General features: G+C 67.9%; 53 protein-coding genes, 2 tRNA genes, 1 other RNA gene and 1 riboswitch (2 of these 57 only partly in view). Of the genes, 19 read left to right on the top strand and 37 right to left on the bottom strand.

The genetic code is table 11. The features are described 5' to 3' along the window. Both N7I30_RS10605 and N7I30_RS10600 read left to right on the top strand, forming a co-directional pair. A protein-coding gene (locus N7I30_RS10605) for a BCCT family transporter (protein ID WP_188077535.1) crosses the window boundary here: on the top strand, positions 1-1,253 show its 3' portion. Its footprint begins 418 nt before the window's first position; the window shows 1,253 of its 1,671 coding nt (coding positions 419-1,671); its start codon lies off the left edge, out of view; its stop codon occupies positions 1,251-1,253. Between the two features lie 336 nt (positions 1,254-1,589). Continuing rightward, a complete protein-coding gene (locus N7I30_RS10600; RefSeq protein WP_498638678.1) occupies positions 1,590-1,838 on the top strand; it encodes a hypothetical protein in 249 nt (82 codons plus the stop codon). Positions 1,839-1,850: 12 nt separating this feature from the next. Here N7I30_RS10600 and N7I30_RS10595 read toward each other — a convergent pair. Then, positions 1,851-1,927, bottom strand: a tRNA-Met gene (locus tag N7I30_RS10595). A 227-nt stretch (positions 1,928-2,154) separates the two neighbouring features. Here N7I30_RS10595 and N7I30_RS10590 point away from each other — a divergent pair. After that, on the top strand, positions 2,155-3,114 hold the full coding sequence (locus N7I30_RS10590) for a Gfo/Idh/MocA family protein (RefSeq protein ID WP_370197094.1): 960 nt from the start codon (positions 2,155-2,157) through the stop codon (positions 3,112-3,114). Positions 3,115-3,195: 81 nt separating this feature from the next. Here the strand turns inward: N7I30_RS10590 and mnmA are convergent, their stop codons facing one another. Then, a complete protein-coding gene (mnmA, locus tag N7I30_RS10585; RefSeq protein ID WP_498638677.1) occupies positions 3,196-4,368 on the bottom strand; it encodes a tRNA 2-thiouridine(34) synthase MnmA in 1,173 nt (390 codons plus the stop codon). Between the two features lie 373 nt (positions 4,369-4,741). Between mnmA and sciP the strand changes: the two genes are divergently transcribed. Further along, complete coding sequence (sciP, locus tag N7I30_RS10580; RefSeq protein ID WP_024348827.1) at positions 4,742-5,032, top strand: CtrA inhibitor SciP; 291 nt, start codon at positions 4,742-4,744, stop codon at positions 5,030-5,032. 408 nt (positions 5,033-5,440) lie between these two features. Here the strand turns inward: sciP and N7I30_RS10575 are convergent, their stop codons facing one another. After that, positions 5,441-5,809, bottom strand: coding sequence for a flagellar export protein FliJ (locus N7I30_RS10575; protein ID WP_210310337.1), 369 nt, complete (start codon positions 5,807-5,809; stop codon positions 5,441-5,443). Between the two features lie 368 nt (positions 5,810-6,177). Between N7I30_RS10575 and ctrA the strand changes: the two genes are divergently transcribed. Continuing rightward, positions 6,178-6,873 (top strand): response regulator transcription factor CtrA, encoded by a 696-nt coding sequence (gene ctrA, locus N7I30_RS10570; protein WP_009208810.1) that lies wholly within the window; start codon positions 6,178-6,180, stop codon positions 6,871-6,873. Positions 6,874-7,037: 164 nt separating this feature from the next. Here the strand turns inward: ctrA and N7I30_RS10565 are convergent, their stop codons facing one another. Then, positions 7,038-7,451, bottom strand: coding sequence for a response regulator (locus tag N7I30_RS10565; RefSeq protein ID WP_228240202.1), 414 nt, complete (start codon positions 7,449-7,451; stop codon positions 7,038-7,040). A 129-nt stretch (positions 7,452-7,580) separates the two neighbouring features. Beyond that, a complete protein-coding gene (gene chpT, locus N7I30_RS10560) occupies positions 7,581-8,207 on the bottom strand; it encodes a histidine phosphotransferase ChpT (RefSeq protein WP_009208808.1) in 627 nt (208 codons plus the stop codon). A 249-nt stretch (positions 8,208-8,456) separates the two neighbouring features. Between chpT and N7I30_RS10555 the strand changes: the two genes are divergently transcribed. Together N7I30_RS10555 and N7I30_RS10550 are read left to right on the top strand one after the other, a co-directional pair. Next, entirely contained in the window at positions 8,457-9,047 is a 591-nt protein-coding gene (locus N7I30_RS10555; protein ID WP_230785682.1) for a DUF1134 domain-containing protein, read from the top strand. Between the two features lie 158 nt (positions 9,048-9,205). After that, positions 9,206-10,345: a hypothetical protein gene (locus N7I30_RS10550; protein WP_498638674.1), complete on the top strand. Its 1,140-nt coding sequence runs from the start codon at positions 9,206-9,208 to the stop codon at positions 10,343-10,345. A 108-nt stretch (positions 10,346-10,453) separates the two neighbouring features. Here the strand turns inward: N7I30_RS10550 and N7I30_RS10545 are convergent, their stop codons facing one another. The 4 genes from N7I30_RS10545 to N7I30_RS10530 all read right to left on the bottom strand — a co-directional run bounded on the left by N7I30_RS10545 (position 10,454) and on the right by N7I30_RS10530 (position 12,487). Further along, positions 10,454-11,275, bottom strand: coding sequence for a TrmH family RNA methyltransferase (locus N7I30_RS10545; protein ID WP_498638672.1), 822 nt, complete (start codon positions 11,273-11,275; stop codon positions 10,454-10,456). A gap of 101 nt (positions 11,276-11,376) precedes the next feature. Next, positions 11,377-11,766, bottom strand: a complete 390-nt coding sequence (tolA, locus tag N7I30_RS10540) for a cell envelope integrity protein TolA (protein WP_475365199.1) — start codon at positions 11,764-11,766, stop codon at positions 11,377-11,379. Positions 11,767-12,003: 237 nt separating this feature from the next. Continuing rightward, positions 12,004-12,078 (bottom strand) — tRNA-Glu (locus N7I30_RS10535). 70 nt (positions 12,079-12,148) lie between these two features. After that, on the bottom strand, positions 12,149-12,487 hold the full coding sequence (locus N7I30_RS10530) for a hypothetical protein (RefSeq protein WP_228240222.1): 339 nt from the start codon (positions 12,485-12,487) through the stop codon (positions 12,149-12,151). Positions 12,488-12,604: 117 nt separating this feature from the next. On the opposite strand from N7I30_RS10530, the gene N7I30_RS10525 reads away from it, so the two are divergent. Further along, positions 12,605-13,639: an RluA family pseudouridine synthase gene (locus N7I30_RS10525; protein ID WP_188077680.1), complete on the top strand. Its 1,035-nt coding sequence runs from the start codon at positions 12,605-12,607 to the stop codon at positions 13,637-13,639. Positions 13,640-13,824: 185 nt separating this feature from the next. Continuing rightward, entirely contained in the window at positions 13,825-14,736 is a 912-nt protein-coding gene (gene rpoH / locus N7I30_RS10520; RefSeq protein WP_009208764.1) for an RNA polymerase sigma factor RpoH, read from the top strand. A 147-nt stretch (positions 14,737-14,883) separates the two neighbouring features. Here the strand turns inward: rpoH and N7I30_RS10515 are convergent, their stop codons facing one another. Then, a complete protein-coding gene (locus N7I30_RS10515) occupies positions 14,884-16,851 on the bottom strand; it encodes a hypothetical protein (RefSeq protein ID WP_498638669.1) in 1,968 nt (655 codons plus the stop codon). 51 nt (positions 16,852-16,902) lie between these two features. Beyond that, entirely contained in the window at positions 16,903-18,198 is a 1,296-nt protein-coding gene (locus tag N7I30_RS10510) for an adenylosuccinate synthase (RefSeq protein WP_498638667.1), read from the bottom strand. A 227-nt stretch (positions 18,199-18,425) separates the two neighbouring features. Between N7I30_RS10510 and N7I30_RS10505 the strand changes: the two genes are divergently transcribed. Then, a complete protein-coding gene (locus tag N7I30_RS10505; RefSeq protein ID WP_024348837.1) occupies positions 18,426-19,337 on the top strand; it encodes a DMT family transporter in 912 nt (303 codons plus the stop codon). Positions 19,338-19,385: 48 nt separating this feature from the next. Here N7I30_RS10505 and serA read toward each other — a convergent pair whose 3' ends face one another. From serA to N7I30_RS10435, 14 genes are all read right to left on the bottom strand, one after another. Next, complete coding sequence (gene serA / locus N7I30_RS10500) at positions 19,386-20,993, bottom strand: phosphoglycerate dehydrogenase (protein ID WP_187390181.1); 1,608 nt, start codon at positions 20,991-20,993, stop codon at positions 19,386-19,388. Positions 20,994-21,242: 249 nt separating this feature from the next. Next, entirely contained in the window at positions 21,243-22,418 is a 1,176-nt protein-coding gene (locus N7I30_RS10495; RefSeq protein WP_498638664.1) for a phosphoserine transaminase, read from the bottom strand. A 199-nt stretch (positions 22,419-22,617) separates the two neighbouring features. Further along, positions 22,618-23,526, bottom strand: a complete 909-nt coding sequence (locus N7I30_RS10490; RefSeq protein WP_498638662.1) for an outer membrane protein — start codon at positions 23,524-23,526, stop codon at positions 22,618-22,620. 229 nt (positions 23,527-23,755) lie between these two features. Continuing rightward, entirely contained in the window at positions 23,756-24,736 is a 981-nt protein-coding gene (locus N7I30_RS10485; RefSeq protein ID WP_277023285.1) for an outer membrane protein, read from the bottom strand. A 129-nt stretch (positions 24,737-24,865) separates the two neighbouring features. Further along, positions 24,866-26,212 (bottom strand): phosphoglucosamine mutase, encoded by a 1,347-nt coding sequence (glmM, locus tag N7I30_RS10480; protein ID WP_475362190.1) that lies wholly within the window; start codon positions 26,210-26,212, stop codon positions 24,866-24,868. 288 nt (positions 26,213-26,500) lie between these two features. Then, complete coding sequence (ftsH, locus tag N7I30_RS10475; protein ID WP_024348843.1) at positions 26,501-28,438, bottom strand: ATP-dependent zinc metalloprotease FtsH; 1,938 nt, start codon at positions 28,436-28,438, stop codon at positions 26,501-26,503. Between the two features lie 127 nt (positions 28,439-28,565). Further along, complete coding sequence (gene tilS / locus N7I30_RS10470; RefSeq protein WP_498638659.1) at positions 28,566-30,050, bottom strand: tRNA lysidine(34) synthetase TilS; 1,485 nt, start codon at positions 30,048-30,050, stop codon at positions 28,566-28,568. Continuing rightward, complete coding sequence (gene ybgF / locus N7I30_RS10465; RefSeq protein ID WP_498638657.1) at positions 29,954-30,901, bottom strand: tol-pal system protein YbgF; 948 nt, start codon at positions 30,899-30,901, stop codon at positions 29,954-29,956. Before ybgF ends, tilS begins: the two co-directional genes overlap by 97 nt. Before the next feature lie 183 nt (positions 30,902-31,084). Continuing rightward, positions 31,085-31,618 carry a peptidoglycan-associated lipoprotein Pal gene (gene pal / locus N7I30_RS10460; RefSeq protein ID WP_009208752.1) on the bottom strand — a complete coding sequence of 178 codons (534 nt, stop codon included), beginning with the start codon at positions 31,616-31,618 and terminating at the stop codon, positions 31,085-31,087. 237 nt (positions 31,619-31,855) lie between these two features. Next, positions 31,856-33,160: a Tol-Pal system beta propeller repeat protein TolB gene (gene tolB, locus N7I30_RS10455; RefSeq protein ID WP_498639082.1), complete on the bottom strand. Its 1,305-nt coding sequence runs from the start codon at positions 33,158-33,160 to the stop codon at positions 31,856-31,858. A 250-nt stretch (positions 33,161-33,410) separates the two neighbouring features. Beyond that, complete coding sequence (gene tolA / locus N7I30_RS10450; protein WP_228240232.1) at positions 33,411-34,484, bottom strand: cell envelope integrity protein TolA; 1,074 nt, start codon at positions 34,482-34,484, stop codon at positions 33,411-33,413. A 16-nt stretch (positions 34,485-34,500) separates the two neighbouring features. Then, entirely contained in the window at positions 34,501-34,950 is a 450-nt protein-coding gene (tolR, locus tag N7I30_RS10445) for a protein TolR (RefSeq protein ID WP_187390187.1), read from the bottom strand. 43 nt (positions 34,951-34,993) lie between these two features. After that, positions 34,994-35,710: a protein TolQ gene (tolQ, locus tag N7I30_RS10440; RefSeq protein ID WP_009208748.1), complete on the bottom strand. Its 717-nt coding sequence runs from the start codon at positions 35,708-35,710 to the stop codon at positions 34,994-34,996. Positions 35,711-35,957: 247 nt separating this feature from the next. After that, on the bottom strand, positions 35,958-36,404 hold the full coding sequence (locus tag N7I30_RS10435; RefSeq protein WP_187390188.1) for a YbgC/FadM family acyl-CoA thioesterase: 447 nt from the start codon (positions 36,402-36,404) through the stop codon (positions 35,958-35,960). A gap of 200 nt (positions 36,405-36,604) precedes the next feature. Between N7I30_RS10435 and N7I30_RS10430 the strand changes: the two genes are divergently transcribed. Continuing rightward, positions 36,605-38,716, top strand: a complete 2,112-nt coding sequence (locus tag N7I30_RS10430; protein ID WP_498639081.1) for an esterase-like activity of phytase family protein — start codon at positions 36,605-36,607, stop codon at positions 38,714-38,716. A 96-nt stretch (positions 38,717-38,812) separates the two neighbouring features. Here N7I30_RS10430 and N7I30_RS10425 read toward each other — a convergent pair whose 3' ends face one another. Further along, positions 38,813-40,471, bottom strand: a complete 1,659-nt coding sequence (locus N7I30_RS10425) for a hypothetical protein (RefSeq protein ID WP_498638653.1) — start codon at positions 40,469-40,471, stop codon at positions 38,813-38,815. 55 nt (positions 40,472-40,526) lie between these two features. Continuing rightward, positions 40,527-40,922 (bottom strand): hypothetical protein, encoded by a 396-nt coding sequence (locus tag N7I30_RS10420; RefSeq protein WP_498638651.1) that lies wholly within the window; start codon positions 40,920-40,922, stop codon positions 40,527-40,529. Between the two features lie 214 nt (positions 40,923-41,136). Here N7I30_RS10420 and N7I30_RS10415 point away from each other — a divergent pair, with 214 nt between their 5' ends. Then, positions 41,137-41,367 carry a DUF2188 domain-containing protein gene (locus N7I30_RS10415; protein WP_498638649.1) on the top strand — a complete coding sequence of 77 codons (231 nt, stop codon included), beginning with the start codon at positions 41,137-41,139 and terminating at the stop codon, positions 41,365-41,367. 174 nt (positions 41,368-41,541) lie between these two features. Next, entirely contained in the window at positions 41,542-43,002 is a 1,461-nt protein-coding gene (locus N7I30_RS10410) for a DUF2254 domain-containing protein (protein ID WP_498638647.1), read from the top strand. A 10-nt stretch (positions 43,003-43,012) separates the two neighbouring features. On the opposite strand, the gene ruvB is transcribed toward N7I30_RS10410, so the two are convergent. The 6 genes from ruvB to N7I30_RS10380 form a co-directional block, all read right to left on the bottom strand. Further along, complete coding sequence (gene ruvB, locus N7I30_RS10405) at positions 43,013-44,059, bottom strand: Holliday junction branch migration DNA helicase RuvB (RefSeq protein ID WP_187390193.1); 1,047 nt, start codon at positions 44,057-44,059, stop codon at positions 43,013-43,015. A 151-nt stretch (positions 44,060-44,210) separates the two neighbouring features. After that, the gene (gene ruvA, locus N7I30_RS10400; protein WP_009208741.1) at positions 44,211-44,831 is read right to left on the bottom strand and encodes a Holliday junction branch migration protein RuvA; all 621 of its coding nucleotides are present in this window, start codon (positions 44,829-44,831) and stop codon (positions 44,211-44,213) included. Positions 44,832-44,982: 151 nt separating this feature from the next. After that, the gene (ruvC, locus tag N7I30_RS10395; protein WP_228240238.1) at positions 44,983-45,501 is read right to left on the bottom strand and encodes a crossover junction endodeoxyribonuclease RuvC; all 519 of its coding nucleotides are present in this window, start codon (positions 45,499-45,501) and stop codon (positions 44,983-44,985) included. Positions 45,502-45,736: 235 nt separating this feature from the next. Next, the gene (locus tag N7I30_RS10390; RefSeq protein WP_498638644.1) at positions 45,737-46,228 is read right to left on the bottom strand and encodes a PRC-barrel domain-containing protein; all 492 of its coding nucleotides are present in this window, start codon (positions 46,226-46,228) and stop codon (positions 45,737-45,739) included. 175 nt (positions 46,229-46,403) lie between these two features. Then, positions 46,404-47,123: an SAM-dependent methyltransferase gene (locus N7I30_RS10385; protein ID WP_498638642.1), complete on the bottom strand. Its 720-nt coding sequence runs from the start codon at positions 47,121-47,123 to the stop codon at positions 46,404-46,406. A gap of 270 nt (positions 47,124-47,393) precedes the next feature. After that, positions 47,394-48,143 carry a YebC/PmpR family DNA-binding transcriptional regulator gene (locus N7I30_RS10380; RefSeq protein ID WP_009208737.1) on the bottom strand — a complete coding sequence of 250 codons (750 nt, stop codon included), beginning with the start codon at positions 48,141-48,143 and terminating at the stop codon, positions 47,394-47,396. A gap of 79 nt (positions 48,144-48,222) precedes the next feature. On the opposite strand from N7I30_RS10380, the gene N7I30_RS10375 reads away from it, so the two are divergent. From N7I30_RS10375 to N7I30_RS10365, 3 genes are all read left to right on the top strand, one after another. Further along, entirely contained in the window at positions 48,223-48,738 is a 516-nt protein-coding gene (locus N7I30_RS10375) for a GFA family protein (protein ID WP_498638641.1), read from the top strand. Positions 48,739-48,906: 168 nt separating this feature from the next. After that, positions 48,907-49,536, top strand: a complete 630-nt coding sequence (locus N7I30_RS10370) for a tetratricopeptide repeat protein (RefSeq protein WP_498638639.1) — start codon at positions 48,907-48,909, stop codon at positions 49,534-49,536. 40 nt (positions 49,537-49,576) lie between these two features. After that, a complete protein-coding gene (locus tag N7I30_RS10365) occupies positions 49,577-50,386 on the top strand; it encodes an MBL fold metallo-hydrolase (protein WP_498638637.1) in 810 nt (269 codons plus the stop codon). 30 nt (positions 50,387-50,416) lie between these two features. Here N7I30_RS10365 and N7I30_RS10360 read toward each other — a convergent pair whose 3' ends face one another. Then, a complete protein-coding gene (locus N7I30_RS10360; RefSeq protein ID WP_498638635.1) occupies positions 50,417-51,238 on the bottom strand; it encodes a TIGR00282 family metallophosphoesterase in 822 nt (273 codons plus the stop codon). 439 nt (positions 51,239-51,677) lie between these two features. Between N7I30_RS10360 and N7I30_RS10355 the strand changes: the two genes are divergently transcribed. Next, positions 51,678-52,193, top strand: coding sequence for a CAP domain-containing protein (locus N7I30_RS10355; protein ID WP_498638633.1), 516 nt, complete (start codon positions 51,678-51,680; stop codon positions 52,191-52,193). Here the strand turns inward: N7I30_RS10355 and N7I30_RS10350 are convergent, their stop codons facing one another. Next, a complete protein-coding gene (locus N7I30_RS10350) occupies positions 52,194-52,775 on the bottom strand; it encodes a 5-formyltetrahydrofolate cyclo-ligase (RefSeq protein ID WP_498638631.1) in 582 nt (193 codons plus the stop codon). Positions 52,776-52,866: 91 nt separating this feature from the next. After that, a non-coding RNA gene (gene ssrS / locus N7I30_RS10345) (6S RNA) lies at positions 52,867-53,023 on the bottom strand. A 105-nt stretch (positions 53,024-53,128) separates the two neighbouring features. On the opposite strand from ssrS, the gene N7I30_RS10340 reads away from it, so the two are divergent. Then, positions 53,129-53,668 (top strand): YgjV family protein, encoded by a 540-nt coding sequence (locus N7I30_RS10340; RefSeq protein ID WP_498638629.1) that lies wholly within the window; start codon positions 53,129-53,131, stop codon positions 53,666-53,668. Positions 53,669-53,702: 34 nt separating this feature from the next. On the opposite strand, the gene N7I30_RS10335 is transcribed toward N7I30_RS10340, so the two are convergent. Beyond that, complete coding sequence (locus tag N7I30_RS10335; RefSeq protein ID WP_370194793.1) at positions 53,703-54,800, bottom strand: 2'-deoxycytidine 5'-triphosphate deaminase; 1,098 nt, start codon at positions 54,798-54,800, stop codon at positions 53,703-53,705. An 89-nt stretch (positions 54,801-54,889) separates the two neighbouring features. Further along, positions 54,890-54,967: riboswitch (SAM riboswitch) on the top strand. 71 nt (positions 54,968-55,038) lie between these two features. Between N7I30_RS10335 and N7I30_RS10330 the strand changes: the two genes are divergently transcribed. Next, a protein-coding gene (locus tag N7I30_RS10330) for an O-succinylhomoserine sulfhydrylase (protein WP_498638627.1) crosses the window boundary here: on the top strand, positions 55,039-55,382 show its 5' end (the start). Its footprint extends 853 nt past the window's final position; the window shows 344 of its 1,197 coding nt (coding positions 1-344); its start codon is at positions 55,039-55,041; its stop codon lies beyond the right edge, outside the window.

Here is a 55,382-nt window from a genome sequence, read left to right as displayed (position 1 = left end):
AGGCGATGGCCATCAGCTTCATGCACTGGGGTTTCCACGCCTGGGCGATCTACGCGGTCGTCGCGCTGGCGCTGGCCTATTTCCACTTCCGCAAGGGCCTGCCGCTGGCGATCCGCTCGGCTCTGTTCCCGCTGATCGGCGACCGGATCTACGGCCGCTGGGGCGACCTCGTCGACATCATCGCCGTCTTCGGCACGATGTTCGGCATCGTCACCTCGCTCGGCCTCGGCGCCATCCAGGTCAATACCGGCCTCACCCAGCTCTTCGGCGTGCCCGAGCATGTCAGCGTCCAGATCGCGATCATCGCGGCGATCACCGCCATGGCCACCATCTCCGTGGTCGCGGGCCTCGACGGCGGCATCAAGCGCCTGTCCAACATCAACATCGTCCTGACGCTGCTCTTCCTCGCCTTCATGGTGATCGTCGGGCCGACCCTGTTCATCTTCGACAGCTTCGTCGGCAATTACGGCTACTACATCAGCCGCCTGATCCCGCTCGGCACCTGGAGCGAGAGCTGGCGCGCCGGCAACGAGGCCGGCGACTGGCAGAACAGCTGGACCATCTTCTACTGGGCCTGGTGGATCAGCTGGGCGCCCTTCGTCGGCGTCTTCGTCGCGCGCATCAGCCGGGGCCGCACGGTCCGCGAGTTCATCGTCGGCGTCATGCTCCTGCCCTGCACGATCATGTTCTTCTGGTTCACCGCCTTCGGCGGCACCGCCATCTCGATCTCGCTCACCGGCGATCCGGCGCTGATCGAGGCGACCCGGGAGAATTACGCGAACACCATGTTCGTGCTCCTCGGCTACTTCCCCTATTCCGGCGTCGCGTCCCTCTTCGCCACCGTCTTGATCGTCATGTGGTTCGTGACCTCCTCCGATTCGGGCAGCTTCGTCATCGACATGCTGACCGCCGGCGGCGATCCCAACCCGCCGAAGATCCAGCGCATCTTCTGGGCGGTCTCGGAGGGCGCGGTCGCCTCGGTGCTGCTCCTCGCCGGCGGCCTCGGCGCCCTGCAGGCGGCGGCCGTCATCGCCGGCTTCCCCTTCGCCGTGGTGCTGTGCCTGATCGCCTGGGGCCTGATGCGCGCCCTGCGCTGGGACGACCTGATGGTCCACCGCCACCGCCAGCGCTTCCGCAGCGATGCCGAGGCCGAGCACAACATGGGCACCGAAGCCCACGACGCCTATGCCGAGCTCCCCTCCGCCGGCGAACCCGACGCCCCGCCGCCATCCTCCGCCGTCCCGGCAGAGTGACCGGCGGAGGTCGAGGGTCCGGATAAACGAAAGAAAAGCGAAACGGAGGGCGTGCCACTACGCGCGCCCTCCGAGCTGTGGGCCGGACGTGCCGACGGCGCCGCTACTGTCTTGGCAGGCCCGGGCACCCGGTCGTCACGAGAGCCCCATGCCGGTTCGGCGCGTATCCGCCCGGATCGAACGCCCTCGGACGAGAGGTCGCGACACCGCCGCCTCCGGGCCACGTTGGCTCATGCTGACATCTCGCCCCATCCCCTGATTGGGGGATGCTCAGGCACCCGAATTATTCGACACATGTCCCGTTAGGGCATCCGCCCTACGCAAAGGGGCACCGTCATGAATTTCATTGCAGCAATCGCGATTTTCCTGAGTTCCACACCGGTGGGCGAATGCCAGCGAACCTCCGCATTGCACTGGTTCACCCTCTCGCAACCCAGCACCGGCCTCGCCGACTGCATGCGCGAGGGCATGCTCTCGGCAGCACGCTCACGGCTGCTCAAGGGCGGCGACTACCCGAAGGTGTTCTGCCGCCCGACCGGATCGGCGCAGATCGCCGCTGCCCGGAACCGGATGTCGAAACCGTAGATGCAGGATGAATGGTAGCGGGAGAGGGACTTGAACCCCCGACACGCGGATTATGATTCCGCTGCTCTAACCAGCTGAGCTACCCCGCCACGGAGCGGATCGTCGCAACGACCGCTCGGAACGAGGGCGGATATAGGAGAGGGCGCGGACGCCTGTCAATGCCTTCGCTGAGCTTTCGCCCAGGAAGCCGCGATGCGCTGGCGCTCGGCCCCTAGGGCCGCGGGTCTGCGCGCCCTGCGCCGCGCTTTGCCATGCCCGACTTGCGAGGCGTCCGCCGCTTCGCTAGGTCGAAGCCATGTCAGCTGAGGTCCATGCCATGTCGCCAAGAATCGCCGTCGTCGGATGCGGGCAATGGGGCCAGAATCATATCCGCACCCTGGCCGAGATCGGGGCCCTGGCCGCCGTCGCCGACCGCAATCCGGACCGCGCCGCAGCCTTCAGCGAGCAATACGGCGTTCCCGCGCTCGCGCCCGAGGCCGCCATCGCCTCCCCGGACATCGACGCCCTCGTCCTGGCGCTGCCGGCCTCTGTGCATGGCGTCACCGCCCGCGCCGCCTTTGCCGCCGGCAAGGACGTTTTGATCGAAAAGCCGATCGCCCTCGACCCGGCCGATGCCGAACGCACCGCCGCGGCCGCCCGCGAGGCCGGACGGCTGTTGATGGTCGGCCATGTCCTGCGCTTCAATCCGGTGTTCCGGGCGCTCTGCGACGAGGTCGCGGCGGGGCGCATCGGCACCCTGCGCCACATGATCTCCACCCGCATGGGCCTCGGCCGCTTCCTCGGCATGGATGTGGTCTGGGACCTCGCCCCGCACGATCTGTCGATGGTGCTGCATCTGGCCGGCGCCCATCCGGTCGATGTCGCCTGCCGCCGCCGCACCGTCCTCAGCGACGAGACCGACATTGCCGACATCGTCATGGACTTTCCCGGCGGCGTCGGCGCCGAAATCCACGTCTCGCGGGTCTCGCCCTATCGCGACCGGCGCTTCTCGGTGATCGGCACCAAGGGCATGCTGACCTTCGACGATCTGGCGCCGGAAGGCGAAAAGCTCGCCTTCTACGCCCACACCGTGTGGCGCACGGACAATGCCTTCGCCTTCGAGAACGCCCCGGCGCAATATCTGGAGACCGAGCCGGGCATGCCGCTGGATCGGGAATTGCGGCATTTCATCGAGTGCATCGGCACGCGGGCCGAGCCCGAGACCGGCGCCGACGAAGCCGTCGAGACGGTGCGGATCCTGTCCCTCGCCTCGCCACTGGCGCGCACGCCCGGCTGATGATGAAGAAGGCGGATGGGAAACCCTGCCGGTCCCCCGTCCGCCTGAGCGCCCGCCTGCCTGCTTCCCGCCTGATCGCGCCTATTCGGCGGCCAGCACCGGCGCGGCGCGCTGCGCCCTCTGCGGCCGGTCGGTCTCGCTGATCACGCCGCCGCCCAGCACTTCGGCGCCGACGCCCTCGCCGCGATAGAAGACGCAGGCCTGCCCCGGCGCGACGCCGTCCTCGCCCGAGGCCAGCTCCACCGTCCAGACGCCGTTCTCGACATGGATGCGCGCCGGTGCCGGCGGCCGGGTCGAGCGCACCCGCACGTAGATCTCCTCGTCAGCCGCTGCCATCTCCGCCGGATCGGTGCGGCCCAGCCAGTTGACGTCGCGCAGGGTCAGGCGGCGCGTTGCCAGCGCCTCGCGCGGGCCGACGACGACCTGCGCCGTCGCCGGGTCCAGCGCCACCACATAGAGCGGGTCGGCCGCGGCGATGCCGAGCCCCCGGCGCTGGCCGATCGTGTAGTGCACGATGCCCGCGTGACGGCCCAGATGCCGCCCGTCCAGATGGACGATGTCGCCGGGCTCGCTGGCTTCCGGCCGCAGCTTGCGGATGACGTCGCTGTAGCGGCCCTTGGCCACGAAGCAGATGTCCTGGCTGTCGGGCTTGGCGGCGACGACGAGGCCGTGGCGCTCGGCCAGCTCACGCGTCTGCGGCTTGGTCAGCCCGCCCAGCGGAAAACGCAGGAAGTCGAGCTGCTCCTGGGTGGTGCCATAGAGAAAATAGCTCTGGTCGCGGTCGAGATCGGCCGGCCGGTACAGGCTGCGATGGGCGCCGTTCTGGCGGCTCTCGATATAATGGCCGGTCGCCAGCGCGTCGGCGCCCAGATCCTGCGCCGTCGCCAGCAGGTCGCGGAACTTGACCGTCTGGTTGCAGGCGACGCACGGGATCGGCGTCTCGCCGGCGAGATAGCTGGCGGCGAACGGATCGATCACCGCCTTGCGGAACCGGTCCTCGTAGTCGAGCACGTAATGGTGGATGCCCAGCGTCTCGGCGACGCGGCGGGCATCGTGGATGTCCTGGCCGGCGCAGCACGAGCCGGCGCGCCGTGCCCCCTCGCCCGCATCGTAGAGCTGCAGCGTGATGCCGACGACGTCGTAGCCCTCCTCCTTGAGGATCGCGGCCACTACGGAGGAATCGACCCCGCCCGACATGGCGACGACGACGCGCGTGTCGGCGGGTGGCTTCGGCAGATCGAGACTGTTCGACATCGGCCACTCCGGCAGCGTGTTCGAATGGACGGGATGTGGGTACGGGAATGCCCGCTTCTACCCGCAGGCGGGGTCCGAATGCAAAATCCCTGTGGCGGCAGCATGACGGCGAACCCGACTCGCGAGGCGCAAAAAATTTCGTCGCGACCGTCATTTTCCGCCTCCGCGGGGCGCCGATCGGGGCTTGCGGCGGCGAAATGCGGATTTTCGGAGGCCACTTTCCACGCCGTCAGGGCGAAAAAGCCGGGATTCGCAGGCAGTTGGCCAATTGCTTCAAACTGTTATCGAAACCTTACGCGACGCTTGACGGATTTTTTAGGAGCGGCGTTCTAGGTTGGGGCTCGATTAGGTCTTGAGTGTTGTAGAGAGTACAATGACCGATCAGGTTAGACCACGCGTTAAGTACGTCATTGGCCCCGACGGCAGCCCGTTGACGATTGCCGACCTGCCGCCATCCAACACCAGACGTTGGGTCATCCGCCGCAAGGCCGAGGTCGTTGCCGCCGTGCGCGGTGGCCTCCTCAGTCTCGATGAAGCCTGCTCGCGGTACACGTTGACCGTCGAGGAGTTCGTCTCCTGGCAGATGTCCATCGACCAGCACGGGCTTGCCGGACTGCGCACCACGCAGATCCAGGAATACCGCAAGAAATCCGACCTTCACTGAAGGTCGGATCGGGCCCCGCCTCGTGCGGGGCTCTCAGCGCCCGGCTCCGGCCGGCCGCAAACCGGTTGATCCGCCTGCCGCGGCCGCCTCACGGCGCCGTGCCGTCGCCGATCGAATCGCCTGGACCGCGCTGCGCACGAATCCGCCGGTCCGATTCCCGCTCCCCTCCCCTTGCGCTTTCCGCCCGCCCGATTGCCGGCCGTTCGCCTGCGTGCGTCCGCCTGTCGCGGCATCGCCGCGTGGCCGATCCCCGATACGGAAAATGCCAGGCCCGCCCATCCGGCGTCCTGGCACTGAGATCACGCGGCCTTGGGAGAACCGGGCCGGCCGGTCACCGCCCCCGTCGCCGCGCGGCGCCAGGGGCTCAGTGACAGATTGCCGGCGCGGTTCGCGCCGGGCGGTCGCTGGTCAGCCGACGGCTTCGCGGCGGTCGTCGTCGCCGTCGCGCTGGCCGTCGCGCAGCTCCAGCTTCTCGGCATGCAGCAATTCGGCCTCGGCCTCTTCCAGCGCCAGCTTCGCGGCGTTGATCTGGGTCCGCAGGTCCTGGACCGAATTGGTCAGGTTGTCGCGACGCGAGCGCGCCGCCTTGGCGAAGGTCGGATAGGCGAAATGGGTGATATCGGTAATCCCCGCCTTCTTTTCCTCGTTCGAAATCTGATGATCGAGCTCGGCCGCCATCCGGGCGAACTCCCCCATCATCAGTTCGAGCTGCTCGAGCTGACGACGCTTTTCGCTGACCTTGAAACGCGTCAGTCGCACCAGGTTGTCACGCTTCATCACTCAAACTCCAGATGACGGGCTCCGTCTGACGGCCCGGAAAAGATGCGGCGGACGGTTTTGGGCAAGCCTCGTGAGCTATGCGTTTAACCGTCTGTTTACGCGCACCATTAATCATAGGGGTGAGGATTTAAGGCTGGGTAAACCGAACGCACCGACTTTGGCGGATCGCTCAATCAGGCGGAACACCGGGGTCAGACCAAGGGAAACCAGGTCTTTCATCGTAGGACAGATGCCCGCAGCCCGGCCGACCGTTCGGATTGTGAGCATTTGTTAACCACTTCGTGCCACTTTTGGGCCGAACTTTAGACAAACCGGGGCCATGCCGTTTACCCGAATCGGCAGGGCTGGGCTAAGAGGAATTTCTGATGCGCGTTCTTTTGATCGAAGATGACAGCGCGGTCGCGCAGAGCATCGAGCTCATGCTCAAGTCAGAGAGCTTCAACGTCTATACGACCGATCTGGGCGAAGAAGGCGTCGACCTCGGCAAGCTCTACGACTACGATCTCATCCTTCTCGATCTGAACCTGCCGGACATGTCGGGCTACGAAGTCCTGCGCACCCTGCGCCTGTCCAAGGTGAAGACGCCGATCCTGATCCTCTCCGGCATGGCGGGTATCGAGGACAAGGTGCGCGGCCTCGGCTTCGGCGCCGACGACTACATGACCAAGCCGTTCCACAAGGACGAGCTGGTCGCCCGCATCCACGCCATCGTCCGCCGCTCCAAGGGCCATGCCCAGTCGGTCATCAACACCGGCGACCTGACGGTCAATCTGGATGCCAAGACGGTCGAAGTGAACGGCCAGCGCGTGCATCTGACCGGCAAGGAATACGCCATGCTGGAGCTGCTCTCGCTGCGCAAGGGCACCACCCTCACCAAGGAAATGTTTCTCAACCACCTCTATGGCGGCATGGACGAGCCCGAGCTGAAGATCATCGACGTCTTCATCTGCAAGCTGCGCAAGAAGCTGGCGACGGCCACCGAGGGCAAGAACTACATCGAGACGGTCTGGGGCCGCGGCTATGTGTTGCGCGAGCCGGAAGTCGCCCGCGGCGCCGCCTGATCGCGCGCCCGGCTTTCTGATCGCGTCCCGGATCTTTCGGGACCTGTCTTCCAAACGGCCTGCCCGGTTCCCCGCGGCGGGCCGTTTGGCATTCGGGCCTGGCTGTTTTCGTGCTGGCTGTTGCGGATGATCGGCGCGATGCGCCCTGCCCCGCAGAGCCCGACTTACGCGGCCGAGGCCGAAGCCGAGGCGCCTTCCGCGCTGGTGCCGGCAGCCTGGACGAACGGCGTCAGCCAGCCTTCCAGCGCGCTGCGATCGAATGGCTTGTAAATATAGTCGGTGACGCCGGCCCGGCGCAGGCGCGTCATCAGGCCGAGATTGGACTCCACGATCGAGGCGAGGATCACGGTCGGCCGCCCCTCCGCCTCGGCGCGCAGATGGCGGACCAGCTCGACGCCGGCCGGATCTTCCGCCGACGCCGCGACGATCACGATCTCCGGCAGGCCGTTGGCGGCGACCCACGCCTTGGCCTCGTCGCCCGAAGCAACCCCTTCCACCGTCAGTCCCATCTGGAACAGGATGCGCGACGCCACCTTCCGGATCACCGGAGCCGGATCGACGATCAGACAGCTCTGCATGGGCGCTCACCTCTCCTGACGGGGCCCGGACAATCCGTCCGGAACTCCTTCGTGGTGGATCAGTCCTAGCGCAGCATCTTTGCTGTTTCGTTCAGGAACAGGGGTAACATTACCTAAACGGCGTGTCCGTCAGGCCACTGTGAACAGAACCGAGCCCTCGGTCTTCTCGTGCGCGACCGTCAGGCCGGATTCCTGTGCCAGGAACAGCGTGTAATAGGGCTGGATCGTCTGGGCATCCATCGCCTCCTGCGCCACGTCGCCGTTGAGCAGGGCCATCAGCCGCGGCTGGATGCGGATGCGGTCGCCGGTGGCGCGCACCGTCGCGCGCGGCGGATCGATCGATTCGATCACCACCTTGATCTCCCCGCCCCGGCTGATCGAGGCGTTGGCCAGGACGATCAGATTGAGGATGATCTTGACGAAATTCTTGGCCACGTAGCCCGGTTCGCCCTCCCAGACGATCGCCGCCTTCTCGTGGTTCATGTAGCCGTTGGCGACGGTCTTGGCGTCGTTCAGGTCGATCGTCGCGGTCTGCGAGCCGGCGGCGCCGAAGGCGATGCGGGCGAATTGCAGCTTGGCGACGGCCGATTTCAGCGAATGGCGGACCAGCTCCATCGATTCGGGATCGTTCGGCATGTCGTCCAAGAGCTCGAGGCCACTCTGGATTCCGAACACCGGCGAGATGATGTCGTGGCATAGCTTGCTGGACAACAGCGCGGCGAGATCCGCAGCCGACAGTTCGGGAAGGGTTGTCATGCAGGAGGTTCCGTTCGATCGAGCCATGGGGAGCCGACGGCGAATCAGCCGTCTCGCTTTGGCACAAAGCATGGGTTCCTGCCCGGAATCCGTCAACCGAGCCGCATCATCCGTACCGCCGCGACACGCACATTGCGGGCGTTAGGCGATTGGAAAGCATGTTTTGGTCAAATGCCGGATATCGCGTCGCAAGCGGGTACGGGGTCGGTCGTTGATCGCCCGCGCCCGCCCTGTCGAAAGGAACCGAACATGAATGCCATCACAGGGGCGGTCCGCAGTCTCCTCTTCGCTGCCGCCACCGCATTCCTCGTCGCAGGCTTCGGCGCTGCATCTCCCGCTTACGCCCAGGCCGGCACCAGCGGCTACAACACCGACGAGGTCATCGCCACCGGCCATAAATTCTTCGGCACCACTTCCGGCAGCCTCGCCCAGGTCGTCGAGCAGGCCTTTAAGAAGTTCGGCCTGCCGAACGGCTACATCCTCGGCGAGGAAGCCGCCGGCGCCTTCTTCGGCGGCCTGCGCTTCGGCGAGGGCACACTCTTCACCAAGAATGCCGGCGAGCACCGCATCTTCTGGCAGGGCCCGTCGCTCGGCTTCGATGTCGGCGGCGACGGCGCCCGCACCATGATGCTGGTCTACGACCTGCCCTCGGTGGAAGCCGTCTATGGCCGCTTCGGCGGCGTGTCGGGCAGTGCCTATCTGGTCGGCGGCCTCGGCATGACGGTGCTGACCCGCGACAACATCGTGCTGGTGCCGATCAAGACCGGCGTCGGCGCCCGTCTCGGCGTCAATCTCGGCTATCTCAAGCTGACCCCGATGCCGACCTGGAATCCCTTCTGAGCCCATCACCCGCGCGGCGGCCGGTCAGCCCGGCCGCCGCAAGCGTTGCCCGATGACCATACCGGACCGTGAATCGCGCACCGAAAAGCCCGGGCCTCGGCCCCTATTGTCGCTTCGTGCGTTATAAGGGTATCCGAAAGCCCCCAGCGTAGGTCCCCATGATCGCCTCCGGCCTGATATTCCTGTTCGGCTTCTTGGCCGCTGCCCTGATCGCCCTGCTCGTGTCCCCGATCGTCTGGCGCCGCGCCAAGCGACTGGCCCGCCGCGAGTTCGAGGCGACGATTCCCGTCAGCGCCAACGAGATCCGCGCCAGCTACGACCATGTCCGGGCCCAGGCTGCCATGGAATCCCGGCGCCGCGAGATGGAAGCCCACGCCGTCCGCGAGAAGGCCGCGCTGGAGCGCGCCGAGGCCGGCCGCGTCGCCGTCGAGAATGCGGATCTGCGCGGCCGCAACCGCGTCCTCACCGAGACCGTCGCCCAGAACGTCGCCGATCTGAAGGAGCTCTCCGCCGCCCTGGAGGCCCGCGAGCAGGACTATCGCAAGCTCGAGGAAGAGCTGCGCGAGACAGTCCACGACCTCGACCTGCGCACCGAGGAGATGAACGCCCTTTCCGATCGCTTCCGCGACCTGACCGGCATCGCCGAGGACCGCAAGCTCAGCATCGTGTCGCTCGAGACCCGGCTGGAGGAAGCCCAGGACGAGGTCCGCTCGCAGGAGCGCATCGGCCGCGAGCGCGACAATGCGATCGACCGCCTGCGCAGCCAGGTCGGTGCCCTCGACGCCAGCCTGCAGAAGGAAAAGGCGACCGCCCGCAAGCTCGAGGAAAAGGTCATCCGCCTCACCGCGCGCCTCGCCGACCAGGACGAGCGCCTGTCGCTGCACGCCGGCGGCCGGGACACTCTGGAAGACGAGGCGGACGCCGATCTGCCGCAGGCGACCCGGTCGGACGACACATCCCCGGACGACATCGACAAGACTCCGGTCGTGGCGGCCGCTGCCCCGGTCAGCGCCGAGGCCGTGCGCCGCCAGCTGGAAGAACATCTCGACCTGCCGGCCCATCCCCTGGGCGGGGACGACGACGAGGAAGCCCTGCGCGAGCGCATCAGCGACATCGCCGCCCGGGTGATCCACCTGACCGGCAAGGCCGAAGGTCCCGATTCCGTCATCGAGCGCATTCTGGCCGCCGACGAGTCCGGCAAGACCGGCACCGCCGAAAGCGGACGCCCGACACTGGCCGGCCGGGTCCGGCGCCTGCGCGCCGAGGAATCGAAAACCACCGGACAGGCCGCCGAGTAACTCGCGCCCGCCGGCGCCTCGCCGCCTGACAGCCGAGCCGACCCCGCGCCCCACCGCCGCCGCCAATCGACAATGCGGTATCTCGGCCTTTGGAGCCCCGCCCCCCCGCTACGCCGCCGTGCCGTCTCCGGCAAACAGCCGGTGCAGGACGATCGCCGCCGAGGTCGCGACATTCAGGCTGTCGAGCCCCGGCGCCATCTCGATCCGCACCGTCTCGACCGCCCGCATCAGCTCCGGCGACAGCCCCTGCCCTTCGGCGCCGAGGCACAGCGCCGTGCGTCCTGCCGTCGCCAGCCCGGCCAGCGGCGTCTCGCCGGCCGGCGACAGCGCGAGAACCCGGTAGCCCGCCGCCCGGCACGCCGCGACGAGGCTCTCGCCCGTCCCTTCCCGGCACCAGGGCACCGTCAGGGCCGTGCCCACCGACACCCGCAGCGCCTTGCGATAGAGCGGATGGCAGCTCGTCGCGTCGCACAGCACCGCACCGGCACCGAACGCCGCCGCATTGCGGAAGATCGCACCGAGATTGTCGTGGTTGGAGAGGCCGGCGGCGATGACGATGGGCCGCCCGCCAGCCGCGGCGATGGTCTCGGCCACTGACGGCCGCGCTCCGCGCTCCGCCCCATGGGCCAGCACGCCGCGATGCACGGCAAAGCCGGCGATCCCGTCGAACACCGCCTGGTCCGCCACATGGATCGGCACATCGTCCGGAAACCGCGCCAGCCGCTCGGCCAGTCCGGCCAGCCGGTTGCGCAGGATCAGCAGCGATGTCGGCCGGAAGCGCCGCGACACCAGGAGCTGGTCGAGCACCACCGTGCCCTCGGCGATGAAGCCGTCACGGCCGACGAGATCGCGGTCGCGCACATTGCGAAACGGCTCGCCCCGCGGATCGGCCGGGTCGTCGATGGCGATGGTGGAAAGCGAAACCGGCATGGGAGACGTCGGACCAATCGAATGCGGCGCCGCAGCGCCCGGGGCGGCCTGCGTATCGCCGATCGCCGCAGCGGGCAAACAGGCAGGCCGCATCGCCGGCATCAGTCCGGCAGTTCGAACTGCGACGCCCCCGAGGCCTTCTCCATCTCGAAGGTCACCCGCGTTTCCTTCCACTCCTCATAGGGCGCGTCCGGGGCGCGCAACGGCAGGCAGCGCTTCATCGCCCTCACCGCTGCGTCGCGCAAAGTCCGTTCGACAGCATTCGCCGGAACGTAGTCGGTGCTCGCCTTCACGAGATCGGCGTCGGGCCCAAGTTGCAGGACGAAGGTGATGGGCCGGACCGAGGTGGCCCTCTGCGCCGACGGCGAGGTCCAGCACCGCTTCACCTGCGCCTCGATGCTGGCGACCGGCTTCTGTGCCGAGGCGACGGTCGTGGTGAGGCACAGGGCGAGTGCCAGTGTGAGAATCTTCCGGCCCATGGCTGCGGACAATCGGTTTTCCCCGTTGCGATGACAATACAGACAGCGTCCTACCACGCCGCCGCCCACGTCAGCGAGCGACGAACTGGCGCGCCTCGACACGAGAGCGGGAAGCGCGAGACGGATCGGCCAGGCCCCGCCACGGCAAGGCGCTCTGCGCCGCCCAAGAACGCGAAGCGACACTCGGCTGCGAACAATGTCATCGATGATTGGAAGCCAGCAAACACTGCAACCACCCGAGAGGGGGAGTGGTACGCCCAAGGGGAATCGAACCCCTGTTTGCGCCGTGAGAGGGCGCCGTCCTAACCGCTAGACGATGGGCGCTTGCTGCTGAGCGAGGATATAACCGGGCGATTTGCCCGATGCAAGGGGGGCATCGGGCAAATTCTGCGAACTATTGCGGCAGCGCGTAGCGGGCCGTGACGCTGCCGTCGGTGAGCGACACGAGATACAGCGACACCTCGGACCCGTTGCGCACCCGCAGGAGCGCCTGCTTGCCGTCGAGCGAGCTTTCCAGCACCTCGCTGCCGGCCGGCAGCGCGATGGCCGTCTCGATGCCCTCCAGCGGCCCCGGCCCGCCCATGGTGCGGTAGACAATGGCCGCCAGCACGGCCATAAGCCCGATCGTCATGATCCCGATCGAGACCACCAAAAGGCGCACCATCTTGCGCCGGAGCCGTTCGGTCGCCGGGTCGAGCGGCTTTTCGGTGTCGTCATTGTCCTCGATGCTCATGGCGCGTCCGGTCGGTCTGGCGGCGGCATCGTCCCGAAGGATGCATCTGGTTTCGGGACGGGACACCGCATTGAGAGGGATCAAAATGCCTGTCACTCCAGCGGATCGGGCACTGTGATGGTCGACATCGCTCCTACAGGGCCGCAAGCCGCCGACACAAGCCGCTTTCTGGTCGAGGACGACCGGGCCGGCATCCGGCTCGACGCCTTCGTCGCCGCCGCCAGCGACGGCGCGCTGTCGCGCAGCCGCGCCCAGGCCCTGATCGCCGACGGCCAGGTCACCGTCGACGACGTGACCGTCACCGTCGGCAAGCGCAAGCTGGTCGCCGGCGAGATCGTCGCCGTCGACATTCCGCCGCCGTCCGATCCGGAGCCCCTGCCCGAGCCGATTCCGCTGAGCATCGTCTTCGAGGACGAACACCTCGTCGTGATCGACAAGCCGGCCGGCCTCGTCGTCCATCCCGGTCCGGGCAACTGGACCGGCACGCTGGTCAACGCGCTGATCCACCATTGTGGCGACAGCCTCTCCGGCGTCGGCGGCGTCAAGCGGCCCGGCATCGTCCACCGTCTCGACAAGGACACCAGCGGCCTGCTGGTCGTCGCCAAGTCCGATGCCGCCCATCAGGGTCTCGCCGACCAGTTCGCCGCCCATGGCCGCGACGGTCGCCTGTCGCGCGCCTATCTGGCGCTGGTCTGGGGCGTCCCGTTGCGGCCCAGCGGCACGATCGACGCGGCGCTCGGCCGCTCCACCACCGACCGCGTCAAGCGCGCCGTCGTCGCCGCCGACCGCGCCGACGCCCGCCATGCCGTCACCCGCTTCAACCTCGTCAAGGCCTCGACGCTGGACGACGGCATCGCGTCGCTGGTCGAATGCGTGCTGGAGACTGGCCGCACCCACCAGATCCGCGTCCACATGGCGCATATCGGCCATCCGCTCGTCGGCGACGACGTCTATGGCGCCGGCTTCCGCAGCAAGTCGCGGCGGCTGGAGGACGATGCCCGCCATGTCGTCGAGCGCTTCGACCGCCAGGCCCTGCACGCCGTCCGCCTCGGCTTCGTCCACCCGGTCACCGGCGAGGATCTGGCGTTCCAGGCGGATTTGCCGGCCGATATGGTGGAACTGTGCGCCGCCTTCGGGATTTCTACTGGGTAAGACCCGTTGCCGAGGCCATTGGTGAGCGTTCGCGAACAGATCGTTCAGCGCGCTGATCCCATGATCTTGCCGTGCAATCGGCCGGGGTAATCCCCATATCTGAAAGGTGCGGGCAGGCGCAGGCGGCCCGCACACCGACCGGCTTTCGCGAAAAGCGGTCGTCTGCAACGATGGAGGGCGCACATATGGCCCAAGCCAATCTCCCGAGCATCTCCTCGGGCGAAGCCGGCCTCAGCCGGTACCTTGAAGAGATTCGGCGGTTCCCGATGCTGGAGCCGCAGGAAGAATACATGCTGGCGAAGCGTTACGCGGAACATGACGACCGCGACGCGGCGCACAGGCTCGTCACCAGCCATCTGCGGCTCGTCGCCAAGATCGCGATGGGCTATCGCGGCTACGGCCTGCCGATCGGCGAAGTCGTGTCGGAAGGCAATGTCGGCCTGATGCAGGCCGTCAAGCGCTTCGATCCGGAGCGCGGCTTCCGTCTGGCCACCTATGCCATGTGGTGGATCAAGGCCTCGATCCAGGAGTACATCCTGCGGTCCTGGAGCCTCGTGAAGATGGGCACCACGGCGAACCAGAAGCGGCTGTTCTTCAACCTTCGCAAGATGAAGAGCCGCATCCAGGCGCTGGACGAGGGCGATCTGCGCCCCGACCAGGTCTCGCAGATCGCCACCAATCTCGGCGTGTCCGACGAGGAAGTCGTGTCGATGAACCGCCGCCTGTCCGGCGACGCCTCGCTCAACGCGCCGCTGCGCGCCACCGAGGGCGAATCCGGCGAGTGGCAGGACTGGCTGGTCGACGACAGCGAGACGCAGGAAGACCTGCTCGCGCGCAACGACGAGCTCGACCAGCGCCGCGGCATGCTGCAGCAGGCCATGGGCGTGCTCAACGACCGCGAGCGCCGGATCTTCGAGGCCCGCCGCCTCGCCGAGGATCCGCTGACGCTGGAGACGCTCTCCGGCGAGTTCGAGATCAGCCGCGAGCGCGTGCGCCAGATCGAGGTGCGCGCCTTCGAGAAGGTCCAGAAGGCGGTACGCGACACCGCCGACGCGACCAACCGGGCACTGCGGACGGTCGAGCAGCCGGCCGCCTGATCCGGGGCCACAGCCAGAATGAAGAAAGGGCCGGTCCGCAATCCGCGGGCCGGCCCTTTTCGTATGATGCAAGCTCGAACGACGGCGCCGCCCGCGATCGCCTCGCAGTCAGGTCCAGCGGCGGTCAGGCGCGGCAGGCAATGCCCGTCAGGTCTTGGCCTTCCAGGCCTCGATCGCTTCCTTGAACACCCGGTCGCCCGGCACGCCCTTCTCGATCGACATCAGCGCCCGGCGGCCCGAGGCATAGGCGATCGGAATGTCGATCCACTGCTCGTTCTGCAGGAGCGCCATGTTGTTCTGCATCGCCTGTTCGAGATTGTTCAGGGCGATGATGAAGAAGCCGTCGGAGATCTTGCCGGCGACCCCGATCAGCGGCTCGCCGCGCGCCTGCTCGGAGGGCTTCAGCGCCAGCCGCTGGACGTTGGCGACACTGCCGCCGGCAAAGTTCTCCGGCGTCGTGAACAGCAGCTCGATGACGTGGCTGGCCGGCAGCGTCGGGTCCGCATTGCGCCGGATCGTCATGGTCATCTTCAGGTTTTCGTCCGGGATCTCGGCTTCGGCCCGGATCGCCGGCTCGGGCGGCTGCCCTTCCGTCGGCGACTCGTTGACCACCGACCAGACGACGTCGCCGCTCTCCTGCGTGCCCGGCACCGTCTCGGTGCGCTCCTGGTAGAACACCGCGTCCTGCGCGACGCCCACCCCGTCCTCGGACGGATCGGCGGCCGCGACCTCGGTCTCGCCGGCAGCAGCGTCCTCGGTCGGCGCGGCATCGGGCGTCTCAGCCGCGGTCTCGGCCGGCGTCTCCGGCGCACCGACGACTTCCGGATTCTCGCCGATCTCGCTGGCAATGGTCGGATTGCCCGACAGGTCCGGCGTCTCGACCGGCGAGGCGGCGGCGATGTTCGTGCCCTCGTCGAAGGCGTTCGGCGCGACCTCGGCCGGGCCCTCGTCGACTTCGGTGCCGTCCGGCAGCAGCCGCTGGGTGAACTGGCGCGTCGATTCCCGCGCCGGCGTCGTGGTCTCCGGCGCGGTCTCGCCCTCGACGTCCGGCGTCTCGGCTGCCGGATCGACCGCGGCGACGTCGGTCCCGGCCTCGTCGGCCGGGGTCGGCGCCGCCGTGCCGTCGGCGTTGTTCGTGGCGATGGTCTCGAGGCCGGCCGGATCGACCAGCATCGCCTGGATTTCCTCGCGATACATCCAGCCGGCCGTTCCCAGCCCGCAGAGGATCAGCACGGCGGCAACGGCGGTGATCGCACCGCGATTGCCGGCACCGCCGGACTTGCGACGCTGGCGCGCGCTGTAGCGCGGCGCGGTCAGGTCGGCGGCGGGGATCAGGTCGTCGTCGGAGCGGATGCCGGCCGGCAGCCGGTCCTCGTCGTCATGGGCATCGTCCGTCCCGGCAACGGCGGGACCGCTCTCCTGCGATGGCACGATGAACGGCGCCCCCACGGCGGCGGGACGGACCCCGCCCTCGGGCTCTTCCGCCGAGACCGGGAAGAAGGGCGGCGGATCGTTGCGCCCGGCATCCTTGGCCGGTCCGGGCCTGGCCGGCGAAGCCGCGCCTGTGCCGGCGCCGGCGCCCTGCGGCTTGGTCGCGGACGGCGTCGGGGTGGCGGGCGTCTCCCGCTCCCAGGCCGAATGCGTGTTGGCCCCGCCGGCGGCAGCGCTACCGGCGTCCGGGCGCCCGCCGTCGAAGGACGGTTCGATGCGGCTGTCCGACTGCGGCGCGCGCGGGCGCTCGGCCGACGGCGTCTGCGGCCGCGGCGGCTCGGACGGCCGCAAATCCGACCGCGGGGACACGTCCTCGGAAGGCGCTGCCGGCGCATCGGCAGGCGCAGACGCCGGCGGCGCTGCGACCGGTGCGGCGGGTGCCGCTGCCGCGGGCTCGCCGCCATCGCCATCCTGGTCGAGATAATGCTGCTCGGTGCGCGCGATGGCGTCCTCGAGCGCCGACTGGCGTGCGGCGACGACCTCCTCGGCAAGAGGAGGATTGGCCGCCTGGATCTGCCGCTGGATCGCCGCGCGGGCTTTCTCGTAGACCTTCGCTCGCATCTGCGGCGTTGCGCGTGGCAGGCCATCGATGGTCTTGCGAAGTACGCCGCTCAAATCCGCCATGGATCGCAGTCACTCACTCGTCTTGATTTCTGGTGCGCCGGCGCCGGGACTCTAGTCCTGAAACGGATCGCGAACAAGTATTGTGTCGTCGCGCTCCGGCGAGGTCGACAGAAGCGTGACAGGCGCTTCCACCAGTTCCTCGATGTGCCGGACATACTTGATCGCCTGGGCAGGAAGATCGGTCCAGCGGCGGGCGCCGGCCGTGGTGTCGCGCCAGCCTTCCAAGGTCTCGAAGATCGGCTCGATGCGCTGTTGCTCGGCAAGACTTGCCGGCAGATAGTCTATCGTCTTGCCGTCGAGCTTGTAGGCGACCACGACCTTGATCTCGTCGAGGCCGTCGAGAACGTCGAGCTTGGTCAAGGCGAGGCCGTGGATGCCGTTCAGCGCCACCGCCTGGCGCACCAGCACCGCGTCGAACCAGCCGCAGCGGCGCTTGCGCCCGGTCACGGTGCCGAATTCGCGGCCCTTCTCGCCCAGGAACTGGCCGATCTCATTGTCCTGCTCGCTCGGGAACGGCCCCTCGCCGACCCGCGTCGTGTAGGCCTTGGTGATGCCCAGGACGAAGCCGAGGCTCGACGGGCCGAGGCCGGAGCCGGCCGCGGCCTGCCCGGCCACCGTGTTGGACGAGGTCACGAAGGGATAGGTGCCGTGGTCGATGTCGAGCAGCGTGCCCTGCGCGCCCTCGAACAGGATCCGGTCGCCGGCCTTGCGCCGCTGGTCGAGCAGCCGCCAGACCCGGTCGATATAGGGGGTGATCTCGTCGGCGACCGAGGTCAGCTCGTCGAGGATCGCCGCCGGGTCGATCTCGCTCTGGCCGAGGCCGCGCCGCAGCGCGTTGTGATGCGCCAGCAGCCGCTCGATGCGGCCCGGCAGGCTTTCGGGATTGGCGAGATCCATCACCCGGATGGCGCGGCGGCCGACCTTGTCCTCGTAGGCCGGGCCGATGCCGCGGCCCGTCGTGCCGATCTTGGTGCCGGCGGCGCTGGCGTTTTCGCGGGTGGCGTCGAGTTCGCGGTGCAGCGACAGGATCAGCGCCGCATTGTCGGCGATCCGCAGCGTCTGCGGGCTGACCGAGACGCCCTGCTCCTGCAGGCGGTTCTTTTCCGCCACGAAGGCATGCGGGTCGAAGACCACGCCATTGCCGATCACCGACAGCTTGCCCTGGCGCACGACGCCCGAGGGCAGCAGCGACAGCTTGTAGGAGACGCCGTCGACGACCAGCGTGTGGCCGGCATTATGCCCGCCCTGGAAGCGCACGACCACGTCGGCCCGCTCCGACAGCCAGTCGACGATCTTGCCTTTACCCTCGTCTCCCCACTGGGAACCGACGACGACGACATTGGCCATGATATGTCCTTCTCGCGAATGTTCGCCCCGCACCCTGCTGCCGAAGGCGCGCGGACTATAGTCAAGCGCCCGGCGCGAAGCGAGGCGGTCCTGCGGCGGACTTCCGACAATTTGGCCCGACATGCAAGCTGCGCGGCGGCGCGAAATGCCGGCCACACCACTCGTCAGCGAACCTTATTTTATCCGCCCCTCTAGGCGCATCGTCCCGGCGCGCGTAAACGCGAAGCATGACGTCCTATTTCCGCAACGCCTATCTCGTCCTTGGCACCGTCGCCCTGTTCTGGGCCGGCAACGCCATCGCCGGCAAGCTGGCCGTCGGCCACGTCTCGCCGATGCTTCTGACCCTGATCCGCTGGACGCTGGCCTGCCTGTTCGTGGCGCCCTTCGCCTGGGGCGACGTGCGCCGCGAATGGCCGGAGATCCGGCGCAACCTGCCCTTCCTCTTCGCCCTCGGCGCGATCGGCTTCACCTGCTTCAACGCCATTTTCTATCTGGCGGTGAACTATACCAGCGCCATCAACGTCACCATCGAGCAGTCGGCCATGCCGCTGATCGTCTTCGTGGCGAACTTCCTTCTGTTCCGCACCGGCGTGACGCTGTTCCAGATCATCGGTTTCAGTCTGACCATCGTCGGCGTCGCCCTGACCGCCTCTCACGGCGAATTGTCCGCGCTGCTCGCCCTCGACCTCAACCGCGGCGACGCGCTGATGATGCTCGCGGTGCTGATCTATGGCGGCTACACGGTGGCGCTGCGCTTCAAGCCGAAGCTGCACTGGCGCTCGACGATCTTCGTCCTCGCCCTGTCCGCCCTCGTCGTCTCGGTGCCGCTGGCCGGCATCGAATGGGCCATGGGCCATACCCAGCTTCCCGACACCTCCGGCATGACCGCGGCGCTCTATACCGCCATCTTCCCGTCGCTGCTGGCGCAGGTTCTCTATATCCGCGGCATCGAGCTGATCGGCCCCAACCGGGCCAATCTCTTCGTCAATCTCGTCCCGATCTTCGGCGCCATCCTGGCGGTCCTGATCATCGGCGAGGAGCTGCACGCCTATCACGTGGCCGCCCTTACCTTCGTCCTCGGCGGCATCATGCTCGCCGAGCGGGGCGCCGCCCGCGCCCGCAAGGCGAGCGAAGCTTAAAGCGACGCCCCGCAAGAAACGGGGCGCCGCGATCCTGGTCTCAGGCTTTTAGACGGTCGCTTCGGCCACGTCGAAGCGCAGCGGCTTGGCGCTGATGATCTCTTTGTGGGAGAGCACCGTCTTCAACAGGTCCTCCGGCATCGGCGAATCCAGATACAGCAGGGCGATCGCATCGCCGCCCGGACGGTTCCGGCCGAGCTGGAAGTTGGCGATGTTCACCCCGGCGGCGCCGAAGGTCGTGCCCAGAAGGCCGATGATGCCCGGCGCGTCGTTGTTGGTCGTGTAGACCATGTGCTGGCCGACCTCGGCGTCGAGATTGATGCCCTTGATCTGGATGAAGCGCGGCTTGCCGTCCGAGAACACCGTGCCGGCCACCGAACGGGTCATCTTCTCCGTCGTCACCGTCAGCTTGATGTAGGTCTCGAACACGCCCGACTGGTCGCGGCGCGATTCCGTCACGTGGATGCCGCGCTCCTTCACCATGATCGGCGCCGAGACCATGTTGACGTCCGACACCTGGCTCTTGATCAGGCCCGACAGCGCCGCGCTGGTCAGCGCATTGGTGTTCATGCCGGCCACGGTGCCGTCATAGAGGATCTCGACCGAGGTGATCGGCTCCTCGGTGACCTGCCCGGCGAAGCCGCCGAGGATCTCGGCGAGCTTGACGAAGGGCGTGAGGATCGGCGCTTCCTCGGCGGTGATCGACGGCATGTTGATGGCGTTGGAGACCGCGCCGCGGACGAGATAGTCCGACATCTGCTCGGCGACCTGCACCGCGACGTTCTCCTGGGCTTCCGAGGTCGAGGCGCCCAGATGCGGGGTGCAGACGACGTTCTCCAGGCCGAAGAGCACCGAATCCGTCGCCGGCTCGGTCTCGAACACGTCGACGCCGGCACCGGCGACCTTGCCCGACTTGATGCCCTCGGCGAGATCGGCCTCGACGACGAGACCGCCGCGGGCGCAATTGATGATGCGCACGCCGTCCTTCATCTTGGCGATCGCCGCCGCGTTGATGATGCCCTTGGTCTTGTCGGTCATCGGCGTGTGCAGGCTGATGAAGTCGGCGCGCTTGAACAGCTCGTCGAGCTCGACCTTCTCGATGCCGAGCTGCGCGGCGCGCTCATGCGACAGGAACGGGTCGAAGGCGACGACGCGCATCTTCAGGCCGACGCCGCGGGTCGCCACGATCGAGCCGATATTGCCGCAGCCGATCACGCCCAGCGTCTTGCCGGTGATCTCGACGCCCATGAAGCGGTTCTTCTCCCACTTGCCGGCCTGGGTCGAGGCGTCGGCGGCGGGAAGCTGGCGGGCGACCGCGAACATCATCGCGATGGCGTGCTCGGCGGTGGTGATGGAATTGCCGAAGGGCGTGTTCATCACGATGATGCCCTTCCGGCTGGCCGCCGGGATGTCGACATTGTCGACGCCGATGCCGGCGCGGCCGATGACCTTCAGATTGGTCGCCGCCTGGATCAGCTTCTCGGTCGCCTTGGTGGCCGAGCGGATGGCGAGGCCATCATACTGGCCGATGATCTCGAGCAGCTTGTCCTTGTCCTTGCCGAGATCCGGCATGTAGTCGACCTCGACGCCGCGGTCGGTGAAGACCTGGACGGCGGTCTTGGAGAGCTTGTCGGAAACGAGAACGCGAGGTGCCATGGGAATGGTCCTTTGAATGATGAGCGACGCGGTGGTCCGGCGTCGCGGAAACGATGAATGCTGTGAACTGGAACGAGGCGGCCGCCCCTCACCCACAGATGGATGAGGATGGTCCGGAAAATCGGGCAGAACGTCGCGAGAGCGCCTGAACGAGGCTCGCCGCGCAACGCTCCTTCCCGGATCGTTCGCCCTTCGAGCCCGGAGCGGAGATCCCTCCCCTTTCAGGGAAGGGAATGATCCGCGACCGGATCAGGCTGCCTTGGCGAGCTCGGCCTTCTGGGTCTCGAAGGCCCATTCGATCCACGGCATCAGCGCCAGGACGTCGGAGGTCTCGACCGTCGCGCCACACCAGATCCGCAGGCCCGCCGGCGCGTCGCGATAGGCGCCGATGTCGAGGGCGACGCCCTCCTTCTCGAGGAGCGACACGACCGCCTTGGAGAAGGCGTTCTGCGCGTCGTCGGAGAGATTGGCCACGGCCGGATCGGCGAAGGTCAGGCAGACCGACGTGTTGGACCGGGTCGCCTTGTCGGCGGCCAGGAACGCCAGGAAGGGATGCGTGTCGACGAAGCTCTCGATAACCGCGAGGTTCGCGTCGGCCCGTGCCTTCAGCGCCGTCAGGCCGCCGATCGACTTCGCCCAGCCGAGCGCGTCGAGATAGTCCTCGACGCACAGCATCGACGGCGTGTTGATGGTCTCGCCCTTGAAGATGCCCTCGATCAGCTTGCCGCCCTTGGTCATGCGGAAGATCTTCGGCAGCGGCCAGGCCGGCTTGTAGCTTTCCAGCCGTTCGACGGCGCGGGGCGACAGGATCAGGACGCCGTGCGCCGCTTCACCGCCGAGCACCTTCTGCCAGGAGAAGGTCACCACATCGAGCTTGTCGTAGGGCAGGTCCTGGGCGAAGGCCGCCGAGGTCGCGTCGCAGATCGTCAGGCCTTCGCGGGTCGCCGGGATCGCGTCGCCGTTCGGCACGCGCACGCCGGAGGTCGTGCCGTTCCAAGTGAAGACGACGTCGCGGTCGAAATCGACCTCTGCGAAGTCGACGATCTCGCCATAGGGCGCCTCGAAGACGCGGGCATCGTCGAGCTTCAGCTGCTTGACCGTGTCGGTCACCCAACCGGCGCCGAAGGATTCCCAGGCCAGCATGTCGACGCCGCGGGCGCCGAGCAGCGACCACATCGCCATCTCGACCGCGCCGGTGTCCGACGCCGGCACGATGCCGATGCGGTAGTCGTCCGGCACGCCGAGAACCTCGCGGGTCTCGTCGATCGCCTGCTGAAGCTTGGATTTTCCGACCTTGGCGCGATGCGAGCGACCGAGCGCGGCATCGTTGAGCGCGTCGAGCGACCATCCGGGTCGTTTCGCGCAGGGGCCGGAGGAAAAACGGGGATTGGCCGGACGCAGGTCCGGCTTCGCGGTATGTGCCATCAAAGCTATCCTCACAGATAGAAGCGCCTCGTTGGGGAGGCGTGTCCCGCGAATGGCGCTACTCCTGCGGCCGGCACCCGTCAAGCACATTCGGGCCGCGCGACGGCCCGTCACCCGCCCCGTCCCTGCCCCGAACGCAAGAACGGCAGGCCCCGCAAGGCGCCCGCCGTTCTTGCATGAACTTGCTGTGACTTCTCGCCTACCAGAGCGAATAGCGGATCGCGGCCTGGACCGAATGGCGCTGGAATCCGTCATCCTCGGCGCTGAGGCCGAGCTGGCCGTTGGCCGCGACATCGCCCGAATAGCTGTAGGCGTCGCCGCCATCGACATCGAGGAAGCGGTAGCCGAGATCGACCTTCAGGTTCCGCGAGATATCGTAGGAGACACCGGCCATCAGCGAGTAGGCGAAGCGCCAGCTGGTGGCGCCGTCATAGCTCGCCTCGCTGTTGTAGAAGCTGTTCGCGCAGGCCGTGCCGTTGAGCGTGCAGCCATGCGAGACGTTGACGTCGTCATACTTGACCTTCACTGCACCGGCGCCGGCGCCGACATAGGGCGTGAAGCCGACGAAGGTGCCGAGATCGGCATAGGCGTTGGCCATCAGTTCCAGGCCGGTCGCGCTGGCGCTGGTCGTGGAGTCGCAGGACGCCTGGCTGGCCGTGCCGCCGGTCGCCGTCACGTAGTCGAAGCAGGAGCCGATCCGGTCGCCGCCGCCGATATCGGCCGACCAGTAGCGCGCGGTCAGGTCGCCGCGGAAATAATCGGTGAACTGGTAGCCGAAGCCGACGCCGAAGGACGCGGCGCCATCCATCTCGAAGCCGTCATGGCCGGCACCGAAGGAATCGTACTCGCCCGGCGCATAGGTCGGTCCGTTGCCGTAGCGCGCGAAGTCCGGGCGGTATTCGCGGCCGTTGACGTCGACGTCGGACTGGAAATCGTAGGAGACATCGCCGCGCAGATACCAGCCGCTGCCGATCTCGACGGGCTGCACTTCCGGCACGTCCTGGTAGATCGGGGTCTCGTAGATGGGCGGAAGGTCGGCGGCGCTCGCCACCGGCATGGTGAAGCCGATCAGCGCGGCACTGGCCATCAGTTTGGTTGCAAGGTTCATGGAGCCGCTTCCCGTTGCAGTCTTCGCTTCACGAGAAGTGCGGCACCGCACCCCTCGTCTCACCCGATCCTGCCGCAGAAAGATTAACGCGCGATTAACCCTGTTTCTTAACCGTAAACCTTTACGAAGGTTACGATCGCCCGGCGATGACGGCCGCGAACGCCGCACACGAAAAAGGCCGCTGCCCGAAGGCAGCGGCCCGTCTCATGCGCGGCCTTTGCGGGCCGGCTTACTTGTAGATCGGCTCTTCGTAGATCGGCGCCGGCTCTTCATAGAGCGGGGTCGAGGCGTAGATCGGCTCGACAACCTTGCCCTTGCCCTTGCCGAAGCCGCCGAAATCGCTGCCGCCGCCGCCGAACTCGTAGCGCAGGCCGGCGCGCACGGCGTGGATGTTGAAGCCGTTGTCGCTGCCCTGGACGCCAGAAGCGCCGAAGCTGCGGTCGAGCTCGTCGTAACCGAAGGCGTCACCGCCCGAGATCCGGGTGTAGCGGTAACCGGCGTCGAACTTCAGCTTGTGGGTGATGTCGATGCTGGCACCGGCGCTGAGCGACGAGGCGAAACGCCAGCTCGACTTGCCGGCATGGACGCCGACATAGTTGGTCGCCGGGCAGTTCGGGTTGGAGCCGCAGACGATCTCGTTGGTCTGGTCGTCGTATTTCACATGGGCAAAGCCGAGGCCGGCGCCGACATAGGGCGTGATGCGGCCATAGGTGCCGAGATCGACATAGGCATTGGCCAGAGCCGTCCAGATCGAGACCTTCGAGCTGTCGTCGTAATAGCAGCCCGCATTGGCGAGGATGTTGTAGCTCTGCTGCACCTGCGTGTTGCAGTTGCTGCGGCCGTCGACATCGGTCCGGAAGTAATCGACGGTCGCGTCGACGCGCAGATGATCGGTGAAGCGGTAACCGACACCGACGCCGAAGGAGGCGGCGCCCTTCGTCTCGATCGAATCGTAGTGGAAGACGTCGTCGACGAACTGGACGCCCGGATCGATGTTCCAGCCGTTGTAATAGCCGTCGGTCTTGGACTTGAAGACGTAGCCGACGTCACCGCGCAGATACCAGCCGCCCGTGGCGACTTCTTCCACGATCACCGGAGCCGGCGGCGGGAAGTAGGGCTGCTCTTCGATGATGTCGGCGGCCTTGGCGAAGCTGCTGAAGGATGAGACCGCGCCGATCAATGCCACGGTCGTCAAAAGGCGAGATTTCATTGCTCTCATCTCCGATTCGATCCGGCGGCCGGGATTGGCAGACGCCGTTACCTTAACGAAGACGGTAAATCGGAATGGTTAATACGAAGTTTAAGGAAGACTCGGCCTTCAGAACTTGGTGACCTTACCTTACGCTGCGGTCTGTTGGAGCGCGCCGATTATGTCGTCGACGACCGAGTTGACCAGCCCGCGATCGTCGCCCTCGGCCATCACCCGGATCAGCGGCTCTGTCCCCGAGGCGCGGATGACCAGGCGCCCGCCCTCGCCGAGGCGATCACGCCCGGCGCTAATGGCGTCCTGCACGCGCTGTCGCTCCAGCGGCGCGCCGCCCGAATAGCGGAAGTTCTTGAGGATCTGCGGAACCGGCTCGAAGCGGCGGCAGACCTCCGACACGGTGCCGCCCTTGCGCTGGACCACCGCCAGCACCTGCAGCGCCGCTACGAGGCCGTCCCCGGTCGTGCCGAAATCCGACAGGACGATGTGGCCGGACTGCTCGCCGCCGACATTGTAGCCGTGCTCGCGCATGTGCTCGACGACATAGCGGTCGCCGACCGCCGTGCGGGCCAGTTGCAGATCGTGATCGGACAGGAAGCGCTCGAGGCCGAGATTGGACATCACCGTCGCGACGATCCCGCCGGCCGCAAGGCGACCGTCCTCGGCCCAGCTTTCGGCAATCACCGCCATCAGCTGGTCGCCATCGACCACCTCGCCGCGCTCGTCGACGATCAGCACCCGGTCGGCATCGCCGTCCAGCGCGATGCCGATATCGGCGCGCACTTCCTTGACCTTCTCGATCAGCGCCGCCGGCGCCGTCGAGCCGCAATTGCGGTTGATGTTGGTGCCGTCCGGATCGACGCCCAGCTTGACGATCTCCGCGCCGAGCTCCCACAGAACGTCCGGTGCCACCCGGTAGGCCGCGCCGTTTGCGCAGTCGATGGCGACGCGCACCCCCTCCAGCGACAGCTCGCGCGGCAGCGTCCGCTTGGCCGCCTCGATGTAGCGGTCGTGGACGCCGTCGATGCGCTTGGCCCGGCCAAGGCCGTCGCCCGTCGCCAGCCGCGGCGTCAGATCCTCGTCCAGCAGCGCCTCGATGCGCAGCTCCAGCTCGTCGGAGAGCTTGTAGCCGTCCGGCCCGAACAGCTTGATGCCATTGTCCTCGAACGGATTGTGCGAGGCCGAGATCATCACGCCGATATCGGCACGCAGCGACCGGGTCAGCATGGCCACAGCCGGGGTCGGCATGGGGCCGAGCAGGAACACGTCGACGCCGGCCGCCGTGAAGCCGGCCACCATGGCGTTCTCGATCATGTAGCTCGAGCGCCGCGTATCCTTGCCGATCACGACCCGGTGCCGGTAGGAGCCGCGCTGGAAGACCAGGCCCGCCGCCATGCCGACCCGCATCGCCACCTCGGCCGTCATCGGGTGCCGGTTGGCCGTGCCGCGAATGCCGTCCGTGCCGAAATAGCGTCTGCTCATCACCTGACCCCGTCTGTTCCTGTTCTGCCGGACCGTCCGTCCGGTGGCGGCTGCCGCGCGCGCCATCGCCCGGACGGGCCCCCGTCATCAACGGTCTCGCGGACCGGGAGAGGCGCGCGGCGCCGTTCCCTGTCGTCATACTCTCGCATCAATGGATTGCGGAGACGTTGCCTGCAACCCCGCCGGTCTGCGTCGCCGCTGATGCCGACCCCGCAAACGAAAAGGGAGCGGCTGTGAGGCCGCTCCCTTCGATTGTCTTGCGATCCCGCCGGAGAGGACCCTGGGTGATCAGGTCGGCTGCGGCTCCAGGCTGTCGCCCGCCTCGCCTGCGCGGGAATCCGGCCCGCGGCTCGAACCGGCCTTGGGCACGGCGGAGCCGCGCGACGGCGGCGTGTCGTCGCCCATGTCACGGGCCAGCGGCTTGCCGGCCAGAAGGTCGCGGACCTCGTCGCCCGAGAGCGTCTCGTATTCCAGAAGCCCCTTCGCCAAGATGTGCAGCTGGTCGATATGGGTGTTGAGGATGTTGCGCGCCTTGTTCTCGGCCGTCTCGATGATGCCGCGCACCTCCGAATCGATCAGCCGCGCCGTGTCCTCGGACATGTGCTGCTGGTGCGCCACCGAATGGCCGAGGAACACTTCGTCCTGGTTGTCCTTGTAGCGCAGCCGGCCGAGCTTGTCGCTCATGCCGTATTCCATGACCATCGCCCGCGCCATGTTGGTCGCCTGCTGGATGTCGTTGGACGCGCCCGTGGTGACGTTGTCGAGCCCGTAGATGATTTCCTCCGCGGCACGGCCACCGAAGATCATGGCGAGGCGCGCTTCCATCTCGTTCTTGCGCATGCCGTAGCGATCGCGCTCCGGCAGGTTCATGGTCACGCCCAGCGCACGACCGCGCGGGATGATCGTCACCTTGTGCAGCGGATCGTTGAACGGCTCGATGATGCCGACGAGGGCGTGGCCGGCCTCGTGATAGGCGGTCAGCGTCTTCTCTTCCTCGGTCATGGCCATCGACCGGCGCTCGGCGCCCATCATGACCTTGTCCTTGGCATCCTCGAATTCGAGCATGGTGACGAGACGCTTGGAGCGCCGCGCGGCCATCAGCGCCGCCTCGTTGACGAGGTTGGCGAGATCGGCGCCCGAGAAGCCGGGCGTGCCACGGGCGATCGTCCGCAGATTGACGTTCGGCGCCAGCGGCACGTTGCGCACATGCACCTTCAGGATCTTCTCGCGGCCGCCGACATCGGGGTTCGGCACCATCACCTGCCGGTCGAAGCGGCCCGGGCGCAGCAGCGCCGGGTCGAGCACGTCCGGACGGTTGGTCGCGGCGATCAGGATCACGCCCTCGTTCGATTCGAAGCCGTCCATCTCGACCAGAAGCTGGTTCAGCGTCTGCTCGCGCTCGTCGTTGCCGCCGCCAAGGCCCGCGCCGCGATGGCGGCCGACCGCGTCGATCTCGTCGATGAAGATGATGCAGGGGCTGTTCTTCTTGGCCTGCTCGAACATGTCGCGCACGCGGCTGGCGCCGACGCCGACGAACATCTCGACGAAGTCCGAACCGGAGATGGTGAAGAACGGAACGTTGGCTTCACCCGCCACCGAGCGGGCGAGCAGCGTCTTGCCGGTTCCGGGAGGGCCGACGAGCAGCACGCCGCGCGGGATCTTGCCGCCGAGGCGCTGGAACTTCTGCGGCTCGCGCAGGAACTCGACGACCTCTTCCAGGTCCTGCTTGGCCTCGTCGACACCGGCGACGTCGGCGAAGGTGACGCGGCCATGGGCCTCGGTCAGGAGCTTGGCCTTGGACTTGCCGAAGCCCATCGCCTTGCCGCCGGCACCGCCCTGCATCTGGCGCATCAGGAAGATCCAGACCGCGAGGATCAGGAGGATCGGGCCGAAGGACAGCAGCATCGACCAGATCGGATTGCTGTTGTCACCCGGAGGGCTGGCATTGATCTGGACGTTCTGGGCCTCGAGCCGCTCGACCAGCTGCGCGTCTTCCGGCGCATAGGTCTGGAAGGGCGGCGAGGAATCCGAATATTTGCCGCTGATGCGCTGGCCCTGGATCGTCACGGCCTCGACACGGCCGGATTTCACGTCGGACAGGAACTGCGAATACGGGATGTCGCGGGCGCCGGCGGTTTGCGAACCGTTCGAAAACAGCTGGAAAAGCGCGATCAGCAAGAGAGCGATGATCGCCCACAGCGCGAAGTTTCGAAAGTTCTGGTTCATCGATCTTCCTGGAATGGACGCCCGAAGTCACGAGGACGATTGGCTCGAAGATAGGTGCTGCCCCCCTTCTTGCCAACAAGGTCAGGCGGTTTTGCGGCAATTTGCACCGGTTGGCGGCGCAGGGTGGTTACCGCGGCTTTGCACTCGGCCCGGCCCGGCCGCCCGTTGGCGGCGGCAGATCGCGGGTCAGGCTCCAGCCGACGAGCGACCGGATCGCCAGCAGCGGCGTTCCCGCGGCGACCTTGCCGCCGAGCTGTGCGGGGATGGCGACAAGGCTATCGCCGGCAACGAGCACGGGCAAGGTCTTCTCGACCGGATTGCCGCGGCCGAGATCGCCGAAGGCGACGATCCGCGCCCCGGAACGCAGGGCCCCGGCGCCGACATCGACCACGAAGCGGCCGTCGAAGACCCGCTCTCCCCCCGTCGCCGACAGCCCTGCGATCCCGGCCCGGCCGTATTCGCGCATCAGGGCGATCGTTTCGCCGGGCACCGCCCGCACACCCGCCAGCGTGCGGGCCCCGTCCGATTCGCCGCGCAGCGCCTCCAGAAGCCGGATCGTCGCCGGGCCCTCGGGACCATGCCCCCTGCCCCCGACCGCCGCGATGGCGCGTTGCAGGAAGACGAACGCCGTGTCGTCGCCGAGGCCCCGCAGCGCATCCCGGTCGATCTCCAGCGTGCCGGCCTCCGTCAGGCAAAGCTCACCCGCCGCCTGCATTGCGGCGATGGCCTCGCCGAACTTGGCTTCCAGCGCATCGCGTTCCGATCGATACCCCGCGATTTGCGCCCGCAGCGCGTCCCGGTCCAGCCCGCCCGCCGCGATCTGCCGGCGAAGCTGCACCCGGCGCGAGGCCGGATCGTCATTGGTCGGATCTTCAACGGCCGGCAGGCGATGCGCCGCCACGCTTGCCTTCAGCCGGTCGCCCGCAACGTCGAGGAACGGCCGCGCCAGGACGAGATCCGGCGCCAGCGACCGCACCGGGCGCATACCCGCCAGCCCGACGACCCCGGCGCCGCGTTCGCACGCCATCAAATGGGTCTCGCACTGGTCGTCGTCGTGATGGGCAGTCAGGATCACTGTCGCGCCGAAGCGCCCGGCCGCATCGGATAGCAGCACGTAGCGGGCCTCGCGGGCCGCCGCCGCAATGTTGCCCTTCCGGGCCGGCGCGTCCCAGCGCAGCGTTTCGTGGCCGAGGCCGAAGCGCGCGGCAACGCCCGCGACGTAGCGCGCTTCGGCTGCCGAAGCGTCGCGCAGGCCGTGGTCGACGGTGACGATGTGAAATCTGGTCTGCGGCAGCGCCGCGGTGCCCTGCAGGGCGATGGCGGCGAGAACCAGCGCCAGCGAATCGGGGCCGCCGGACACGGCAAGGATCGCGCGGTCGCGGGAGCCTGTCAGGGCGGCCGCCTGGTGCAGCGAATGGGTCAGAAGCTCGGCAAAAGCGAGCCGGTCGAGCGGCGCGGCGTCGGGCCGGGCGCGGGGAATGCCCAGGCGCAGGCCGCGGCGGTCAGCTGCGGGTGTCAGCAGTTGGCCGACTTTTCCTCGCTCGCCAGCTTCTTGCGCACGTTGCTGCTCATCTGCGGATAGCGTTTGGCCACTTCCTTGTAGGTGATGCACGCGGTTTCCCGATTGTCGAGCTTGGCCAGCGACATGCCCAGCTTCAGCATCATCTCCGGCGCCTTGCCGTTCTCCGGCGCGCTCTTCTGCGCCTCGAGGAACACTTCGGCCGCGTCGGCGAATTTCTGCTGCTGGTACAGGCTCTCGCCCAGCCAGTAGCGCGCATCCGGCGCATCCTCGGCGGTCGGATAGGTCTGGGCATACTGGCGGAAGGCCTGCTCGGCGAGCTGATAGTCGCCGGCCAGGAGGTAGTTGTAGGCCAGGTCGTAGGTCTCGCCCTGCCCGCCCGGCGTGATCGCCGCGACGGTGCTGGAGCCGCCCGACGGCGCGCTGTCGCCAAGGCCCGGCACGCCGGTCTGCAGATTGGTCGTGTCGAGCGCGCCGGTAGCGAGCTCACCGTCCTCCAGGAGACGACCGATGTCGTCTCCCGTGGCGGCCTGCTGGCTGTCGCCGGGCTGCTCGGGCATGGCCGAGCCGGCGTCGCCGCGCTGCTCGTTGACCGAGGTGCCGGCAGCACCCGCTCCGCCGCCCTCGAGCTGCTGGAAGCGGAACTCGTTGTCCTCGAGCTGCTTGCGCATGTCTTCCTGGGTGCGCAGCAACTGGAAGCTCAGCTCCTCGACCCGGCCGTTCAGCCGGCGGACCTCTTCCTCGAGCTGGTTGATGCGCACGCTGACGTCGCCGGCCTGCGCCATGCGCACGGGGGCGGTCCGCGTCTCCGCCGGTGCCTGGCGCGAAGCGCCGGATGAGGGCTCGCCGAAGAGCCCGGGCAATTCGAAGGCCGACGCCCCGCCGGTCGCGGTGCCCATCAGGGCCAGCGCCGATACGGCAAGGATCGTTTGTCGAAACATCATGAACACAGTTCCTCGACGGCTGGAAACGGCAATGGCCGCCGCGGCGCGAACGCAATGGTTCGTGCAGCGACGGCGCGGTTTCCTAGCATGGAACGAGGCAGTTCGGCCAAAGTTGGGCAGCGCCCGCTTTCGCCGTGGACGCCGCCGGCCGCAATGGGGGCCGGCGACGATCCGTCAGGCCGATCAGCTGCCGGCGCCGCTCAGAACGGTGACGGCGCGGCGGTTCTGCGACCAGCAGGAAATGTCGTCGCACACCGCGACCGGACGTTCCTTGCCGTAGGAGATGGTGCGCATCCGGTTGGCCGGAACGCCCTGCTGGACGAGATAGTCGCGGGTCGCGGCGGCGCGGCGTGCGCCGAGCGCCAGGTTGTATTCGCGGGTGCCGCGCTCGTCGGCATGGCCCTCGATCACGATCGAGTACTGCGAATACTGGTTCAGCCAGCGCGCCTGCTGGGTCAGCGTCTGCTGGGCGTCCGCCCGCAGCGAGGTCGAATCGGTGTCGAAGAACACCCGGTCACCGACATTGACGGTGAAGTCCTGGGTCGAGCCCGGCGTCGCGCTGCCATAGGCGCCGTTGGCACCGTTGGCCCCGTTCAGACCGAGACCTGCCGCGTTGTCCGGCAGGGCGTCCTTCTTGCTGGCGCAGCCAGCGACCGCCAGGCTGGCGACGACGGCGAATGCGATGCGGCTCTTCACCCCGAAAATGCTCCGGCGCATGGCCAGCTCCTTTGAAAACGATGCAATTGGGTTACGCGACGTTTACCCTGACGCCACTTAACGACACGTAAAAACGGCGGCGCTTCGGCGCGCCCGACGCGGCTCATCCCGTTGAATTATCGCCGGAATGAGGCCGCGGCCGGGCGTCCGCCCGGTTTCCGCCATGTTGCGGCATTTCCGCAACATTCACGCCATAATCGGGCCCCGGGCTTGCCCGGGGCTGGCCTCGCGGCGGCCCTATTCGAGGGAGGGCGACCAGGCCGGGTCCGAGGCGTAGCTCGGGGTCGGGATCTTCTGCTCGTTGTAGCCCGTCAGATCGATCGAATAGAGCTGCGGTCCGCCGCCGCCCCGCTGGTCGCGGAAGAACATCAGGACACGGCCGTTCGGCGCCCAGGTCGGGCCCTCATTGTGGAAGCCCGAGGTCAGGATGCGCTCGCCCGAACCGTCCGGCCGCATGACGCCGATCTGGAACTGCCCGCCGCTCTGCTTGGTGAAGGCGATGAGGTCGCCGCGCGGCGACCAGACCGGGGTCGAATAGGAGCCGTCGCCGAAGGAGATGCGCTGCTGGCCCGAGCCGTCGGCCCCCATCACGTAGAGCTGCTGGCGTCCGCCGCGGTCGGATTCGAACACGATCCGGCGCCCGTCCGGCGAATAGGACGGCGAGGTGTCGATGGCCGTGGTCGAGGTCAGCCGCGTCGTCGCCCGCGAGCGCAGATCCATGGCGTAGATGTTGGCGTTACCCTCCTGCTGGAGGCTCATGATCACCTTCTGGCCGTCCGGCGAGAAGCGCGGCGAGAAGGTCATGCCGGGGAAGTTGCCGACGATCTCGCGCTGGCCGGTCTCGAGCTGCAAGAGGTAGACCCGCGGCTCGCCATTGCCGAAGGACATGTAGGTGACCTCCTGGCGGCTCGGCGAGAAGCGCGGCGTCAGCACCAGCTCGCTGCCGTCGGTCAGATAGCGCAGATTGGCGCCGTCCTGGTCCATGATGGCGAGGCGCTTGACCCGCTTGTCCTTGGTGCCGCTCTCGGAGACGAAGACGATGCGGGTGTCGAAATAGCCCTTCTCGCCGGTCAGCCGCTCATAGATCGCGTCGGCGATGATGTGGGCGACCCGGCGCCAGTTCTCCGGATTGGTGTAGAATTGCTGGCCGTCGAGCTGCTGGCCCGCGAAGGTGTCCCAGAGGCGGAACTCGACGCGCAGCCGTCCGTCGGCCTCCGGCGAGACCCGGCCGACCACCAGCGCCTGGGCATTGATGACGGTCCAGTCCTTGAAGGACGGCGTCGTGTCGGTGGTCAGGCCGGACTGGATGAAGGCCGCCCGGTCGATCGGCGCGAACAGGCCCGAGCGCTCCAGGTCGGCCTGAACCACGTCGGAAATCTGCTTGCCGATGCCGTCGGCCGACTGGAAGTCGGTGATGGCGATCGGCAGCGGCTCGACATTGCCCTGGGTCACGTCGATCTCGACCGCCGCGGCGGCCGGTGCCAGTGCCACGAAAGCGCCGGAGATCGCCATCGCGATCACGAGCGCGCCCTTGATGATCATCTTCATGTCAGACCTTCAACTGCGGTCGGAGACCTGCGCCGGCCGGCTGGCCGCGCCTCTCCTGTTTGAACTGGTACGGAAAATCCCCCGGCAGGCTGGGCCGGAGAATCGATCTTCCCTCGTCCGCTTCCTACCATCCAATAGGGGGATTGTATGGCGTCCTGCCGCAACGGCGACCGGGCGGCTGGCGCCCGGACCGGCGATCCGGCGGCCGGATCATGATCGAAACCGGGTCGCCGCGCCGTCGCCATCAGAACATCTGGCTCGGATCGAAATTGACCACGACGTCGGCCCAGGTGTCGTACTTCTCGGCCGGCAGATTGTAGGGCGCGCAACGCTGCACGGCGCGCAATGCCGCCTCGCCCGCCACCCGCTCGATCATCGAGCCGCCGCCGCCGCCGATGATCTGCGGCCGCGCTTCCAGTTCGCCCGACGGATCGAGCCGCATCTGGATCGAGATCCGGAGCGAACCGGCTTCCGATACGCCCGAGGGCGGCGACCAGCAGCGCTGGATCTGCCCGCGCAGCGCGTCGAGCTCGCTCTGGGAGAGCTTGCCGCCGGTCTGGCGATCGGTGCCCAGCGAGGCCTGCTGGTCCGAGCGCCTGGCACCGCCGCCCGCCGACTTCTCCTTGTTCAGAAGCGCGGCGATCTGGTCGGCGTCGAACTGGCTCTCTTCCGGCGTCCGGGTCTCGGCCTGCTTTGCCGGCTCCGGCTTTTTCGGCTCGACGGGCTTGGTCTCGGCGACCTTCGGCGCGGGCGCCGGCGGCTTCGGCTTGGTCGCCGGCACCGGCACGTTCTGCGGCACGGGATCGGGTTCCGGCGCGGCCTCGGCCTCGGCGATCGCCTGCTCCACCGGGTCGGGCTGCGGCGGCGTCACCTCGGCGGGCTGTTCCGGCGTCGGCTCGGGTTCGGGCTGCGGCTCCGGCGGGGTCGGCGCGGGGGCGGGCTCCGGCTCGGGCGCAGGTTCCGGCTCAGGCGTCGGTGGCGTCGGCTCGGACGGCTGGGCGGCGGCCGCCTGCTCGGTCGGGGTCGGGCGCTTGATCGGCGTCGGCGGGGTGGCGAGATCGGTCTCGTTGTCGCCGACATTCTCGGCCGGCATCGGCAGCGTCTCGGGGGTCTCGGTCGGGTTGGGCGCCGGCGTCTCGGTGACCGGCGCGTCCTTGGCACCGATCATCGACTGCGAGAATTCCTCGATCGGCACGAGGTCCACCGGCAGCGATTCCACCGGCGCCATCTGCAGCGGCTCGGGCGCCGACAGGGACCACAGGCCCCAGGTCAGGACCGCTCCGTGCAGAAGGGTGGAAAGGACGACGCCGGACTTCATCGAAAGCTGGTTTCGCTCAAGCGTTTTCTTGATCGGTCACGAGACCGATATTGCGGAAGCCGGCGGCCGAGATCCGCGCCATGACGCGCATCACCGTGCCGTAGTCGGCCGAACGGTCGCCGCGCACGAAGATGCGCTCCTCGTAGCCGGCCTGGGCCACGGCCTGCAGCTTGGCCACGACCTCGTCGATCGGGATCACCGTGTCGTTGAGATAAATCTCGCCGTCCGAATTCACCGAGATGGTGATCGGCTGGGTGTCCGAATTCATCGCTTTGGCCTGGGTCTCAGGCAGCTCGATCGGCACGCCCACGGTCAGGAGGGGCGCCGCGACCATGAAGATGATCAGCAGCACCAGCATCACGTCGACCATCGGCGTGACGTTGATCTCGCTCATCGGCTGACGGCGGCCGCGGCCCCGACCGCGTCGCGACCCGCTGGAACGCCCGGTTCCGGCAGACATGCCCATCTGTCATTCCCTTCCCGGTCGCACGGACCGGCGTTTCACGCGCTCAGCGCGAGGACAGCTTCTCGTCGATCTGCCGCGACAGGATCGCGGAGAACTCGTCGGCGAAGGATTCCAGCCGCATGCCCAGCTTGCCGGCATCGGCCGACAGCTTGTTGTAGGCGATGACGGCGGGGATGGCGGCGACGAGGCCGATGGCGGTCGCCAAAAGCGCTTCCGCGATACCCGGCGCCACGACGGCAAGGCTGGTCTGCTGCGACCCGGCGATCGCCTGGAAGGAGGTCATGATGCCGATGACCGTGCCGAACAGGCCGACGAAGGGGGCCGCCGAGCCGATGGTGGCGAGGAAGCCGAGCCGCGATTCCAGCTCGTCCATCTCGCGGGCCAGGGTCACGTCCATCGCCTTGTCGATCCGCGTCTGCAGGCCGAGCGGCGAACGGGCGCCCTTCTCGAACGACTTCTTCCACTCGCGCATCGCCGCGACGAACAAGGCGCCCATCCCCGACGTCTTGCGCTCGGACAGGTTGTGATAGAGGTCCTCCAGCGACTGGCCGGACCAGAAATTGCTCTCGAACTTGTTGAGCTGGCGGCGGAACCGGCCATAGCGCATCGACTTGTCGATGATGATCGCCCAGGTCCAGACCGAAGCAGCCATGAGCCCGATCATCACCAGCTTCACGATGAAGCCGGCCTGCCAGAACAGGTCCCAGAGGGACACCGAACCGGCGGCGTGTAGCGTTCCCTGAACGACGTCAGCGTCCATTCCCAGTCATCCTCGATATTCGGAACCGTCGGCAGCCTGCAGCAGGTGCGCGCCTTTCGGCACCGTCCCGCCCATATCGGCCCCGACATGCAGCAAATTCGGCCATTCGGCCGCGTAAACCCCTGATGCCCTTTCACAAGCGAATCCGGTGAAAGAATGGCGTGGTTCGGCTCAAATCCGATTCGCGCCATTGATGCACCGGTAGGGTTAACGAGCCGTTACCGCCCACGCCCGGCCGGCCCGCGCCTCACGCCTCGGCGGCGGGCTGCAGCAGCGCCTGCATCTCCTTCGGCATGCGCATCGGCTTGCCGCCGGGCGAGATCACCGCGACCTTCACCATCGCCTCGATCAGCACCGTGTCGCCGCAGGAGATGCGCTGGGCAAGAACGATCCGCGCGCCGCCCAGAAGGGCCGTGCGGGTGGTCACGGTGACCACGTCGTCGATCCGCGCCGGCCGCAGGAAGTCGATATCCATGTGCCGCACGGCAAAGGCCATCGGCGCGCCGTAGCGCCCATCCATCAATTCGCCGTGGCCGATCCCCTTCAGCCGCAGGAAGTCCGAGCGTCCCCGCTCGAGGAAGTGCAGGTAGCGGGCGTGATAGACGACGCCGGAGAAGTCGGTGTCCTCGAAATAGATGCGCACGTCGAGCGCGTGGCCGTCCTCGGTCAGCCGTCCGGCCAGTCCATCGGTCATCGCCAGCTCCTTTCGCGTCACGGTCGCGGCACGCGCCGGTCGCACGCCCGTTCCGGCACTGTGTCACGCCTCTGTAACAGGCCGACCTCATAGACGCGCCATTCGCGTCAAGCAAAGGAACCGCCGCCGTGATCTCGCCGCTCCGCCTCAGCCTCGCCGCCCTTCTCGCCACCTGCGCGCTCGCCGCGCCGGCCACCGCGATGGCCGAGCCGGTGTTCCGGCGCATCGCCAGCTTCCCGGTCGCCGCCAACCTGCCGGCCGACAGGCCCGCCGAGACCGAAACCTCCTCCGAGATCATCACCGCCAGCGCCGACGGCAACACCCTGATCTACTCCGACAGCCCGGCCGGCGGCATCGGCCTGATCGACATCACCGATCCGAAGGCTCCGAAAGCCGGCGGCTTCCTGGCGCTGGACGGCGAGCCCACCTCCGTGGCGGTCGCCGGCGGCAATGTCCTCGTCGGCGTCAACACTTCGCCGAGCTACACCGCGCCGTCGGGCCGCCTGGCCGTGATCGACATCGTGGCCAAGACCGAGACGGCCTCCTGCGATCTCGGCGGCCAGCCCGATTCCGTCGCGGTCTCGAAAGACGGCGCCTATGCCGCCATCGCCATCGAGAACGAGCGCGACGAGGACCTCGACGACGGCGCCCTGCCGCAGATGCCGGCCGGCTTCCTCGCCATCGTCAGGCTGGCCGACGGCGTGCCCGACTGCGCCTCCCTGACGAAGGTCGGGCTGACCGGCCTCGCCGACATCGCGCCGGAAGATCCGGAGCCCGAATATGTCGACTTCAACGACGCCGGCGAGATCGTCGTCTCGCTGCAGGAGAACAACCATTTCGCCATCGTCAACGCGGCGACCGGCGAAGTCACCGCCGACTTTTCCGCCGGCGCCGTCGACCTCGACGGCATCGACACCGAGGACGACCGCGCACTCGCCTTCACCGGCAGCCAGGCCGGCCGCAAGCGCGAGCCCGACACCGTCCAGTGGATCGACAACGACCGCTTCGTCTCCGCCAATGAAGGCGACTATGACGGCGGCTCGCGCTCCTTCACCATCTGGAACAGGGACGGCAGCGTCGCCTGGGAATCCGGCCCGTCCTTCGAATACGAGGTCATCCGCGCCGGCCATTATCCGGACAAGCGCTCCGACGCCAAGGGCGTCGAGCCCGAGGGTCTGGAAGTCGCGACCTTCGACGGCACGAGCTACGCCTTCGTCCTGTCCGAGCGCGGCTCGGCCGTCGGCGTCTACGCTCTCGGCGACGGCGATCCCGTCTTCACCCAGCTCCTGCCGTCGGGCATCGCCCCCGAAGGCGCCATCGCCATCCCCTCGCGCAACCTGCTGGTTACCTCCAACGAGGCCGATCTCGTCGAGGATGGCGGCGCCCGCTCCCACGTCATGATCTACGAGCGCGGCGAGGGCGAGAACGCCTATCCGATGATCGTCTCCGATGACGATGCCGACGGCCGCCCGGTCGGCTGGGGCGCCCTTTCGGGCCTTGCCGCCGACGCCGACAGCGCCACCACGCTCCATGCGGTCAGCGACAGCTTCTACACCAGCCAGCCGGCGATCTTCACCATCGACGCGTCTGAGAAGCCGGCCCGCATCACCGCCAGGACGGTCGTCACCCGTGACGGCGAGCCCGCCGAGGCGCTCGACCTCGAAGGCATCACCGCCGACGGCGAAGGCGGCTTCTGGCTCGCCAGCGAGGGCAATCTCGAGAAGGACGTGCCGCACCAGCTTCTGCGCGTGGACGCCGCCGGCGCCATCATTGAGGAAGTGCCCTTCCCCGACGACCTCGTCGACGGTTCCACCCGCTTCGGCGCCGAGGGCGTGACCCTCGACGGCGACACGCTCTGGGTCGCCATCCAGCGCGAATGGGCGGACGATGCCAAGGGCACCGTCAAGCTCCTCGCCTACAAGCCGGCTTCCAAGGAATGGAGTGCCGTCAGCTACCCGCTGGAGAGCACTGACAAGGGCTGGGTCGGCCTGTCGGAGATCACCGCCAGCGGCGACTGGCTCTATGTCCTCGAGCGTGACAACCAGATCGGCGACGCCGCCCGGCTGAAGAAGCTCTACCGGGTCGCCAAGGCCGATCTGAAGCCCGCGCCGCTCGGCGGCGACCTGCCGACCGTCACCAAGGAGGAGGTCCACGACTTCCTGCCCGACCTGAAGGCTACCGGCGGCTATGTCGTCGACAAGATCGAGGGCTTCACCATCGCGAGCGACGGCACCGCCTATGCGGTCACCGACAATGACGGCGTCGACGATTCCTCCGGCGAGACGCTGTTCTTCTCGATCGGCAAGCTCTAGCCCGCTATCCGCAGCCGCGACCGGGGCATCCCGCCCCGGCCGACCCATTCGCCGAAAGGGCGCGCTCCACTCGTCGGAGCGCGCCCTTTTCGTTGTTCAGCGCGCAGGCGTGTCGGACGCCGCGCCTGTCGGCGCGGAGGGCACGGCGCGTCCGGGCGGCGCGAATTGCGATCCTTCATAGGTCTCGCACAGCCCGGTCTTGCCCTTCGGCGCGACGCAGCTCGCATTCAGCATGCCCCAGACCATGTCCATCGGCAGGACCCGCATCTGGTTCGTGCCCGTGGCATAGAACCAGTCCGGGTCCGGCGCGCCGTTCACCGTCTGGCTCAGGCCGAACAGGTTGAGGTCGTTGCTTGCGCCAATCCCCGGCACGCCGGGATTGCCGGTGGCGTCCGGCCCGGCCTGGGAATGGCAGGTCATGCAGGAGGCCGAATTGACGAAGCCGCCCTCGGTGATCGACTGGCCGGCATGGGTCGGCATGCCCGTCGGCGTGACGAACTCCGTCTGCGAGGCCTTCAGCCGGTAGCTGCGCCACGCCGGATCGGCCGCCGATGGCGTGTCCGGATCCTGCGGCCCGTCACCCGTGGCAATGCCCATGGCGGCCATCAGGCCGTCCAGCGCCGGGGTGATCCGCTCGCCGGTCTCCTCCGGCGTGTAGGGCGTGCCCATGTCGAAGACGATGTCCTGGGTGGCGTCCTCGGAGTTCTCGGTCTTCGGCGGAATGTAGTTCTGGCCGAAGCTCTCGCCCTCCACCGTCACGCCGGCGGCGCTGTAGCCGTAGGAATCGTTGCAGCCGGTGAAGTCGCAGCGGCCGAGATTGCCGACATGCTCCATGGCGTACCAGTGCCAGGTCGGGATCGCCTTCGACGCCGCCGTCACCGCGACGAGATAGTAGAGCTCCGGTTCCTCGTCGCCGGGTGCCAGCGTCTCCTCGATCAGCATCGTCACATAGGGCGCGTCGGGATCGTTCGGCGGATTGAGCGTTCGCCCGGCATCGTCCTCGCGCCAGATCAGGCCGTTTTCCAGCATCTGCGACTGGCTGAGGAAGTCGACCTTGAACATCACCGCGTCGGTCGGATAGTCGATCGCCAGCGCCGCGTTGTTGTAAGGCGCATTGACGTTCACCCAGTCCTGCATCGCGGTGAAGCGGGCGCCCAGGCTCTCCTTGTTGTAGAGGTTCTGGGCGAAGGTGTAGCGCACGAACGACCGGTTGCGGAACACGATCTCCGCCTCCTCCTGGCGCAGCACCCGCGCCGGATCGAGCCGTTCCAGGAAGTCGTGGGTGTGGCTCGGGCTCGGCCGCGCCACGGTGATCGGCGGCGGATTGGTCCAGTCCGGCGGATAAAACGGGCAGCCGGCCGGCGGTGCCTCGCCCAGCGGCGGGGTCTCGTCGAACACCGCCGGGTCGCAGCAATCCTCCGGCGAGCCCTCGCGTCCGCAGATCGCCTTCGGGTCGTCGATCCAGATCGTCTGGTCGGTGCCCCAGGTCCAGAACGCCTGCTCGACCGCCGTCAGGAACGACGTCCAGCCGAAGGCATCGGGACAGCTCACCGCCGGATTGCCGATCGCCTCGGGCCAGCTCACCGTACCGTTCGCGGCGGTGGGCTCGCAGCCCGGCCGGTCCCGCACGTCGGCCCGGAACAGGCTCGCCTGCTGGATCTGGTTCGGCGCCGCCGCCTGTCCCTGCGCTTCCGCCCCGGCCGCCAGCAGCACAGTGGCCGCGAGCAGCGATCGGGCGATCGTTCGATGGGTCATGCCGTCCTCCCGTTGATGCCTGGTCGTGTGAACCCTGCGCCCTGATCCCGCCGCGTCAGGCCGCCGGCAGCAGGGCGACCACCGGCAGGTGATCCGATTGCAGCTTGTCCGGCGGATAATTGGGCGGGATCCGGTCGGCCGCCGGGCCGGCACTGTCGAAGACGTAGTCGCCTGCCCGGTCGCCTTGGGCGAGGCTGCGCGGTGCGAGATCGCGCCATTCCCACCACAGGCTCGCTTCCTGCAGCCCGATGAGGGCGAAGCCGTCCATGCCCATCGCCTCGGGCATCGCGTCGATGCAATGGGCGACGTTGACGGCGCAGCGGGTCAGATGCGGATTGCCGGGAACGAAGGTGCAGGCATCGCCGAGCGGCAGGCCGTGGTGATGGCTCATCGCCTCCCAGCAGACATTGTAGCTGAGCACCAGAAGCGCGTCTGTCCCGCTGTCCGCCATCGCCGACCACCTTCCGCTGCGGAATGCTACCAGCAGGACAGGCTTCTGACCAGCTTTCGCGTCGACGTTGTTGCCCCGGCCGGCGGCGAGACTAAAAACATCCGGGCGTCCCCCCGTTGCCCGGCCAAACGACCGACGGCCGCGAACACTTGCCGCCCCGCGGCGTCTCGCTAGCTTTCGCCAGCACGAGAAACCCGATTTCGAGGAGAGCGGCATGGCACGCGAACGCTATTACGTCCTGAAGGATGGCGACGGCTGGAAAATGCGTCACAACGACAAGGACACGCCCTACGACACCCAGGCGGAGGCGATGGAAGCCGCCCGCGACGCGGCCCACAAGATGCATGACAGCGGCACCGACTCCCAGGTCCTGGTGCAGGGCAACGACGGCCAGTGGCAGACGGAATGGACCTACGGCAACGATCCCTACCCGCCGGCCGGCTGACCCGGCGCACCCAGCCTTCCCTTCGTTGGATCGGCCGCTGACGAAGCGGCCGGTCCCCGCGCCTCCCGCCGGCTCCGGGCACCCATCGTTTCGGATTCACACGGCAATGGCGGCTTGGTGCTTGTGCCGGGCCGTGCGGGCCATATCTGCACTCGCCCGACCCGAGGAGCCGCGATGCGTGCGTTCATCCAGCAATATTACCAGCGCGTCGTCGCAAGCTACTGGTTCATCCCCTCGATCATGGCGGTCAGCGCCGCGGTTCTCGCCTTCGTCCTGATCGAGATCGACGCCCGGGTCCCGCTCGACGCCTTCGGCGAGAGCCCGTTCTTCTACGCCACCCAGCCGGACGGGGCCCGCGCCATCCTCAGCGCCATCGGCGGCTCGATGATCGGGGTAGCCGGTACCGTCTTCTCGGTCACCATGGCGACGGTGGTCTTCGCCTCCGGCAGCTACGGCCCGCGGCTCCTGACCAACTTCATGAACGACCGCGGCAACCAGATCACCCTCGGCGTCTTCGTCGCGACCTTCATCTATTCCATGCTGGTGCTGCGCAGCGTCCGCGACGGCGGCGAGGACGACGTCTATGCCGCGATGTTCGTGCCCAATATCGCGATCTTCGGCGCCATCATCCTGGCCATCGGCTCGATCGGCGTCCTGATCTTCTTCATCCACCACGTCCCGTCCAACATCCACATTTCCAACGTCATCGCCGGCATCGGCGAGGCGCTGTGCAAGCAGATCGAGAAGGCCTTCCCGGTCCGCGGCGACGTGGAGGACGGCGAGGCGACCGGCGAAGCCCAGCCGGCGGGCCTCCTGTGGCAGGTGCCGCCCTGCTTCGGCGACGACATCGACGAGGCTACCGCCACCGTGCCCTATGCCGAGATCGTCTCCGACCGCAGCGGCTATCTCCAGATCATCGACCACGAGACCCTGATCGAGGCGGCGCAGAAGGCCGACATCGTGGTGCGGATGAACTGCCGGACCGGCATGTTCGTACATCCCGGCAAGGTGATCTTCCACGCCTGGCCGAGCGAGCGCGTCACCGACGCAACCCGCACTGCCCTCGTCGCCTCCATCGCCTGCGGCAACCAGCGCAGCCCGCATCAGGACCAGGTCTTCCTCGTCGACGAACTGGTCGAGATCGCCGGCCGGGCGCTGTCACCGGGCGTCAACGACCCCTTCACCGCGATCACCTGCATGGACTGGCTGACTGCCGCCATGTCCCGCATGGTCGGGCGCGGCAAGGCCGATCCGCTGCATGTCGACAGCGACGGCAAGCTGCGGGTCATCGACCTGCCGCGCAGCTTCGCCGAATATCTGGAATATTCCTTCGGCCATCTGCGCCAGTACGCGGCCACCGACATGATCGCCGGTGAGCACTACCTCGCCTGCCTGGAGCAGATCGCCCCGGCCGCCACGCGGCCGCGTGACATCGCGGCGCTGCGCCGCCAGTGCGACGCCTTCATGGGTCTCGCGCGTCTCGGCCTCGACGGCGCCGCTCTCGCCGTGGTCGAAGCCCGCGCCGCGCATCTGGCGGCGACCCTCGACCATCCGGCCCATCGCCTCGCCTATCCGGTGCCCGACGGCGAACGCATGGCGCGGCTGGACACCGGGCACCACCCGGCCTCGGCCTGACGCATCCGCCTCACTCGGCGTCGGCGCCGTCCTCGAACAGGCTCGCCTGCGATCCCTGATAGGTGCTCGGCACCGCCAGCCCGAGATGGGCGAAGGCCCGCTGGGTGAGCAGGCGGCCGCGCGGGGTGCGCTGCAGGAAGCCCTGCTGCAGGAGATACGGCTCGACGATGTCCTCGATGGCGTCGCGCGGCTCCGACAGCGCCGCGGCGATGGTCTCGATGCCCACCGGCCCACCACCGAAATTCATCGCGATCAGCTCCAGGTAGCGCCGGTCGAGCTGGTCGAGGCCGAGACTGTCCACTTCCAGCCGCGACAGCGCCTCGTCGGCCACCTTGCGGTCCACCGTCTCCGCCCCGGCGACGTCGGCGAAGTCGCGCACCCGGCGCAGCAGCCGACCGGCGATACGCGGCGTGCCGCGGGCCCGGCGGGCGATCTCGCGCGCGCCGTCCTCGGCCATGGGCAGCCGCATCAGCCGCGCGCCGCGGGTGACGATGTGCTCCAGCTCCGCAACCGTGTAGAAATTCAGCCGCACCGGAATGCCGAAACGGTCGCGCAGCGGCGTCGTCAGCAGCCCCAGCCGCGTCGTCGCCGCGACCAGGGTGAATTTCGACAGGTCGATCTTCACCGAGCGCGCCGCCGGTCCCTCGCCGATGATCAGGTCGAGCTGGAAATCCTCCATCGCCGGATAGAGGATTTCCTCCACCGCCGGGCTCAGCCGGTGGATCTCGTCGATGAAGAGGACGTCGCGCTCTTCCAGATTGGTCAGCAGCGCCGCCAGATCGCCGGCCTTGGCGATCACCGGGCCGGAGGTCGAGCGGAAATTGACCCCCAGCTCCTTGGCCATGATCTGCGCCAGCGTCGTCTTGCCGAGCCCCGGCGGGCCGACGAACAGCACGTGATCCAGCGCCTCGCCGCGATTCTTCGCCGCCTCGATGAAGATCTTCAGATTAGCCCGCGCCGCCGCCTGGCCGACGAAATCGTCCAGCCGCTGCGGCCGTAGGGTCGCGTCGATGTCCTCGCCGTGCTTCTCGGGAGTGATCAGGCGGGCGTCGCTCATAAGGGCCGTTCCGTCGCGATGGGACAATCTGCCTGCAAGACCAGAGGCGCGGCCGGTCGCGGGCAGGTTCCGCAATGGCCGTTCGGCGCCGTCATGTCAAAACCGGCCGGCCGGCAATCCGTCCGGAGCCCCGGCTGCACCCTTCGCCCCCTCAGCGGCTCAGCGCCTTCAGCCCCAGCCGGATCAGCTTCGCGCTGTCCGGCGCCTCGCCGGCATCCTTCAGCGCCTTCGCCACGGCCTCGGCCGCCTGGTCGCGCGGATAGCCGAGATTGACCAGCGCCGAGACCGCATCGGCCACCGGCGCGGCGGCGGTGCCGCCGCCGATGTCGCGCTTCAGCCCCAGGCTCTCGTCGCTGCCGGCGCCCGAGAAGGCCGGCGCCTTGTCCTTCAGCTCGGCAACGATCCGCGCGGCGACCTTCGGTCCGACGCCGGGCGCGCGGGCCACCATCGCCTTGTCCTGCAGCGCCACCGCATTGGCGAGGTCACCGGCCGACAGGGTGCCGATCACCGCCAGCGCCACCCGGGCGCCGACGCCCTGCACCATCTGCAGGAGCCGGAACCAGTCCTGCTCGGCCCGTGTCGCGAAGCCGTAGAGCCGCAGCATGTCCTCGCGCACATAGGTGTCGATGAACAGCACCACCGCCTCGCCCTCGCCCGGCAGCGCCGCCAGGGTGCGCGCGCCGCAAAAGGCGACATAGCCGACGCCGTGGACGTCAACGACGACGTGGTCCTCGCCGATCTCGTCGACGGTGCCCTTCAGTTTGCCGATCACGAATGCGTCTCCAGGCGGTGGGAATCGAAGGTGGGTCTGCGGCAAGGCATGCCCGCGCCGTCGCTTACCACGATCGGCGCATCATCGCCGACAGTCCCGGCTGGCAGCGCCGTGCGCGGGCCGCGACAGGCAGACGGATCTGCGCGCACCCTCACAGGCCCGCCAGCAGCGCCCGCGACTGGGCCGACTGGCGGTGATGGCTGTGGCAGATGGCGATCGCCAGCGCATCGGCGGCGTCGTCCGTGTCGAAGGTCGCCTTGGGCATCAGCACCTTCACCATCATGTGGATCTGCTTCTTCTCGCCATGGCCGACGCCGATCACCGCCTTCTTCACGGCGTTGGGCGCATATTCGGCGACCGGCAGCCCGGCCAGCGACGGCACCACCATGGCGATGCCGCGGGCCTGCCCGAGCTTCAGCGTGGCGACGGCGTCCTTGTTGACGAAGGTCTGCTCCACCGCCGCCTCGTCGGGCTGCTGCGCGTGGATCACCTCGGTCAGCCCCTCGTAGAGCGTGCGCAGCCGCGAGGCGAGATCCATCTTGCCGTCCGACATCACCGTGCCGCTGGCCACGAAGCGCAGCGAATTGCCGAGCGTCTCGACGATGCCCCAGCCGGTCCGGCGCAGGCCGGGATCGATGCCGATGATGCGAATGGTCCGCTCCTGCAACACTTCGTTAACCCTCTCCGACTAGCCGAATCAGGTGCTATTGAGAAGACGAAAAGTGAACAAACCAAAAACGAAACAGGCTTGACCACAGGGAGACCGCACAGGCTCATGGCGCGAGGCAGCGATTCCCCGCGAAACTGGGCGCCCAAGAACGAGGCCCGCCGCGGTTTCCCGCGACGGGCCTTCGAATTGCACCGGATCAGCTCCGGCTCAAGCGTCACCGGTCAGACGAGGCGCCTCAGTTCCACCAGGCTTCGTCGACGCCCGGACGGCCTTCGAGCTCTTCCTCGGAGAACCGCGTGATGAACGCGTAGGACTGGTCGTCGACCGGTACGAGATCCACGTCGCCAACCCGCAGCATGACGTGCTTGTCGGCGATGTCGAGGAAGCCGCCCACTTCGGCGACGACGCCGGCAAGGTTGCCCGACCGATCAAGGACCACGTCCTCGATCTCGCCGATCTGGTTCCAGTCGCTGCCGACCGCTTCATAGCCCGAACGGCCCCAGGCGTAGTCGTCCCGGTCGCCCCAGGAGCCCTCGTTATAGGCTTCGTTGGTCGTGTAGACGGCGCCACCCACGATGTCGCGGGTCCGGATCAGCTGCGCCCAGTCGGTCGCTGCAGTATCTTCCGAGGCCATCGGCGTCGTGGCCGGTGTGGCAGCAGTGTCCTGCGCGATAGCGGGCGTCGCGGCGAAGATGATGGCGGTCGCAGTGGCTGCAATATACTTCATATGAGCCTCCTCTCTGGCGTTGGAATTCATCAAACCAACGGAGAGGGTTCGCCATTGTTCCAGAACGCGCGACACAGTCTGACGCAGCCCATCCATACGGGTGCCGGTTGCTTTTGAAACTCGCTCAGCCCGTGCGCTCTACTTCACCACCGGATAGCGGACGGCGAACCGGGAGCTAGGCGTCCCGTGCGCCCGCGTCCCGGGTCGCGATCACCGATTTGCGCAAGCCGAGGACGGTCTCGTAGGAGATATCGCCATCCGGGAAGAACGCCGCCATCTGCCGCCGGCCGATCAGATCGTGGTCGCGCACCACGTTGCGTGCGTCCTCGACATCGTCGATGCGGTCGAAGAAGCCGAGCGCGAAGCGCTGCAGCATGGCGATGCGCACCGCCTTGGGCAGATACTGGAAGCCGGCGGTTCGGAAATGCGGCTCGTACGGAAACCAGTAATTCGGCGTCTGGCAGTAATAGCGCGGCGCCAGCCGGCGCATATTGAGGGCGAAGTCCCGCATGTTGGCCCGCGAGCCGACATGCTCGATCACCGAGTTGGAATGGGCGAGATCGAAGCCCTGGTCGTCGAAGAGCGTCAGGTCGCTGGCGCTTTCGCGCACGGCACGGAACTGGTCGGGCCGCGCCACCACCTGGGGCTCGGTATTGACCAGCGTGACGAAGACCCGCCCGCGCTGCCGGTCGAGATAGTCGCCGGCGACCGCCCAGTATTTTTCCGTGCCCCCGAGATCGACGATCTCGCAGCGTTCCTGCTTTGCCAGAACGGCGTCGATCAGGTTGCGGATGCGCACGAAGCGTCTGGCGCGGAACTGGAATTCCAGGCTGGTATCGTCGACATAGGGGTCCGAGCGACGGCGAAGGGCCCCGAGATAGGCTGAAATCTGCATGACGTGGTTCCTGTTTCCCACGTCGATGTAGGACTTTCCCTAAGGAGACGTCTCGTTAATCGTTAACAAATGGTTAACGCCGCCAAGCCCGGCGGGCCGGGGTTTGCGGCCAGACGGCGCCCGAGAACACGCAGTCGTGAGGGAAGAGCGGCCGGTCGGGCAGCGTCATTCGCCCCCCGGACGGCCACCGAAGCGGCGTTACGGAGCGGCGACCGGGCGAGCCGCGTCGCCGCAGCCCGCCACCTGTCATGGAAGGGGCGTCCGCCCGGCTCAGGCGGCCGACAGCTTCGCCATCACCTCGTCGTCAACCTCGAAATTGGCATAGACGTTCTGCACGTCGTCGTCGTCGTCGAGATTGCCGATCAGCCGCATCACGCTCTCGGCCTTGTCCTCGTCCACCGGCGTGCCGGTCTGCGGCCGCCAGGTCGGGCGCACGCTCTCGGCCTCACCCAGCGATTCCTCCAGCGCCGTCGACACGTCGCCGATATCCTCGAAGGCGGTGACGATGGTGTGGCCGTTCTCGTCGGAGATCACGTCGTCGGCGCCGGCCAGGATCGCCGCTTCCATCACCGTGTCGGCGTCACCGGCCGACAGCGGATAGACGATCTCGCCGACATGATCGAACATGAAGGACACCGAACCGGTCTCGCCCATCGAGCCGCCGGCCTTGGTGAAGCAGGAGCGCACGTTGGAGGCGGTGCGGTTGCGGTTGTCGGTCAGCGCCTCGACGATGATGGCGACGCCGCCTGGGCCGTAGCCCTCGTAGCGGACCTCGTCATAGTTCTCCGAATCGCCGCCCGAGGCCTTCTTGATGGCCCGGTCGATGTTGTCCTTCGGCATCGACTGCGCCTTGGCGTTGTTGATCGCCAGTCGCAGCCGCGCGTTCATCGAGGGGTCCGGCAGGCCCGACTTGGCCGCCACCACGATCTCGCGGGCGAGCTTGGAAAACATCTTCGATCGGACCGCGTCCTGGCGGCCCTTGCGATGCATGATGTTCTTGAACTGTGAATGGCCGGCCATGGCGAACCTGTCTATCAATGCGGAAGAATTGCGCGACATATAAAAAATCGGGCGGCAAACGTCCAGAACGAGGTTTCCCATGTCCGACGCCCCCGAAGCTTCCACGGCCCGCCGGACCACCCTCCCGGCCCTGCCGCTGACCGGGGGCTGCCAGTGCGGCAGGGTGCGCTACGAGATCCGTGCGGCGCCGCAGGTCTTTTATCTGTGCCATTGCACCGAGTGCCAGCGGCAGACCTCCAGCGCCTATGGCGAGAGCCTGCGCGTCGATCCCGCCAGCCTCGTCATCACCGGCGAGATGGCGACCACCCGGCGCATGGCCGACAGCGGCGCGGTGCGGCTCGGCGATTTCTGCCCCGATTGCGGCGTGCGCATCCAGCACCGCTCGCAAGGCAATCCCGGCCGGGTCAACATCAAGGCAGGCACCCTCGACGACACCAGCTGGCTGGTCCCCGCCGGCCACATCTGGACCGCCTCGCGCCAGCCCTTCGTCGCCATCGGCCCCGACGAACTCGATTATCCGGGAGCACCGGCCGACAATTTTGCTGCGCTGATCGCACGCTGGCAGGAGATGGTCCGACCCGCCGACGGCGCATAGACGCCTTGCAGCCCGCTCGCGCGTCCCCTCCTGCGCGTTGCCGGCCGGCGGCCGCCGCGTGATGACGCCATGTTGATTTCGCTTCTGGCGCCGGCGGGGTAGCCTCGAAGCGTCGGCGCCCGATCGCCCCTGCTGCTGCCGCGCCGACGGTCAGGGGAGAACGCGACCATGCGATATCGCGCTGCGCTGTTCCGCTATGCCCTCTGGGCAGCCCTCGTCCTCGCCGCGGCCGTCCCGGCCCTGGCCGACACCGCCGCGCCGGGCAATGATCGCGCCTCGTCGCCGTCTGAACCCGAGCGCGCGCTTCGCCCGACCGAAACCCGCCTCTTCGCCGCACTCAAGAACGCCGCCACCGAGGCCGAGGGCCGCGCCGCCGAAACCGCCATCTGGCGGCACTGGATCAAAGCCGCGCCCGATGCCGCCACCCGCCGCCTCGTCGAAGAGGCCATGGACCGGCGCGGCAGCTACGATTTCGCCGGCGCCCGCGCCCTTCTCGACGCCGCCGTGGCGGCCGCCCCCGATTATGCCGAGGCTTTCAACCAGCGCGGCTTCGTGCGCTTCCTGCAGGAGGATTTCGACGGCGCGCTGGCCGATGTCGACCGCGCCATCGCGCTGGAGCCGAGGCACTTCGCCGCCATGTCCGGCCGCGCCATCATCCTGATGCGCCAGGGCCGCTTCCGTCTCGCCCAGACCCAGCTTCGCGAGGCCGTGGCGATCCATCCCTTCCTCAAGGAGCGCGCGATGATCGTGCCCGAGGCGCCCGACACGCCTGCCGAACCCGGCGGCGTCGATCTTTGACCCGCTTGACCCGCCCGTCCCGCCGACCCGGAGCCTGCCCATGAACCGCCTTGTCGCCCTCGCCGCGCTTCTCGCCGGCCTCGCCATGGCGCCTGCCCCGGCCGCCGCCCAGATGGTGCCGAGCACCTGCATCGCCATGGCCGAGAGCCTGCCGGGGGCGACCTATGTCGCGATGGACAGCCCGGCCTCCCGGCGCTTCGCCGCGACGTCGGACGAGGTGACCATCACCTATGTCTCCCACGCGACCTATCTGATCGAGAGCCCCGGCGGGGTCGTGGCGGCCACCGACTATGCCGGCTATGCGGGCGGCGCGATGCCGGACATCGTCACGATGAACAAGGCGCATTCGTCCCACAACACGCCCTATCCCGACCCGGCGATCCCGCATGTCCTGCTGGGCTGGAACCCGGAGGGCGGCCCGGCCGAGCATGCCCTGACCGTCGGCGACCTCTATGTGCGCAACGTGCCGACCGACATCCGCGCTTTCGGCGGCATGGAGGCGGACGGCAATTCGATCTTCATCTTCGAGGTGGCGGGCCTGTGCATCGGCCATCTCGGCCACCTGCATCACCAGCTCACCAACGAGGACTACGCCCGCATCGGCCGGCTCGACATCCTGATGGTGCCGGTGGATGGCGGCATGACCATGAGCCAGGAGGGCATGGGCGAGATCGCCGACCGCCTGCGCTCGTCCATCGTCCTGCCGATGCATCGCTTCGCCGGCCCGATCGAGCGCTTCCTCGACCGCATGCCCGGCTTCGCCGTGGAGCGGCGGACCGAACCCAGCCTCACCATCTCCATGCGCAGCCTGCCGAAGACGCCGACGGTCATCGTCCTCGCCGGCGTCTGACGCCGGCGCCGCGCGTTCGCGGCGAACGCCCTACCAGAAATCGGGCACCGCCTCGGCAAGCCGCGGGCCGATGCGCACCGGCGCGACCTTTTCGGCCAGCCCCGTGCGGTCGGAGATCTCCACCGCCAGCCCGGCGATGGTCGCCGGCCCCTGCGCCGCGTCGAAGCGGCCCCGCGGCACCTTGGTGACGAAGCGGTTCAGCGGCTCCTCCTTCTCCATGCCGAGCGAGGAATCGTAGTCGCCGCACATGCCGGCATCGGACTGGTAGGCGGTGCCGCCGACGAGGATCTGGTGGTCGGCGGTCGGCACATGGGTGTGGGTGCCCACCACCACGCTCGCCCGTCCGTCGAGGAAATGCCCGAAGCACTGCTTCTCGCTGGTCGCCTCGGCGTGGAAGTCAACGATGATGGCATCGGCCTGTTCGCCCATCGGGCAGGCCGAGACCAGATTGTCGGCGCAGGCGAAGGGATCGTCGAGATCGGGATGCATGAACACCCGGCCCATGATGTTGGCGACCAGCACCCTGGCGCCGTTCTTCGCCTCGAACAGGCCCGAGCCGTGGCCGGGCGTGCCGGCCGGATAGTTCGCCGGCCGGATGAAGCGGTCCTGCCGCCCGGCGAAGGCCAGCGCCTCGCGCTGGTCCCAGACGTGGTTGCCGGTGGTCACCGCGTCAGCGCCCGCCTCCAGCGTGCGCTCGAATATCTCCTCAGTGATGCCGAAGCCGCCGGCCGAGTTCTCGCCATTGACGACGACGAAGTCGAGCTTCCAGTCGGAGATCAGGCCGGGCAGCCTGTCGAAGACGGCGGTCCGTCCGGAGCGGCCGACCATGTCGCCGAGAAAGAGAAATCGCATCGCGCTCGCCTGTCGCTGTCTGTCCGCGGCCTCGCGCCGCGCCGGCCCACCCCTGACGACAAACCGGCAGCGATCCGCTTGGCCCATGCCGCCCGCCCCGTCAACTCGGCCACGCCATCCCGCAATGCGGGGGTCGCCCGCCGGCAACAGTGCCGCCGTCGCCCGCCCCTGCGCAACATCGTCGCGTCGGCCAGCCGCCGCCGTGCGGTCGAAAAACCGCCAGATTGCCGGGGCATGAGGCCGGTGTCTCGCCGCTGCCGCCGGCCGGGCGCGGTCTTTGGCCGCGCCGACATGCCGGCGGGGCCGACGACTTTCAGATTTCGGTGAGCAATCCCCGCCATCATCATCGTGCATCTGCGTCTCCTTGGGCGCAGGGCCGCCGACCGCCTGCCGCGCTTCCCCGATCGCGCGCCGCAACCGACAGGACAGACCAGACCCCATGACCTTCGCCCGCCGCACGCTCCTTGCCCCCGTCCTGCGCCTCCTGGCGCTGCTGCCCATCGCGCTTCTGGCCGCCTGCGTCGGCTCCCCCGGCTCCGTCGATGTCGGCTCGACCCGCGAGATCAGCGTCGACCGCAATGTCGCGCTCGCCACGATCAACGCCTTCCGCGCCGAGAACGGCCTCGGCGCCGTCCGCTTCGACCCGGTGCTCGGCAAGGCGGCCGAGCGGCAGGCCCGCGCCATGGCCGCCAGGGGCAATCTCAGCCATTCGCTGGACGGCCCCCTGCCCAACCGGGTCGCCTCCTTCGGCTATGACTGGGCTGCGGTGTCGGAGAATATCGGCTGGAACTACCGTTCGACGCCGGCCGTCATCACCGGCTGGAAGCGCTCGCCCGGCCATCGCCGCAATCTGCTCAACGCCAATGTCACCGAGATCGGCTTTGCCGCGGCGACCGGCGCCAATGGCGAGCCCTATTGGGCGCTGATCCTCGGCCGCGAGAAGAACCGGCGCTGATCAGCCAATATCGGGGCGGATCGTCTCGCGCTCGGTGACGATCATCGGCAGGCGGATGTCGTGGGGCTCCATCGGCACCGTCTCCGCCTCCTGCACGGCAAAGGCGACGCCGGCTAGGATCGGCGGCGCGCCCTTGTCCGTCAGCGCCGCGATGGCGCTGTCGTAATAGCCGCGGCCATAGCCGATCCGGCCGCCCTGCCGGTCGAAGACCGCCAGCGGCACCAGCATCAGTTCCGGGTCGAGCACCGCCGCCTCGGCGCCCGGCGCATAGGTGCCGAAGCCCTGCGGCTCCAGCGGCGCTCCGCGCACCAGATGGCGGAACTGCAGACGGCCGTCGACGATCGCCGGCACGCAGAGGCGCGCGCCGCGGTCGGCCAGCAGCATCATCAAGGGACGGATATCGATTTCGGAGCGGATCGGCAGGAAGCCCGAGACGACCATTCCGGGCGTGATCGGCAGGAGCTCGGCGCAGCGATCGGCGACGGCGAGCGACGCCTCGATCCGGGCGTCTTCCGGCATCCCGTCCCGCCGGGCCAGCGCCGCCTGGCGCAGGCTTGCCTTGGCTTCTTTCGCATCACTCATCGGCTCTCCCCCCCTGCCGGGCAGAGGTGAACGATTTCGCGGCGGAAGAAAAGTGGTCTGCCGTTTCGGCTGGCCGGAGAAGGGTGGAAAGTGACGAGCCACCCGGCCGATGGAGATGTCGATCCCGGGAACCTACAGAGTAGGTGGGCGCCGTGTGCCCCAGGCCCACGGGCCAAGGCAGGGACAGCTCCCTAGGAATGACTAAGGCCCCGAGAATATGTTACTCCTGGCGCACCGCGCAGCCCGTCGAACACCAATATAGGCGACGCTGCCCCATCCAGCCATAGCTGCAAGGGCTCCGCCCGAAGTTTCTTCTCACACCCGGCGGACGGCTTCGTTCGACCGCCGCCCATATGATCGGGAGATCACAACTGGAGCTCTGGGATTTCCGCTTCATCGCCGGTCAGGCGACCGGCTTTGCCGCGCTGGTCATCTGCATCATGGCATTCGCCAGCAAGCGCGACGACCGTCTGCTGCTGCTGCTGGTCTTCGCCAATGTCGCCTTCGCGGTGCAGTTCTTCCTGTTCGGCGCCAAGGTCGCCGGCGCGATCAGCGCGCTGATCATCCTGCGCATCCTTCTGGCGCGCCGCTACAAGGGAAGCTGGCCCGTCATGGCGGCGATGCTCGCGGCGACCGGGCTGGTCAGCTGGATCAGCTGGGAGCGGCCGCTCGACGTCATTCCGCTGACGGCGGGCCTGCTCGGCACCATCGCCATGTTCATGCTGGACGGCATTCCCATGCGCCTGCTTCTGGCCGGCGCGGCGCTCTGCTGGGTCGCCAGCAACGTGCTGGTCGGCTCGGTCGGGGCGGCGCTGGCCGAACTCCTCGTCCTGACCACCAACGCCGTCACCATCTGGCGCCTCAGCCGCGACCGCCGCGAGGCGCTCGCCTGAGGGGCGGCGGCGCGGGTCGTCACCGCGCTAGCCCTCAGACGAAATGCTTCGACAGCTTCAGACCCTGGGCCTGGTAGTTCGACTTCAGATCGCTGCCATAGAGCTTCTCCGGCAGCGCCTGCATCCGCTCATAGACCAGCCGGCCGACGATCTGCCCGTCCTCCAGGATAAAGGGCACGTCGTGGCTGCGCACCTCCAGCACCGCCCGGCTGCCCGAGCCACCGGCCGCCGAATGGCCGAAGCCGGGATCGAAGAAGCCGGCATAATGGACGCGGAATTCGCCGACCAGCGGGTCGAAGGGCGTCATCTCGGCGGCGAAGGCCGGCGGCACATGCACCGCCTCCTTGGACACCAGGATGTAGAATTCGTCCGGATCGAGCACCAGTTCGCCGGCCTTGGAGCGCAGCACCGGCTCCCAGAAATCGGTGAGCGCATAGGCGCCGCGCCGGTCGACGTCGACGACGCCCGTATGCCGCTTGCCGCGATAGCCGACCAGCCCGTCCCGGTTGCCGACGAGATCGATCGACAGGGCGATGCCGCCGCCGGAGATGTTGGCCTCGGCCGCCGTCGTCAGCACCTGTTCGCCGTGCAGCGCCGCCAGTTCCGCCTCGTTCAAGAGCGGCTCGCCGCTGCGGAAGCGGATCTGCGACAGGCGCGAGCCCTGCCGCACCAGGATCGGGAAGGTCCGCGGCGAGATTTCCAGATAGAGCGGGCCGTCATAGCCGGCCGGCAGCTTGTCGAATTCCTGCGCCCCGTCGGCCAGCACCCGCGTGAAGATGTCGAGCCGCCCGGTGGAGGATTTCGGATTGGCCGTCGCGCGGATGTCGGCCGGCAGGCGGAAGCTTTCCAGGAGCGGCACCACGTAGACGCAGCCGGTCTCCAGCACCGCCCCGTCGGCGAGGCTGAATTCGTGCAGCGAGAACCGGTCGAGCTTGTCGACCACCGACTGCCCCTGCCCCGGCAGGAACGAGGCGCGCACCCGGTAGGCCTTCGGCCCGAGGCGGAGATCGAGGCTCGCCGGCTGGATCTGGTCGCCGTCGCGTTCGATCGGCGCGGCAATGGCACCGGCGGCAAACAGCCCCGCAATCTCCTGGTCGGGCAGGATTCCGCCCTGCGCGTATGTGTCCGACATCGGCTGTCCCGTCATGGCCTTGCATTGCATCCGCGCCGCCCGCGGCGTCGCGCTCCCGGATTGACGCCTAGCCGGATCGGGTCTATTTGCAAAGCAGAAGTGGTGATTTGGCCGGCCGGCTTGCAGCCACGTTAAAGAAGTCGCTAAAGGGCCGTTCTGACGATATGGCGATCGTGCCTCCCGACGAACCGGCTTTGCGGCGACGCGACAGCCGGTTTTTGTTGTTCGGAGACGACCCATGCAGAAGAAGACGGATACGGCACGTAAACTGCGCCCGGCCACGGCCATGGTCCATGGCGGCACCACGCGCTCAAGCTTCGGCGAGACCTCCGAGGCGCTGTTTCTCACCCAGGGCTTCGTCTATCCGAGCGCCGAGGCCGCCGAGGCCCGCTTCCGCGGCGACGAGCCCGGCTTCATCTATTCGCGCTACGGCAATCCCACGACCCGCATGTTCGAAGAGCGGATGATGGCGCTGGAAGGCGCCGAGGATGCCCGCGCCACCGCCTCCGGCATGGCCGCCGTCGCCGCCGCCATGCAGTGCCAGGTCAAGGCCGGCGACCATGTCGTGGCCGCCCGCGCCCT

This window comes from Aurantimonas litoralis (assembly GCF_026153195.1).
Classification (GTDB): Bacteria; Pseudomonadota; Alphaproteobacteria; order Rhizobiales; family Rhizobiaceae; genus Aurantimonas; species Aurantimonas coralicida.
This window is presented reverse-complemented; position numbering and strand designations above follow the sequence as displayed.

Bases quoted from the DNA above. Each gene is read 5' to 3' on its own strand.
- N7I30_RS10600 (WP_498638678.1), top strand. From the start codon at position 1,590: ATGAATTTCATTGCAGCAATCGCGATTTTCCTGAGTTCCACACCGGTG.
- N7I30_RS10590 (WP_370197094.1), top strand. From the start codon at position 2,155: ATGTCGCCAAGAATCGCCGTCGTCGGATGCGGGCAATGGGGCCAGAAT.
- mnmA (WP_498638677.1), bottom strand. From the start codon at position 4,368: ATGTCGAACAGTCTCGATCTGCCGAAGCCACCCGCCGACACGCGCGTC.
- sciP (WP_024348827.1), top strand. From the start codon at position 4,742: ATGACCGATCAGGTTAGACCACGCGTTAAGTACGTCATTGGCCCCGAC.
- N7I30_RS10575 (WP_210310337.1), bottom strand. From the start codon at position 5,809: ATGAAGCGTGACAACCTGGTGCGACTGACGCGTTTCAAGGTCAGCGAA.
- ctrA (WP_009208810.1), top strand. From the start codon at position 6,178: ATGCGCGTTCTTTTGATCGAAGATGACAGCGCGGTCGCGCAGAGCATC.
- N7I30_RS10565 (WP_228240202.1), bottom strand. From the start codon at position 7,451: ATGCAGAGCTGTCTGATCGTCGATCCGGCTCCGGTGATCCGGAAGGTG.
- chpT (WP_009208808.1), bottom strand. From the start codon at position 8,207: ATGACAACCCTTCCCGAACTGTCGGCTGCGGATCTCGCCGCGCTGTTG.
- N7I30_RS10555 (WP_230785682.1), top strand. From the start codon at position 8,457: ATGAATGCCATCACAGGGGCGGTCCGCAGTCTCCTCTTCGCTGCCGCC.
- N7I30_RS10550 (WP_498638674.1), top strand. From the start codon at position 9,206: ATGATCGCCTCCGGCCTGATATTCCTGTTCGGCTTCTTGGCCGCTGCC.
- N7I30_RS10545 (WP_498638672.1), bottom strand. From the start codon at position 11,275: ATGCCGGTTTCGCTTTCCACCATCGCCATCGACGACCCGGCCGATCCG.
- N7I30_RS10530 (WP_228240222.1), bottom strand. From the start codon at position 12,487: ATGAGCATCGAGGACAATGACGACACCGAAAAGCCGCTCGACCCGGCG.
- N7I30_RS10525 (WP_188077680.1), top strand. From the start codon at position 12,605: ATGGTCGACATCGCTCCTACAGGGCCGCAAGCCGCCGACACAAGCCGC.
- rpoH (WP_009208764.1), top strand. From the start codon at position 13,825: ATGGCCCAAGCCAATCTCCCGAGCATCTCCTCGGGCGAAGCCGGCCTC.
- N7I30_RS10515 (WP_498638669.1), bottom strand. From the start codon at position 16,851: ATGGCGGATTTGAGCGGCGTACTTCGCAAGACCATCGATGGCCTGCCA.
- N7I30_RS10510 (WP_498638667.1), bottom strand. From the start codon at position 18,198: ATGGCCAATGTCGTCGTCGTCGGTTCCCAGTGGGGAGACGAGGGTAAA.
- N7I30_RS10505 (WP_024348837.1), top strand. From the start codon at position 18,426: ATGACGTCCTATTTCCGCAACGCCTATCTCGTCCTTGGCACCGTCGCC.
- serA (WP_187390181.1), bottom strand. From the start codon at position 20,993: ATGGCACCTCGCGTTCTCGTTTCCGACAAGCTCTCCAAGACCGCCGTC.
- N7I30_RS10495 (WP_498638664.1), bottom strand. From the start codon at position 22,418: ATGGCACATACCGCGAAGCCGGACCTGCGTCCGGCCAATCCCCGTTTT.
- N7I30_RS10490 (WP_498638662.1), bottom strand. From the start codon at position 23,526: ATGAACCTTGCAACCAAACTGATGGCCAGTGCCGCGCTGATCGGCTTC.
- N7I30_RS10485 (WP_277023285.1), bottom strand. From the start codon at position 24,736: ATGAAATCTCGCCTTTTGACGACCGTGGCATTGATCGGCGCGGTCTCA.
- glmM (WP_475362190.1), bottom strand. From the start codon at position 26,212: ATGAGCAGACGCTATTTCGGCACGGACGGCATTCGCGGCACGGCCAAC.
- ftsH (WP_024348843.1), bottom strand. From the start codon at position 28,438: ATGAACCAGAACTTTCGAAACTTCGCGCTGTGGGCGATCATCGCTCTC.
- ybgF (WP_498638657.1), bottom strand. From the start codon at position 30,901: ATGATGTTTCGACAAACGATCCTTGCCGTATCGGCGCTGGCCCTGATG.
- pal (WP_009208752.1), bottom strand. From the start codon at position 31,618: ATGCGCCGGAGCATTTTCGGGGTGAAGAGCCGCATCGCATTCGCCGTC.
- tolB (WP_498639082.1), bottom strand. From the start codon at position 33,160: ATGATCATCAAGGGCGCGCTCGTGATCGCGATGGCGATCTCCGGCGCT.
- tolA (WP_228240232.1), bottom strand. From the start codon at position 34,484: ATGAAGTCCGGCGTCGTCCTTTCCACCCTTCTGCACGGAGCGGTCCTG.
- tolR (WP_187390187.1), bottom strand. From the start codon at position 34,950: ATGGGCATGTCTGCCGGAACCGGGCGTTCCAGCGGGTCGCGACGCGGT.
- tolQ (WP_009208748.1), bottom strand. From the start codon at position 35,710: ATGGACGCTGACGTCGTTCAGGGAACGCTACACGCCGCCGGTTCGGTG.
- N7I30_RS10435 (WP_187390188.1), bottom strand. From the start codon at position 36,404: ATGACCGATGGACTGGCCGGACGGCTGACCGAGGACGGCCACGCGCTC.
- N7I30_RS10430 (WP_498639081.1), top strand. From the start codon at position 36,605: ATGGCCGAGCCGGTGTTCCGGCGCATCGCCAGCTTCCCGGTCGCCGCC.
- N7I30_RS10425 (WP_498638653.1), bottom strand. From the start codon at position 40,471: ATGACCCATCGAACGATCGCCCGATCGCTGCTCGCGGCCACTGTGCTG.
- N7I30_RS10420 (WP_498638651.1), bottom strand. From the start codon at position 40,922: ATGGCGGACAGCGGGACAGACGCGCTTCTGGTGCTCAGCTACAATGTC.
- N7I30_RS10415 (WP_498638649.1), top strand. From the start codon at position 41,137: ATGGCACGCGAACGCTATTACGTCCTGAAGGATGGCGACGGCTGGAAA.
- N7I30_RS10410 (WP_498638647.1), top strand. From the start codon at position 41,542: ATGCGTGCGTTCATCCAGCAATATTACCAGCGCGTCGTCGCAAGCTAC.
- ruvB (WP_187390193.1), bottom strand. From the start codon at position 44,059: ATGAGCGACGCCCGCCTGATCACTCCCGAGAAGCACGGCGAGGACATC.
- N7I30_RS10390 (WP_498638644.1), bottom strand. From the start codon at position 46,228: ATGAAGTATATTGCAGCCACTGCGACCGCCATCATCTTCGCCGCGACG.
- N7I30_RS10385 (WP_498638642.1), bottom strand. From the start codon at position 47,123: ATGCAGATTTCAGCCTATCTCGGGGCCCTTCGCCGTCGCTCGGACCCC.
- N7I30_RS10380 (WP_009208737.1), bottom strand. From the start codon at position 48,143: ATGGCCGGCCATTCACAGTTCAAGAACATCATGCATCGCAAGGGCCGC.
- N7I30_RS10375 (WP_498638641.1), top strand. From the start codon at position 48,223: ATGTCCGACGCCCCCGAAGCTTCCACGGCCCGCCGGACCACCCTCCCG.
- N7I30_RS10370 (WP_498638639.1), top strand. From the start codon at position 48,907: ATGCGATATCGCGCTGCGCTGTTCCGCTATGCCCTCTGGGCAGCCCTC.
- N7I30_RS10365 (WP_498638637.1), top strand. From the start codon at position 49,577: ATGAACCGCCTTGTCGCCCTCGCCGCGCTTCTCGCCGGCCTCGCCATG.
- N7I30_RS10360 (WP_498638635.1), bottom strand. From the start codon at position 51,238: ATGCGATTTCTCTTTCTCGGCGACATGGTCGGCCGCTCCGGACGGACC.
- N7I30_RS10355 (WP_498638633.1), top strand. From the start codon at position 51,678: ATGACCTTCGCCCGCCGCACGCTCCTTGCCCCCGTCCTGCGCCTCCTG.
- N7I30_RS10350 (WP_498638631.1), bottom strand. From the start codon at position 52,775: ATGAGTGATGCGAAAGAAGCCAAGGCAAGCCTGCGCCAGGCGGCGCTG.
- N7I30_RS10340 (WP_498638629.1), top strand. From the start codon at position 53,129: ATGATCGGGAGATCACAACTGGAGCTCTGGGATTTCCGCTTCATCGCC.
- N7I30_RS10335 (WP_370194793.1), bottom strand. From the start codon at position 54,800: ATGTCGGACACATACGCGCAGGGCGGAATCCTGCCCGACCAGGAGATT.